This is a genomic window from Bacillus nitroreducens (assembly GCF_964021195.1).
This window is the reverse complement of record NZ_CAXHYI020000003.1, coordinates 3,134,093-3,191,763: the sequence shown is the minus strand read 5'-3', so window position 1 is coordinate 3,191,763 and position 57,671 is coordinate 3,134,093. Positions and strand designations below refer to the sequence as shown.

General features: G+C 35.5%; 66 protein-coding genes, 1 pseudogene and 1 other annotated feature (2 of these 68 running past the window's edge). Of the genes and pseudogenes, 11 read left to right on the top strand and 56 right to left on the bottom strand.

The window, feature by feature from the left end:
• Positions 1–402, bottom strand: partial view of a hypothetical protein gene (locus ACWPVE_RS19485; RefSeq protein WP_453996272.1) — the 5' portion only. It extends 6 nt beyond the left edge of the window; the window shows 402 of its 408 coding nt (coding positions 1–402); its start codon is at positions 400–402; its stop codon lies beyond the left edge, outside the window.
• A gap of 70 nt (positions 403–472) precedes the next feature.
• A pseudogene (locus ACWPVE_RS19480) lies at positions 473–1,795 on the bottom strand (short-chain fatty acid transporter).
• 160 nt (positions 1,796–1,955) lie between these two features.
• Here ACWPVE_RS19480 and ACWPVE_RS19475 point away from each other — a divergent pair.
• Positions 1,956–2,147 (top strand): hypothetical protein, encoded by a 192-nt coding sequence (locus tag ACWPVE_RS19475; protein WP_453996270.1) that lies wholly within the window; start codon positions 1,956–1,958, stop codon positions 2,145–2,147.
• Positions 2,148–2,201: 54 nt separating this feature from the next.
• On the opposite strand, the gene ACWPVE_RS19470 is transcribed toward ACWPVE_RS19475, so the two are convergent.
• From ACWPVE_RS19470 to ACWPVE_RS19425, 10 genes are all read right to left on the bottom strand, one after another.
• Positions 2,202–2,906, bottom strand: a complete 705-nt coding sequence (locus ACWPVE_RS19470; RefSeq protein WP_453996268.1) for a hypothetical protein — start codon at positions 2,904–2,906, stop codon at positions 2,202–2,204.
• 139 nt (positions 2,907–3,045) lie between these two features.
• Complete coding sequence (locus ACWPVE_RS19465) at positions 3,046–3,765, bottom strand: ABC transporter ATP-binding protein (protein ID WP_453996266.1); 720 nt, start codon at positions 3,763–3,765, stop codon at positions 3,046–3,048.
• Positions 3,765–4,886 carry an ABC transporter permease gene (locus ACWPVE_RS19460; RefSeq protein WP_453996264.1) on the bottom strand — a complete coding sequence of 374 codons (1,122 nt, stop codon included), beginning with the start codon at positions 4,884–4,886 and terminating at the stop codon, positions 3,765–3,767. The genes ACWPVE_RS19465 and ACWPVE_RS19460 overlap by 1 nt, the downstream gene beginning before the upstream one ends.
• A 29-nt stretch (positions 4,887–4,915) precedes the next feature.
• The gene (locus ACWPVE_RS19455; RefSeq protein WP_453996262.1) at positions 4,916–5,374 is read right to left on the bottom strand and encodes a hypothetical protein; all 459 of its coding nucleotides are present in this window, start codon (positions 5,372–5,374) and stop codon (positions 4,916–4,918) included.
• A gap of 156 nt (positions 5,375–5,530) precedes the next feature.
• The gene (locus ACWPVE_RS19450) at positions 5,531–6,931 is read right to left on the bottom strand and encodes an ATP-binding protein (RefSeq protein WP_453996260.1); all 1,401 of its coding nucleotides are present in this window, start codon (positions 6,929–6,931) and stop codon (positions 5,531–5,533) included.
• Positions 6,924–7,622, bottom strand: a complete 699-nt coding sequence (locus ACWPVE_RS19445) for a response regulator transcription factor (RefSeq protein WP_453996258.1) — start codon at positions 7,620–7,622, stop codon at positions 6,924–6,926. The genes ACWPVE_RS19450 and ACWPVE_RS19445 overlap by 8 nt, the downstream gene beginning before the upstream one ends.
• Positions 7,623–7,924: 302 nt before the next feature.
• Entirely contained in the window at positions 7,925–9,760 is a 1,836-nt protein-coding gene (locus tag ACWPVE_RS19440; RefSeq protein WP_453996256.1) for an IS1182 family transposase, read from the bottom strand.
• A gap of 460 nt (positions 9,761–10,220) precedes the next feature.
• Complete coding sequence (locus ACWPVE_RS19435) at positions 10,221–11,453, bottom strand: allantoate amidohydrolase (protein WP_453996254.1); 1,233 nt, start codon at positions 11,451–11,453, stop codon at positions 10,221–10,223.
• A 348-nt stretch (positions 11,454–11,801) separates the two neighbouring features.
• The gene (locus ACWPVE_RS19430) at positions 11,802–12,248 is read right to left on the bottom strand and encodes a hypothetical protein (protein WP_453996252.1); all 447 of its coding nucleotides are present in this window, start codon (positions 12,246–12,248) and stop codon (positions 11,802–11,804) included.
• 384 nt (positions 12,249–12,632) lie between these two features.
• Positions 12,633–13,235 carry a biotin transporter BioY gene (locus ACWPVE_RS19425; protein ID WP_453996250.1) on the bottom strand — a complete coding sequence of 201 codons (603 nt, stop codon included), beginning with the start codon at positions 13,233–13,235 and terminating at the stop codon, positions 12,633–12,635.
• A gap of 205 nt (positions 13,236–13,440) precedes the next feature.
• Between ACWPVE_RS19425 and bioB the strand changes: the two genes are divergently transcribed.
• Complete coding sequence (gene bioB, locus ACWPVE_RS19420) at positions 13,441–14,439, top strand: biotin synthase BioB (RefSeq protein ID WP_453996248.1); 999 nt, start codon at positions 13,441–13,443, stop codon at positions 14,437–14,439.
• Between the two features lie 60 nt (positions 14,440–14,499).
• Here bioB and ACWPVE_RS19415 read toward each other — a convergent pair whose 3' ends face one another.
• The 7 genes from ACWPVE_RS19415 to ACWPVE_RS19385 all read right to left on the bottom strand — a co-directional run bounded on the left by ACWPVE_RS19415 (position 14,500) and on the right by ACWPVE_RS19385 (position 20,514).
• Positions 14,500–16,179: a hypothetical protein gene (locus ACWPVE_RS19415; protein WP_453996246.1), complete on the bottom strand. Its 1,680-nt coding sequence runs from the start codon at positions 16,177–16,179 to the stop codon at positions 14,500–14,502.
• 354 nt (positions 16,180–16,533) lie between these two features.
• On the bottom strand, positions 16,534–16,740 hold the full coding sequence (locus ACWPVE_RS19410) for a hypothetical protein (RefSeq protein ID WP_453996244.1): 207 nt from the start codon (positions 16,738–16,740) through the stop codon (positions 16,534–16,536).
• Positions 16,741–17,256: 516 nt separating this feature from the next.
• On the bottom strand, positions 17,257–17,568 hold the full coding sequence (locus tag ACWPVE_RS19405) for a hypothetical protein (RefSeq protein ID WP_453996242.1): 312 nt from the start codon (positions 17,566–17,568) through the stop codon (positions 17,257–17,259).
• Positions 17,569–17,846: 278 nt separating this feature from the next.
• Positions 17,847–18,227, bottom strand: coding sequence for a hypothetical protein (locus ACWPVE_RS19400; RefSeq protein ID WP_453996240.1), 381 nt, complete (start codon positions 18,225–18,227; stop codon positions 17,847–17,849).
• A 344-nt stretch (positions 18,228–18,571) separates the two neighbouring features.
• A complete protein-coding gene (locus tag ACWPVE_RS19395) occupies positions 18,572–18,703 on the bottom strand; it encodes a DUF3934 domain-containing protein (RefSeq protein ID WP_453996238.1) in 132 nt (43 codons plus the stop codon).
• Positions 18,704–18,933: 230 nt separating this feature from the next.
• Positions 18,934–20,154, bottom strand: coding sequence for an ISL3 family transposase (locus ACWPVE_RS19390; RefSeq protein WP_453991688.1), 1,221 nt, complete (start codon positions 20,152–20,154; stop codon positions 18,934–18,936).
• A gap of 159 nt (positions 20,155–20,313) precedes the next feature.
• The gene (locus ACWPVE_RS19385; protein WP_453996235.1) at positions 20,314–20,514 is read right to left on the bottom strand and encodes a cold-shock protein; all 201 of its coding nucleotides are present in this window, start codon (positions 20,512–20,514) and stop codon (positions 20,314–20,316) included.
• A gap of 331 nt (positions 20,515–20,845) precedes the next feature.
• On the opposite strand from ACWPVE_RS19385, the gene ACWPVE_RS19380 reads away from it, so the two are divergent.
• Complete coding sequence (locus ACWPVE_RS19380) at positions 20,846–22,027, top strand: NupC/NupG family nucleoside CNT transporter (RefSeq protein ID WP_453996233.1); 1,182 nt, start codon at positions 20,846–20,848, stop codon at positions 22,025–22,027.
• Between the two features lie 130 nt (positions 22,028–22,157).
• Here the strand turns inward: ACWPVE_RS19380 and ACWPVE_RS19375 are convergent, their stop codons facing one another.
• Complete coding sequence (locus ACWPVE_RS19375) at positions 22,158–23,000, bottom strand: MBL fold metallo-hydrolase (RefSeq protein WP_453996231.1); 843 nt, start codon at positions 22,998–23,000, stop codon at positions 22,158–22,160.
• A 167-nt stretch (positions 23,001–23,167) separates the two neighbouring features.
• Here ACWPVE_RS19375 and ACWPVE_RS19370 point away from each other — a divergent pair, with 167 nt between their 5' ends.
• Entirely contained in the window at positions 23,168–24,316 is a 1,149-nt protein-coding gene (locus ACWPVE_RS19370; RefSeq protein WP_453996229.1) for an ArgE/DapE family deacylase, read from the top strand.
• Between the two features lie 78 nt (positions 24,317–24,394).
• On the opposite strand, the gene ACWPVE_RS19365 is transcribed toward ACWPVE_RS19370, so the two are convergent.
• The 8 genes from ACWPVE_RS19365 to ACWPVE_RS19330 all read right to left on the bottom strand — a co-directional run bounded on the left by ACWPVE_RS19365 (position 24,395) and on the right by ACWPVE_RS19330 (position 31,677).
• Complete coding sequence (locus ACWPVE_RS19365) at positions 24,395–24,757, bottom strand: glyoxalase superfamily protein (RefSeq protein WP_453996227.1); 363 nt, start codon at positions 24,755–24,757, stop codon at positions 24,395–24,397.
• A gap of 56 nt (positions 24,758–24,813) precedes the next feature.
• Complete coding sequence (locus tag ACWPVE_RS19360; RefSeq protein WP_453996225.1) at positions 24,814–26,010, bottom strand: MFS transporter; 1,197 nt, start codon at positions 26,008–26,010, stop codon at positions 24,814–24,816.
• A 363-nt stretch (positions 26,011–26,373) separates the two neighbouring features.
• A complete protein-coding gene (locus ACWPVE_RS19355; RefSeq protein ID WP_453996223.1) occupies positions 26,374–26,841 on the bottom strand; it encodes a GNAT family N-acetyltransferase in 468 nt (155 codons plus the stop codon).
• 283 nt (positions 26,842–27,124) lie between these two features.
• Positions 27,125–28,078: a zinc-binding dehydrogenase gene (locus ACWPVE_RS19350; RefSeq protein ID WP_453996221.1), complete on the bottom strand. Its 954-nt coding sequence runs from the start codon at positions 28,076–28,078 to the stop codon at positions 27,125–27,127.
• 252 nt (positions 28,079–28,330) lie between these two features.
• The gene (locus tag ACWPVE_RS19345) at positions 28,331–29,074 is read right to left on the bottom strand and encodes a hypothetical protein (protein WP_453996219.1); all 744 of its coding nucleotides are present in this window, start codon (positions 29,072–29,074) and stop codon (positions 28,331–28,333) included.
• A 227-nt stretch (positions 29,075–29,301) separates the two neighbouring features.
• Positions 29,302–29,658, bottom strand: a complete 357-nt coding sequence (locus ACWPVE_RS19340) for a DUF2178 domain-containing protein (RefSeq protein WP_453996217.1) — start codon at positions 29,656–29,658, stop codon at positions 29,302–29,304.
• A complete protein-coding gene (locus ACWPVE_RS19335) occupies positions 29,639–29,878 on the bottom strand; it encodes a helix-turn-helix transcriptional regulator (protein ID WP_453996215.1) in 240 nt (79 codons plus the stop codon). The genes ACWPVE_RS19340 and ACWPVE_RS19335 overlap by 20 nt, the downstream gene beginning before the upstream one ends.
• Before the next feature lie 917 nt (positions 29,879–30,795).
• Positions 30,796–31,677: a LysR family transcriptional regulator gene (locus ACWPVE_RS19330; protein ID WP_453996213.1), complete on the bottom strand. Its 882-nt coding sequence runs from the start codon at positions 31,675–31,677 to the stop codon at positions 30,796–30,798.
• A 108-nt stretch (positions 31,678–31,785) separates the two neighbouring features.
• Here ACWPVE_RS19330 and ACWPVE_RS19325 point away from each other — a divergent pair, with 108 nt between their 5' ends.
• Entirely contained in the window at positions 31,786–32,883 is a 1,098-nt protein-coding gene (locus ACWPVE_RS19325) for a citrate synthase/methylcitrate synthase (protein WP_453997645.1), read from the top strand.
• A gap of 241 nt (positions 32,884–33,124) precedes the next feature.
• Here ACWPVE_RS19325 and ACWPVE_RS19320 read toward each other — a convergent pair whose 3' ends face one another.
• The 14 genes from ACWPVE_RS19320 to ACWPVE_RS19255 form a co-directional block, all read right to left on the bottom strand.
• Positions 33,125–33,439, bottom strand: coding sequence for a GNAT family N-acetyltransferase (locus ACWPVE_RS19320; protein ID WP_453996211.1), 315 nt, complete (start codon positions 33,437–33,439; stop codon positions 33,125–33,127).
• A gap of 425 nt (positions 33,440–33,864) precedes the next feature.
• The gene (locus tag ACWPVE_RS19315; RefSeq protein ID WP_453996209.1) at positions 33,865–34,866 is read right to left on the bottom strand and encodes an LCP family protein; all 1,002 of its coding nucleotides are present in this window, start codon (positions 34,864–34,866) and stop codon (positions 33,865–33,867) included.
• The gene (locus tag ACWPVE_RS19310) at positions 34,859–35,383 is read right to left on the bottom strand and encodes a sigma-70 family RNA polymerase sigma factor (RefSeq protein ID WP_453996207.1); all 525 of its coding nucleotides are present in this window, start codon (positions 35,381–35,383) and stop codon (positions 34,859–34,861) included. Before ACWPVE_RS19310 ends, ACWPVE_RS19315 begins: the two co-directional genes overlap by 8 nt.
• Before the next feature lie 606 nt (positions 35,384–35,989).
• Positions 35,990–36,427, bottom strand: coding sequence for a VOC family protein (locus ACWPVE_RS19305; RefSeq protein ID WP_453996205.1), 438 nt, complete (start codon positions 36,425–36,427; stop codon positions 35,990–35,992).
• Positions 36,428–36,462: 35 nt separating this feature from the next.
• Positions 36,463–36,885 (bottom strand): VOC family protein, encoded by a 423-nt coding sequence (locus ACWPVE_RS19300; RefSeq protein ID WP_453996203.1) that lies wholly within the window; start codon positions 36,883–36,885, stop codon positions 36,463–36,465.
• A gap of 161 nt (positions 36,886–37,046) precedes the next feature.
• Positions 37,047–37,967 carry a putative RNA methyltransferase gene (locus tag ACWPVE_RS19295; protein WP_453996201.1) on the bottom strand — a complete coding sequence of 307 codons (921 nt, stop codon included), beginning with the start codon at positions 37,965–37,967 and terminating at the stop codon, positions 37,047–37,049.
• 292 nt (positions 37,968–38,259) lie between these two features.
• Positions 38,260–38,724, bottom strand: coding sequence for an NUDIX hydrolase (locus ACWPVE_RS19290; protein WP_453996199.1), 465 nt, complete (start codon positions 38,722–38,724; stop codon positions 38,260–38,262).
• Between the two features lie 5 nt (positions 38,725–38,729).
• Entirely contained in the window at positions 38,730–39,359 is a 630-nt protein-coding gene (locus ACWPVE_RS19285) for a histidine phosphatase family protein (protein WP_453996197.1), read from the bottom strand.
• 276 nt (positions 39,360–39,635) lie between these two features.
• On the bottom strand, positions 39,636–40,652 hold the full coding sequence (locus tag ACWPVE_RS19280) for a DUF3231 family protein (protein ID WP_453996195.1): 1,017 nt from the start codon (positions 40,650–40,652) through the stop codon (positions 39,636–39,638).
• Between the two features lie 291 nt (positions 40,653–40,943).
• A complete protein-coding gene (gene ltrA, locus ACWPVE_RS19275; RefSeq protein ID WP_453990256.1) occupies positions 40,944–42,227 on the bottom strand; it encodes a group II intron reverse transcriptase/maturase in 1,284 nt (427 codons plus the stop codon).
• A gap of 529 nt (positions 42,228–42,756) precedes the next feature.
• Positions 42,757–42,939 carry a PH domain-containing protein gene (locus ACWPVE_RS19270; protein WP_453997643.1) on the bottom strand — a complete coding sequence of 61 codons (183 nt, stop codon included), beginning with the start codon at positions 42,937–42,939 and terminating at the stop codon, positions 42,757–42,759.
• A gap of 240 nt (positions 42,940–43,179) precedes the next feature.
• On the bottom strand, positions 43,180–43,608 hold the full coding sequence (locus ACWPVE_RS19265) for a DUF5412 family protein (RefSeq protein WP_453997641.1): 429 nt from the start codon (positions 43,606–43,608) through the stop codon (positions 43,180–43,182).
• A gap of 509 nt (positions 43,609–44,117) precedes the next feature.
• Positions 44,118–44,345, bottom strand: coding sequence for a hypothetical protein (locus ACWPVE_RS19260; RefSeq protein ID WP_453996193.1), 228 nt, complete (start codon positions 44,343–44,345; stop codon positions 44,118–44,120).
• Between the two features lie 702 nt (positions 44,346–45,047).
• Positions 45,048–45,272 carry a hypothetical protein gene (locus ACWPVE_RS19255; protein ID WP_453996191.1) on the bottom strand — a complete coding sequence of 75 codons (225 nt, stop codon included), beginning with the start codon at positions 45,270–45,272 and terminating at the stop codon, positions 45,048–45,050.
• A gap of 399 nt (positions 45,273–45,671) precedes the next feature.
• Between ACWPVE_RS19255 and ACWPVE_RS19250 the strand changes: the two genes are divergently transcribed.
• The 3 genes from ACWPVE_RS19250 to ACWPVE_RS19240 all read left to right on the top strand — a co-directional run bounded on the left by ACWPVE_RS19250 (position 45,672) and on the right by ACWPVE_RS19240 (position 46,393).
• Positions 45,672–45,902: a DUF1659 domain-containing protein gene (locus ACWPVE_RS19250; protein WP_453989973.1), complete on the top strand. Its 231-nt coding sequence runs from the start codon at positions 45,672–45,674 to the stop codon at positions 45,900–45,902.
• Positions 45,903–45,938: 36 nt separating this feature from the next.
• On the top strand, positions 45,939–46,154 hold the full coding sequence (locus ACWPVE_RS19245) for a DUF2922 domain-containing protein (protein WP_453996189.1): 216 nt from the start codon (positions 45,939–45,941) through the stop codon (positions 46,152–46,154).
• A gap of 65 nt (positions 46,155–46,219) precedes the next feature.
• Positions 46,220–46,393, top strand: a complete 174-nt coding sequence (locus ACWPVE_RS19240) for a YvrJ family protein (protein ID WP_453996187.1) — start codon at positions 46,220–46,222, stop codon at positions 46,391–46,393.
• A 178-nt stretch (positions 46,394–46,571) separates the two neighbouring features.
• Here the strand turns inward: ACWPVE_RS19240 and ACWPVE_RS19235 are convergent, their stop codons facing one another.
• The 3 genes from ACWPVE_RS19235 to ACWPVE_RS19225 all read right to left on the bottom strand — a co-directional run bounded on the left by ACWPVE_RS19235 (position 46,572) and on the right by ACWPVE_RS19225 (position 47,989).
• Positions 46,572–46,835, bottom strand: coding sequence for a DUF3986 family protein (locus tag ACWPVE_RS19235; RefSeq protein ID WP_453996185.1), 264 nt, complete (start codon positions 46,833–46,835; stop codon positions 46,572–46,574).
• 133 nt (positions 46,836–46,968) lie between these two features.
• A complete protein-coding gene (locus tag ACWPVE_RS19230; RefSeq protein ID WP_453996183.1) occupies positions 46,969–47,628 on the bottom strand; it encodes a GAP family protein in 660 nt (219 codons plus the stop codon).
• A gap of 184 nt (positions 47,629–47,812) precedes the next feature.
• Positions 47,813–47,989 (bottom strand): DUF2187 family protein, encoded by a 177-nt coding sequence (locus tag ACWPVE_RS19225; RefSeq protein WP_453996182.1) that lies wholly within the window; start codon positions 47,987–47,989, stop codon positions 47,813–47,815.
• Between the two features lie 150 nt (positions 47,990–48,139).
• Between ACWPVE_RS19225 and ACWPVE_RS19220 the strand changes: the two genes are divergently transcribed.
• A complete protein-coding gene (locus tag ACWPVE_RS19220) occupies positions 48,140–48,283 on the top strand; it encodes a hypothetical protein (RefSeq protein WP_453996180.1) in 144 nt (47 codons plus the stop codon).
• A gap of 35 nt (positions 48,284–48,318) precedes the next feature.
• Here ACWPVE_RS19220 and ACWPVE_RS19215 read toward each other — a convergent pair whose 3' ends face one another.
• Both ACWPVE_RS19215 and ACWPVE_RS19210 read right to left on the bottom strand, forming a co-directional pair.
• The gene (locus ACWPVE_RS19215) at positions 48,319–48,957 is read right to left on the bottom strand and encodes a DUF3885 domain-containing protein (protein ID WP_453996178.1); all 639 of its coding nucleotides are present in this window, start codon (positions 48,955–48,957) and stop codon (positions 48,319–48,321) included.
• An 83-nt stretch (positions 48,958–49,040) separates the two neighbouring features.
• Positions 49,041–49,757 (bottom strand): dihydropteridine reductase, encoded by a 717-nt coding sequence (locus ACWPVE_RS19210; RefSeq protein WP_453996176.1) that lies wholly within the window; start codon positions 49,755–49,757, stop codon positions 49,041–49,043.
• Between the two features lie 275 nt (positions 49,758–50,032).
• On the opposite strand from ACWPVE_RS19210, the gene ACWPVE_RS19205 reads away from it, so the two are divergent.
• A complete protein-coding gene (locus tag ACWPVE_RS19205; protein WP_453996174.1) occupies positions 50,033–50,452 on the top strand; it encodes an RDD family protein in 420 nt (139 codons plus the stop codon).
• A 90-nt stretch (positions 50,453–50,542) separates the two neighbouring features.
• On the opposite strand, the gene ACWPVE_RS19200 is transcribed toward ACWPVE_RS19205, so the two are convergent.
• From ACWPVE_RS19200 to ACWPVE_RS19180, 5 genes are all read right to left on the bottom strand, one after another.
• On the bottom strand, positions 50,543–50,791 hold the full coding sequence (locus tag ACWPVE_RS19200; protein ID WP_453996172.1) for a PepSY domain-containing protein: 249 nt from the start codon (positions 50,789–50,791) through the stop codon (positions 50,543–50,545).
• A 156-nt stretch (positions 50,792–50,947) separates the two neighbouring features.
• Entirely contained in the window at positions 50,948–52,198 is a 1,251-nt protein-coding gene (locus tag ACWPVE_RS19195) for an MFS transporter (RefSeq protein WP_453996170.1), read from the bottom strand.
• A gap of 55 nt (positions 52,199–52,253) precedes the next feature.
• Positions 52,254–52,658 (bottom strand): DUF4181 domain-containing protein, encoded by a 405-nt coding sequence (locus ACWPVE_RS19190; protein WP_453996168.1) that lies wholly within the window; start codon positions 52,656–52,658, stop codon positions 52,254–52,256.
• Between the two features lie 424 nt (positions 52,659–53,082).
• Positions 53,083–53,610, bottom strand: a complete 528-nt coding sequence (locus tag ACWPVE_RS19185) for a GrpB family protein (RefSeq protein ID WP_453996166.1) — start codon at positions 53,608–53,610, stop codon at positions 53,083–53,085.
• Positions 53,611–53,697: 87 nt separating this feature from the next.
• Positions 53,698–54,054 carry a cupin domain-containing protein gene (locus ACWPVE_RS19180; RefSeq protein WP_453996164.1) on the bottom strand — a complete coding sequence of 119 codons (357 nt, stop codon included), beginning with the start codon at positions 54,052–54,054 and terminating at the stop codon, positions 53,698–53,700.
• Between the two features lie 327 nt (positions 54,055–54,381).
• On the opposite strand from ACWPVE_RS19180, the gene arr reads away from it, so the two are divergent.
• Entirely contained in the window at positions 54,382–54,798 is a 417-nt protein-coding gene (gene arr / locus ACWPVE_RS19175; protein ID WP_453996162.1) for an NAD(+)--rifampin ADP-ribosyltransferase, read from the top strand.
• A 143-nt stretch (positions 54,799–54,941) separates the two neighbouring features.
• On the opposite strand, the gene ACWPVE_RS19170 is transcribed toward arr, so the two are convergent.
• The 4 genes from ACWPVE_RS19170 to ACWPVE_RS19155 form a co-directional block, all read right to left on the bottom strand.
• Positions 54,942–55,400, bottom strand: a complete 459-nt coding sequence (locus ACWPVE_RS19170) for a hypothetical protein (RefSeq protein ID WP_453996160.1) — start codon at positions 55,398–55,400, stop codon at positions 54,942–54,944.
• Between the two features lie 404 nt (positions 55,401–55,804).
• The gene (locus ACWPVE_RS19165) at positions 55,805–55,999 is read right to left on the bottom strand and encodes a hypothetical protein (RefSeq protein ID WP_453996158.1); all 195 of its coding nucleotides are present in this window, start codon (positions 55,997–55,999) and stop codon (positions 55,805–55,807) included.
• Between the two features lie 83 nt (positions 56,000–56,082).
• Complete coding sequence (locus tag ACWPVE_RS19160) at positions 56,083–56,652, bottom strand: GNAT family N-acetyltransferase (protein ID WP_453997639.1); 570 nt, start codon at positions 56,650–56,652, stop codon at positions 56,083–56,085.
• Between the two features lie 46 nt (positions 56,653–56,698).
• Positions 56,699–56,922, bottom strand: a binding site (T-box leader).
• A gap of 75 nt (positions 56,923–56,997) precedes the next feature.
• Positions 56,998–57,671, bottom strand: partial view of a sodium:solute symporter family protein gene (locus ACWPVE_RS19155; RefSeq protein WP_453996156.1) — the end only. 913 nt of this gene lie beyond the right edge of the window; the window shows 674 of its 1,587 coding nt (coding positions 914–1,587); the start codon falls outside the window, past its right edge — the gene reads right to left on this strand; the stop codon is at positions 56,998–57,000.

Below are 57,671 nucleotides of genomic sequence, written 5' to 3'. Positions count from 1 at the left end.
TAACAGCTGTAAATATTCATCTACATCATCAAAATCGGTACCAATAGATACGGGAGTGTCACCTATCTTTTTCAATGAAATGGGTTTTCCATCGTTAAGTTTTTTGATGATTACATCAAAAGATTTGTACTTGTTTAATCTTATTTCAAATTCTTGTACTTCTCCGTTCAATTTATATACATCATTGTCTAGTTTTTCATATGTTCCCTTCTCGACTTCTCTGTTATCGATGTATGCAACAAAACGACGATCGTCAGGATAAAAACTCATTTGAATAATATATCCGTTCACAGGTTCACTTTGATAGAACCCCATTAAAGTTGGAGATTTATTGTCTGAGCATCCCCGTAAACCTAATGCTACAACAACAAGTAACAAGGTGATAACACTTACTTTTCTCACGAAATGCCCTCCTTTCATTTTCAATGTATAGAAAATGAAAGGCAAACGGTTATGCCCGTTTGCCAAGAATTTATAATAGTAAAAGACCAATCGTAATAGGAATAAAGCTATAAATTAGAATCATCACACAGAATCCCATGATGTCGCGAATGTGTAATCCTGCAATCGCTAAGGCTGGTAAGGCCCAGAATGGTTGAATCATATTGGTCCAGGCATCTCCCCACGCCACACCCACTGCCGTTTTGGCCAGATCTGCATTTAACGCAGCTGCTGCTTCAATCATAATCGGTCCTTGAACGGCCCATTGACCGCCACCTGAAGGAACAAAAATGTTAATCAAACCTCCACTAAGAAATGAGAAAAAGGGTAAAGTATGCGCATTTGAAAAGGTAAGGAACCACATGGCAACCTGCTCTGAAAGCCCTGATAACGTAACCATCCCCATAATCCCTGCATAGAACGGGAATTGAATTATAATACCCCCAGCATTTTTTACTCCATTTGTTACAGTGTTTAAGAACTGTTTCGGTGTTTTATGCAGCATAATCCCTAAAAATAAGAAAATAAAGTTTACAATATTAAGATTCAAATCGAATCCTTTTGTAACAAAATGATAGACGATAAAGCCTAAGCCCATAATACCAATCAACATCGAAACAATTACACTGTTCTCGATTTTTTCAGCTGGAGTTGTTGCAACCTTTACTTCCTTTGTAGAATCCGAGTCATCTGGTACTACCCAACGCGAGCGATCTTGCTCAATGGTATTGGCACTTTTCATTAAGAAGCGATTAAAGATTGGTAGTGTTATGAGAAGGGCTACGACGATAAAGAGATTCGTTGGACTGAAAAGCGTTTCACTTACTGCAATGACTCCCATTTTATCCTCTAAAAAATGACCAGGGGTTGCCACCGTCAATGGAATTGAACCTGAGAATCCACCATGCCAAACCAGGAATCCACTATACGCACCTGCTACTAAGATACGAAAATCTGCAGTCGGAACTTGCCTGGCAACATGGATCGCAAACAATGCCCCAACTACCAGTCCGAATCCGTAGTTAATTAAACATGCGATTGTAGATACAAACGTTACAAGCATGACTGCTTGCACAGGTGTCTTTGCCACATTACTTAACTTAGCTAAGAAATTCTTAATAACAGGTGCATTTGCTAATACATATCCAGTGACGACGACTAAAGCCATCTGCATCGCAAATGCAAGAAGATCTCAAAATCCTGTTCCCCAGTGTGTCACCATATCAACTGGTCCACTTTCTGTAAACAGAATGCCTAATACAAACACTAAAAAGGTAAGGATTATGGCAAAAATAAAGGCATCTGGTAGGAAACGCTGTACAAGTCGTACAAAAAAGTTTGTTAACGCTTTCATTTATTCACTCCCTTTAACAGTAGTTGATACATTGTATTCGACTAAGGAATCGATTATGAAAAATGAGGTTGCTTGTTTATTCAATGTGAGGACGTCAAACTTGGGTGTAGATATGGGTATTTAACGAATGGTTTGTACAAAATAAGAGAGGAGAATTTCAATGAAGGGACGAATTGTAATGAATTTTAAAAGTAAGCTACAGGAAGCACAGGATATTATTCATCAGGCACATTTTCATTTAAAACAAGTGAATTCGAACCAAGTTGAATCAGAAGCATGTCGTTTTGCTCAAAGTGAACTAGAAAAAGCACAACAGATTATTCAAGAAGTACAGCAACAAATACATAACTAGTTACTAAGATAAAAGGCTAGGTTGAATGAAAACCTAGCCTTTTATCTTTTCGTGCTATTTATTTTTAAAGAAAAGCGAGTGGATAAGTAAGGCAATGAGAGATTCCCGCTCGTCTTCAGGTACGTCGATTACTTGTATACTACTCATGAGATGGTTTCGTTTTAACGTGCCTACCCTTTCTTCATCTTTAGTAAGTGTAATGCCTGATGTTACCGTAGTTGCAGATGTTACGTATGTATGATTAGTAAAAGTACATTGAATGGCTTCTTTTAGTTTTACGGAATTTTTTAAATTTATAAGCGTGCACGCATCACCAATTTGCTGGCCGTTTTTATAAATTTTCCACTGATCTTGCTGAGCAAATCTCTTTGCACGATACCATTTGACATCATACAGATCCTGGTCAATTTTGATTTCTAAGCACAAATACCAGTTAAAACCAAAAATATCACCAAACGCATATTGCCATTTCTTTGGAAAATATCGTTTTACATAGCCTCTCTTTACATCTCCTCTAAAAAGTGGTTTCTTTATCATCAAGGATTTTTGTATATTATAAAACGACCACTCTTGAATATTTTTTGGTTGAAAAGATCGCTCTTTATCCGCTAGTTTTTTACTAATATAGTAAATAACTAGAGATAGAATTGGAAGTATAAAAATCAATGAAAACATAAGAGGTTCAAATGCATCGTAAACGAGATATCGAGCAAGCGCGGTTAATAGTAGCAAGACAAATAGTAAGAGTAGTTCAATCATTTTATCACCTCCATATGTTTACGTTATGAACCGATAAAAGTTTCACCATTTTTTTCCATAAATAGATATCAACTTTTACTAGTAAAGACAATTAAAAAAGCAAGGGAGAAATACGAGTCATTTCTCCCTTGCTTATATTTTATGATTGGAGGGACAGCTCCCTCTTAGATTTCTTTTCAACCGCTACTTCTTCTAACTTTCCTTCATCTATACGATATACTCGATCACAATAAGAGAGCATTCTCTCATCATGGGTTACCATTATAGCTGCCTTGTTTCGAGTCCTTACTCCATCTGCAATCAGTTCGACAACTTCAAATGCCCGCTTACTGTCTAAGCTAGCAGTAGGCTCATCTGCAAGAATGACGTCTGGATCATTCATAAATGCACGAGCAATGGCAGTTCGTTGACGTTCTCCTCCAGATAAATGTTCTGGATATTTCTTTAATTTTTTCTCCAACCCTACCTCTTTAAGCAGCTCTTTTGCAAATGTTTTGTCTGCACTTGTAATGACCCCTGACATTTTCTTAACGACTAGTAATTGATCAAGAACATTTAGATAGGGAACAAGATTTGAAGTTTGTAAAATAAATCCAATATGATCTAATCGTAATTGAGAAATTTCTTTAGCTGACAATTGGGAAAGATTTGTATCATTAATAATTACCTCCCCGCTTGAAGCTTGTAACAATGCACCAGCTATCGAAAGGAATGTACTTTTACCAGAACCTGATGGACCGATTACAGCTACAAGTTCACCTGGTTTAACGGAAATAGAGACATTGTCTAGAATCTGTAACTTGGTACCTGCGCCATCTTGATAAAACTTTGACACATTTTTAAATTGAATTCCACTCATTATTCTACCCTCCCAATTGCTTGTAACGGATCAATTTTAGTAATTCTTCGTACAGAGATGAGTGAGCTTAATACAGATACAACTAATAGAATTAGTGCATAGCTCCACAATAACATCGGATCTAAGGCAAATGGCATGCCGTCAGGAAGAATTGCAGCCGTCCCATAAGTCAGGATAATACCTATTCCAATACTAAAAGTTGCTACTAATGTGATTTGGGAAACAATGGCCTTCGTTAAAAATAGATTACTAGCTCCAATTGCCTTCATCACACCAAATTGATTAGACTTTTGTAGGGTAAGGACATAGAAGAATACACCAATTACAAAAGCCGAAATGACAAGTAAAAATCCAAGCATCATCATAATAGTTCCATTCTCAGCTGTATAGCCTGGTATTCCATTTATTGCTTCTTTTTTCGTTGCAACTTCAATTCCTTCAATTACATTTGGAAGCTTGTCCTGTTCAATAGAGTTTCCTTGTAACATAATTGCGTTAACAGGTTTTTCTATCCCCATATCTGAACCTGGAGCAGCAAAGTGAATCGCACGCCATTCATCGAGCGCAATAAAGATAGAAGGCAAATGGTTAAAAGATTCTCCTTCTACAAACCCAATAACTTCAAGTGTTTCACTTACTCCCTCAATTTCTAAGACATCTCCTATTTCAATACCCTTGTCTTTTAAGGATTCATTGATAATCACTTGATACCCTTCAGCTTGTGTTAATGAATCGCCCTCGATAATGGAAGGTTCTAAAAACGATCCTGGTTCAATTCCAAGAATGGATACGTCAATCTTTTCACTATCATCTTTCATTCCTTCTTTTAAGACAACAGCTACATGACTTCCCATTGCAGCAGCATTTTCAACTTGCTCTTGTGCCTTCAAGTCTTCTACTAGATTTTCAGAAATCACGGAACGTGACATCGAATGACGAGATCCCTCTTCAAATACGACATACTCTGCATCCATATTTTGAAAAGTAGCAGCACTTAGTGTCGAAAGTCCATTTCCAAGCCCTGATAAAATAAAGACAAGCCATGATATTAAAATAAGAATCATAGCAATCATAGCAAAACGCCATTTCGCGTGTTTTAGTTCTCTTGTTGCAAGAAACATGATTATTCCCCTTTCTAATTCCTATCCAATTAAACGATTCTTAAGCCAACTATCATCACAATAACGATTCCCAATATTGCCGAGATCACTAAAAATTGAGCATACATCTTTGCTAGTTGTGCAAGTGATTTTTCTTTTTTTAATGGTAAACCTTTTAATTTCTTTGTTAATCTAACACTGTAAATCGAGACAAAAATAATGGTCAAGAGAATGATTAATGATCCACCTTGTTCCATAATCGTTAAGTACAAAGGCATCGTTTCACGATTAAATTGGACGATCATAAAGGATCCAGAAAAAAGAATAAGTACCAAACTCGGGATAACTCCCATCATGACCCATTTTTGAATTTTCTTAATAACAGGTGAAAAATCTACTAGACTATTTTCTTGTCTTACCAATGTTTTTAATAAATAGCCAAGTGCTGCAAAAGAGCCAATCCATATCGCAACACCTGCAATATGCAGAATATAATTGAACGAATACATGGTGTCCATCCTTTCTGATTTATTTACTCTGTTACAAAAGATATCAAGTGAATATGAACAGAACGTTAACAAACTAAAACAAGTGAAGATTTAGATGTACTAAAAAAAGGACGATCGATAAAATCGATTGTCCTTAACAATACATCCATATTCATCTTATTTACTTAACGGAAGTTTGAATGTAAAGAGAGTCCCTTCCCCAAATTTGGATTGAACTTTGATTTCAGTATCATGTAAATCCAAGATCGATTTGACAATCGCTAATCCGAGACCAGCACCCGTTTTATTCGTTCGAGATTCATCGACCTTATAAAATCTCCTCCAAATCAAATCGATTTGATCTTCTTTTATCCCTTCTCCATAATCCTGTACCAGTACTTTCACATACTGTCCATCCTTCAAAAGAGAGATGTCAATTCGCTGATCCTGTTTGGAAAATTGAACGGTGTTTTGCAGAAGGTTGACAATGACTTGTGCAATTCTTTCTTTATCTGCATAAACTTCGTATTCACTCTCACTCGTAAAGTGGATATCTAAACTTTTTTTCGCAAAAAGCGGTTCAAAATTATGGATAATTTGATGAACTTGTTCTGTCAAATTATAATTTGTTCGAATAAGTTGTCTCTGGCCTTCTTCCAATTGATTCATATCCAGTGTATCATTCACAAGTTTAATCATTCTCTCGATTTCATCTTTCATTAATCCATAGTAATAGGCGCGGCGATCGAGTGGAATGGTTCCATCCATTAACGCGATAATAAATCCTTTTATCGATGTCAAAGGGGAACGTAACTCATGGGAAACATTCGAAATATATTGTTTTCGCCTTGTTTCTAACTCATTTAGCTCCTTCGCCATATCTGTAAATGATTTCGCTAACTGTCCTATTTCATCATTTAATGGATATTGAACAGATTTTGAAAAATCTCCTTTGGCATAGTGTTTGGCCATTTCACTCATTTCTCTTAACGGCGCTGTGATTCGTTTTGACATAAACCATAAGATAACACCTGCAAATACAATCGCAATGAGAAACGTAAATAAAATCATCCAAAGAACCTGTTGATATTCATGAGTTAAATCATGAAAAATCATAACCATGATCGGAGTATCTACTCCACTAATCGGTGTCTTAAGCTTTGAGGCTACAATATACCGAAGTTCTCCATTCCTAAATTCTCCCTCTGATACACGTTCCCCAGCAAGAACCTGTTTTATAAGGTCGTCTTGAATCGTAACCAATTCAGTGGATTGTTGAGGGTCTGGCCCTAGTATTTGCTTCCGCTCTTTATCAATTATATAAATGAGATACCCTGGGTTGTTAAAGGAATAACTTAATCGTTCAGCTGTTTCATACTTACTCCAGTTTACATTCTCTTGACTTTGTAACTGTTGTTCAATCTGTTTTAGTTCATGTTGATATGTATCTTCATACTTTTTATAAAGATTTATATGAAACAAATAGAAAAACACAAAAATAAATAATAAAAATGAAAGGACAATAATGAATGAATAACTTAAAAACATTCTAGAAAAAATCGTATTCTTTTTAAGCATGTTGTTTCACCTCAAAGCGATATCCAACACCTCGAATCGTTACAACAGACCAATCAGCTTCATGTGCAAGTAACTTGTCTCGAATTCGTTTAATATGAACATCTACAGTACGAGGGTCTCCATCAAAATCATAGCCCCAGATACGGTCCAATAACTGTTGTCTCGAAATAACTTGGTTTGGATTCATGGCTAAATAATAAAATAATTCCATTTCTCTAGGTGCCATCAATACTTGGATTCCGTTGATAAGAACACGATATTCTTTCATTTTAATTTCAATATTGTCGAATATGAGATTGTCTTTTTCACTTTCTAACAAAATCGATCGACGTAAGACGGATTTAACTCGAGCTGTTAATTCATTTGGATCAAAAGGTTTTACGATGTAATCATCCGCTCCAATTTCTAATCCATTTATGATATCATAGGTTTCACCTTTTCCTGTTAACATGATTATTGGGACATGTTTATCTTCTAGGCGAATCGCTTTACAAACTTCCCAGCCATTCATTTTAGGCAACATGATATCTAATAGGATACAATCAGGCGACTCTTTATAATACAAATCTAATCCTTCTTCTCCATCGTAAGCAGCAATATAGGAAAATCCGATTTTATCCAAATATAATTTAATCAATTCAACAATGTTTGGATCATCTTCTATTAGCAGTACCTTAATCGGGCGCTTCACGTTATCACTCCTCTCCAATAGTTTCCCATAGTTTTATGAATACAATGTTAACAATTTTAGTTTCAAGAAAAAATAATCGAGTCATCATGCCATTTTCTCTCCACATGAATCATATTATCATCTTCTACATAAAAAAAGACAAGTCTACAATTAGACTTGTATCAGACTGTTGACAAACGCTCGCATACTTCGTTGCTAGACTCACTCGTCCGCTCATGAAGGCAACTTCTATTTGCGTCTTAGATCGGCTGCATGCCTTATCTGACAAGCGTTTCAAAGACAGTCTGGGAAAGTGAACCTTACTAGTGTTTCCTAAAAAATGAGTATGGGGCTGTCCGATAAGTCCTAAAAAATAAGGCAAGGGAGAAAAACGACCGTTTTTCTCCCTTGCCTTTTTGTTTTTTTCGATTTTTCTCTGAAAGTAGCTGGCGTATGCCTGCTACTTTCAATATATTGTGGGCTAATGCCACAATTCCAAACTCGACATATACTTTGTCGAGCCCCCGCAGAGAAAATCTGCGAAACGACCTATTGCCCTTGATGTGACCGAACACACTTTCTACTTCAACTTTACGTTGAGCGTAGATAGCGGACTTTTCATCACATTCAAGGGCTGTTTTAGCCTTGGCTTTCATTTCTTCAAAAATCGTATTCCAATGAATCTGACGATTCCCTTTTGCTTTTGTGCATTGTGCTTTTAGTGGACAATCGGTACAATCTTCACATTCATATATTTTAAAACTTTGCTCGTAGCCAGATTTATTCTTTTTATTCAGGTATTTTTTAAACGTTACTTTCATTCCTTTCGGGCAAATAAAATAGTCGTCATCTTCCACGTAAGTCCAATTTTTTGCGTTTTTGATGTCTTTTTTATATTTACGGGTTTGTTCCTGTACATAGCTTCCATACGGAATAAGAAACTCGAATCGTTGCTCTTTCTCATCTCCGACAGCGTAAACATAATTCTCCTCACTACCATATCCTGCATCGGCAATAACCGTTTTGGGTATTGGTAAAGAAGAAGCTGCCAGTTTCTCCATATGAGGGATGAAGCACCGAGTGTCTGTTGGGCGTTGATGTATTGTATAGTATAGAATAAACTGGTTTTCTGTTCCTACTTGTACGTTGTATCCTGGCTTAAGTTGGCCATTTTTCATATGATCTTCTTTCATACGCATGAAGGTGGCATCTTTGTCCGTTTTAGAATAACTATTACGATCACCTAAAACTTCATTATGTTCCTTATATTTAGTCATACGAGGTATAAAATCCTCACGGATTTGCTTGATTGATTTCTTTAATTGACTCCGTTCTTGCCTTTTTTCTTTTCGAACGTCTTTATCTGTTTCGCTATCAATTACCTTTGTTAATGCCTCAACTTTTTCCTCAAGTTCTTCGGCAACTTCTACTAATTCCTGTTCAGTGATTTCTTGTTCCTGATTTATTAATTCTTCTGGTTGTGCTTCTGCCCTGGTTATTTCATGGATATGCTGAAGGGTTTCCTTGATTTTTTCTTTTAATTTCTCTTCAAAATTTGAAGTAGCACGTTTCCATACAAAACTATACTTGTTGGCGTTGGCTTCAATCTTGGTGCCATCCAAAAAGTAGCTTTCGAATGTTATGTAGTTCTCTTCAATCAACTTGTGAATCATTGCTTCGAATAGTTCATCCATAAAGTCTTTCATGCGTCCCCCACGGAACTCATTAATTGTACGGAAATCTGGTTGTTGCATCGCTGACAACCACATAGCTGGGATACTTTCATTTGCTAATTTTTCTATCCCTCGGCAAGAATAAACCTTCTGGGAATAACCATAAAGGATAATTTTAAGCATCATTTTGGGATGGTAAGAACTTCTGCCACCGCCTACATAGTATGAAAATAGATTTTCATCAGGAATAGCTTCAACCATTTCGTCTACTACACGGGCCTCGTGATGTTGTGGAATAAGAGATTCGATATCATAAATCATTTGAATTTGTCGATTATCGTAGGGTTTGAAAGTAGGGGCTAATTGTCTTGGATTAGGTTCTTTTTGTTTTTCTTCATTTTGAACTTCTAGTTTCTCCTCTTCGAACTCTGGAAAAAGGGAAGTTTGCGTGTTATAATTTTCATTAGTAATCAATTGATTGCTCATAAAAAATCATCCTTTCTGGAATGTTGTGTGGTAACTTCATTTTACTAAAAAGGATGATTTTTTTGTGTGTTTTTTTAAAAGTTACGAGTCAATACTATTAAATTTTGTAACCTTGTTGATTGTAGCGGAAGGTACGAGACTCCTGCGGGAAAAGCGTGGCCAGGGGAGACCCCGCAGGAGCTTGCGACGAGGAGGCTCCCGGACCGCCCGCGGAAAGCGAGTACCTGCAGCGGAAATCAACACCAGATTTTTTAGTAAACCCAAAAAACAAAAAATGAGGGCTGTCCTCAAAAGTCATTTTTCAGTGACTTTTTGGACAGCCCCATAAAATGCACAAAAAATTCACCTTCATTATTTTGTGTCCAAGGAATTTTACTTAAGAGGATATCATTCTTCACGAACAAAAAACTCAAAAAAAGCCTGGTCACAAAAATATGACCAAGCTTTCATTCGTTTAAATTTATTTCGATAACAGCCTTAGAACCGTATCTAAAATTACGTTTACTCCCTTCTCACATTCTTCCCACGAGGTATATTCTTCTTCACAGTGACTCTTTCCGTTTTTACTTGGAACAAATAGCATGGTCGATGGTATATAGCTTGCGATAAATTGGGCATCATGCCCAGCCCCGCTAACCATTCGTTTATGTGAGTAGCCGAGGGATTTTGCCGATTCTTCTATATGATTACAGAGCTCTGGATCGAACCAAACTGTGTCCCGATCCCATAATTTTGTTGTTTTAATCTCGCATCCTTCATTGGCTTCGAAAGTAGGAAGACTTTCGACAAAATTCTTCACTTCGTTAACGATTTTCATGTCTTTGTGACGTGCCTCAAGGGTAAATACAACTTTATTTGGAATAACCGTATGAATACTTGGGTAAACATTTACTCTTCCAATTGTAAAAACAAGCTCCTCATCTAATGAACCTAAGTAGCTTCGAATCTCATTAATGAGGTTATTTGTTGCAAATAGTGCATCCTTACGCATAGTCATCGGAGTCGTTCCAGCATGATCAGATTCTCCAGTCACTTCAATCTCATAACATGCCATACCGACTACACATTCGACAACCCCAATTGAGAGCGCTTCCGATTCTAAGATCGGACCTTGTTCAATATGCATCTCAAGTAAAGCTGTTGCTTCTTTCACTCGGTTCTCCTCTTGCCCTTCATATCCAATCGACTTCAGTGCTTCACCAAAAGTAACGCCATCTGCATCCTTTTTTTGCAGCATCAGATTCTTATCAAATTTTCCAGCTAGAATACCTGATGCCATCATCGAAGGCTCAAACCTAGCTCCTTCTTCATTAGTAAAATTCACAACCGTAATTGGGATTGAAGGTTTCACATTATGATCTATAAGAGTTCTTACCACTTCTAATCCAGCAACGACCCCTAATACACCATCAAACCGTCCACCTTTTTTAACGGAATCCAAATGGGAACCAATCAGAATAGGAGGTTTCTTCTCCGTGCCTTCCAGTGTGGCATACATACATCCCAAATCATCAACTTTGACCTCCAGGCCCATTTCCTCACAGCAGGATCGGAAATAATCCCTCGCACTGCGGTCCTCATCTGATAATGCCAATCTAGTAACACCATTGTTTTCAGTTCGTCCAAAGCCTGCAAAACGTTCTAATTCCTTTCTTAATCTTTCACCATTCACTTTCAGCTTTTGTTTTTGCATGTTTTACACTCCCCTTTACTTATAATCATTCAAGCCATTTCCTTTATATTGTAAAACTTGGAAGTATAAATAAAACAATTTGCCATTATACAACTATACCTTTCAACATAATAAATCTATTAAACTCATTGTTGAAATATTCCGCCTTAAAGATTTTTTATCATAAAACCAATTATAAAACAATATACCTTCGCATCTCCTACGCTTGTTCCATTATGCATGTCGTCTAAAAAATCGATTTACAATTTAAATCAAGCATCACCAATCTTTCATTTAAGCTTTATTACATATAAATCTTTTGATAGAACAAATGGAAACCTCAATTATAAAATGGTTTCCATTTGTTAATCATTCATCCTTTTCTATTTTTAAGCCTTCTATTTGATGCATTACATTTCTATAATACTCGGAACGAATAATAAATCCTCCGAATTCCTCGTGTGTAGTACAAGTAAACCAAACAAAATTGTTTTTTATAAAGGTTAAGTCTTCTGGCAAATTGGGTGCTACCCAATCATATAAGTTATTAGAAAGTTGTTGCAGCAATCTGCACGTATCTTCATTAGCCTCTATTACATGTACAGTTGCAGGTGGACCTTTTGTTATTGTATTTGCCCATGTTTTAGTTTTGTAAGTTTCAATCGTATAAGGATGAAATTGTTCAAGTATTTCTTGGTTATATTTCAATTCCTTTCTAGTCACAAAATAGAACTTGTCAGAGTAATCACATAATACTTTCATTAACTGTTGATAAATTCTATCTTTAGGATTTTCAACTAAATTCCAATATTCCATTTTATCACCTCTTTATTAGTAAAATTCAGATATATATTCCTATAAGATGAACAATGAATACACAAGACAGCAATATTTCTCACATTGCGTTTATTAGCCAATCACCGACGGTATAGGTGGAATCATCATAGCGTTTTACACAGTAAACTATTTATTCTTTTATCATTCTTTAACAAATTTCTGATTGCTTTAGCCAGTGCAGTGGAACCCGCCTTATCATCTACACGCTATTTTTAACATCCATAAATACTATTTCAACAAAAAAGCGCCAGCACCTCCCATAACTGGCAATTTTTTCTTAGAAATTTTCCTTATACCCTTGATGAAAAGCGTATTTGCAGGCAATAATGCTTGCCCATTATCAAGATTTGCTATTTCTGTGCATCATACTCGATCCGAAACAAGGTTTTGTTTTGTCAAAGGGTTTGATTTTTGTACGATAAAATAGATACGTGGAGCAACCAAACCAGATACTATAGAGAGGATAATATCCTTTGGAAGCGGTGCAAGCATCCACACCCATACCATTTTATATGTAAAACCTTCAGGTGCTTGAGCCCATATTTTATATGCCATATACATCCAGTTTGTGCCGATTACATAATTAATGGCCATTCCAATAAGGGATGCAAAAATAAATCGGCGTACAGTTGGCTTGTTTGTTTTTTCAATGATTTTACCTACAATATAGGAAACTAGTATAAAAGAGATGATAAACCCAAACGTAGGCTTCACTAAGATGGCTGCCCCACCCGTAAATTGCGCAAACACTGGCGCCCCTACAATCCCCACGAGTGCATAAACCAGCATTGACAATGCACCAATCCTACTTCCTAATATTGCTCCTGCAAGAATCGAGAAGAATGTTTGTAAAGTAATGGGTACACCCCCAATAACCAAAAATGAGGTTGTATTTGCGCCTATGGCCATTAATGCAACAAACAGCCCCACCATTGTTAGATCGATTGTTTTAAATCTGTTTTTCATAGATAAAACCTCCCTAAAGAAAAATAACAATCCAAATATAAGTAGAAATTCACCTTTATGTCAACTTAAATCATATTTCAGTTAACATATGACAAATGGACCATTTTATGTAGAACAGTGCTTTTTTTATAATTTTCATAGACTTTACTTTTTATAAATGTTAACATATTTTTGATTTAGGTTAACATATAGGGAGGTTACTAGATTGGATTGGGATTATTTAGCGAATCGTGTGATTAGCGGAGATGAACTTACAGACGAAGAAGCAATGTCCATATTGGATTGCCCTGATGAGGACTTGCTACGATTACTTCATGGCGCCTTTACAATTCGAAAACACTATTTCGGAACAAAGGTTAAATTAAATATGATCATGAATGCAAAATCGGGATACTGTCCAGAGAACTGCGGATATTGTGCGCAATCCTCCGTATCAAATGCACCTATTGAAAAATATTATATGCTAGATAGAGAGTCATTACTTAAAGGAGCGGAACAAGCCCAAAGACTAAATGTTGGTACATACTGTATTGTAGCGAGTGGTCGTGGACCAACGACTCGGGAAGTAAATACGGTTGTTGAAACTGTAAAAGAGATTAAAGAGAAGTATAATTTGAAGGTATGTGCTTGTCTTGGGATTTTAAAGCCAGAACAAGCGAAGAAACTAAAAGAAGCTGGAGTCGATCGATATAATCATAATCTGAATACATCGAGGGAACATCATGACTTCATAACTACATCACATACGTTTGATGATCGGGTCAATACAATCAATACAATTAAAGATGCAGGGATATCACCATGTTCTGGCGTGATTGTTGGAATGCGAGAAACAAAGCAAGATGTTATTCAAATGGGGAGAAACGCAAAAGCAATGGGTGCTGATTCGATTCCTGTTAATTTTCTTCATGCGATCGACGGTACACCCTTAGAAGGAACCGATGAACTAAATCCTAGATATTGTTTAAAAGTATTAGCTCTATTTAGATATCTGAATCCAAGCAAAGAAATAAGAATTTCAGGCGGTCGAGAGGTCAATCTACGAAGCTTGCAGCCTTTAGGATTATATGCAGCAAATTCCATCTTTGTTGGAGACTACTTAACGACTAAAGGAGCTCAAACCACTTCTGACCACCAAATGCTGTTAGATTTGGGATTTGAAATTGATGTAGTGACGGAGCCAGCAGAAGCGCATCTAGAGTGAAGTTGGTACACACAGAAAGTGCCGGTCATTTTAACATGACCGACACTTTTTCAATAAGACCTAATTTAAACCTTGAATGACAAGTGCTTTTACGGGTAAAAATTCTTGTCCCGTATCGAGATAGGTTACTTCCACTACATCATCTGGCTGTAAATAGATAGCTTTTGGTGCATTTTCAGATGAAACCATGTAACTTTGGTTGTTGTCTAACAAAAAGTAAACAATCGTTGCACTTTCTCCCTTTTCTTTATAGACACGGACGACTGTCCCGCTTGTTTGTTTTTCATCTGCTTCCGACGTTCCATCAACGGTTCCCCCACCGCGTTGCAATGCTGTTTTATAGAGATGTAACGCTTCATTTGGAGTATTACCATAGACGGAGATCTCTGGATTTGCTGCAGAAACGATGAAATAGTTCTGTAAAAATCCATTTGAATCCAATACTGGAGTCAACCAGCTTGCTTCCCCGTAAAAGTTATAGAGAATTGGCATTTCGCCATCCCATTTCTTTTCGATGAATTTCTTTTCAATAATTTGAAGGGCACCTTGTGAATCCATATAGGATTCTTGTAAATTCCCCGTATAATACGTCGCCTCACCTGTTCTGGAATTCGTGAGTGAATATCCGAGCATCGAATCGACGCCTTCTTTCGGACTAGTAAAATCAGTAAAATAATGCATAACCCCATTTTCATCAAAGACAGGACTTACATTTGCTTCGGTCCCTTCATCTGAAGGAAGTTTCACATCCGATTTTCCGAACAAACTGTTCCAAAATCCATTTACATATTTTCCAAAATAACTATTTTGTAGACTCACAACTTCTGGAGATACAGCCCCATCAATAAACTCAGGTACATCTGCTAACGCATACTTTTCCGTTTTTCCTGTAGCAGGATCAACGAGTACGATTCCCTTAACATCAAATCCGTTACGTGCTGAAATAAACTCCCCATATGAGCGTATATAATGAGGTTTTCCTTCCTCATCAATTTCCAATTGTGGCTCCCCGTAAAAGATTAGATTTGGATATTTCATACGCATATGACGTTCTAGATCTTTATGAAAATAAGAAGATGGCGTATAGATCATTTCTGCCTTCACAAATTTTGGATTGTCTGTTGAATCCGTTGCACTAATCGTAAAATATCCTGGTGTATGCTTCCCATTCCACCATCTAAAGAAACCGGAAAATTCAATTGGTGCAATATAGACATACTCGCCGTTTACCTTTTGAATTTGCAAATTGCCAAGTTCATAGTAACTTGTATCTGGCACTTGCCCAAAGGCCTTTTTCATTTTATTACGGGCAAACTGTGGCGGAACACTGGCTGGTGTTTTCGTCTCGTCAAACACTTCAATCTCCGTTTCTTGCGCCATGCTAGCAATTTCATATTTTTGATCGGCATTGAACAGGAATGCAGTTCCTAAATAAAGACTAAAGACTAGACTTGCTACAAATAAAATGCCCTTAACCACTCTTTCAATTCCTGTTGCAAGAAAAGCACCAATTGCAGTGACAACAACGGCTAAAAGCCATACTGAAGTAAAATTACGGTCAAGATTTGTAAAATAGAAAAAGATAAATACAAGAATGGTAGAAATAACGGCAAGCGTTAGGAGTAAACCTGTTTGAGGCTTTGTATTCTTCTCCTTCTCTTTTTTATTTGATATAAACGGAAAGAGGATCAGAGTTGTGGCCAATCCAATAATGACTGAAAATAATAATATTGATTCCATAGTGTCTCCTTTCAAGTTTCGTACCTTTATATACGGATAAAGCAGAAAAAAGTTTCTTTTTATCTCTTTTTAATGAGAATTTTATTATCCAAAAAATGGGTAGAAGCATCTCCCCTGTACTCTTTGCAATAAAATTGCCGTACCTCCGTCTAATATGTAAGAAGAGGTGTAGTAAAATGAAAGAACTAGAAATTAGGTTGGTAACAAGTTTTCAGGTCTCAATACTTTTTTATGTTTAAAATATAAAAACGACAGTAAATAACTGTCGCTAACATGTGATCTACTATTAACATAAATACCCTTTTGAACTTATCACTGCTATTAAAACAATGTCTAATTCAGTATTCATTCATATTACTGGATAAAATCTTTAAATTCATCAATGTATAGAGCAACATTGCCACAATTTGGGCAAACAGAAGCCTTCGGTTTTGCAGATACATTCTTGAAAAGCCCTTTTCGTTTTTGACTAATTTTAATACCAGACAAGTCAGCTTCTACTGTCAGCTTGCAATCCATGATCATTTCAGTTTGACATTGATGACAAATTCTTTTCATCACTAACACCTTCCTAATTCAAAGATTATTATACTTCGCTTACTTCTGTAATAAAAAATTCAGTAGGACTGTCTGCCCTCCAGGTGAATCTGGGAGACTTTTGATTTTATAGGTGATAGTGGCTATGTCCAATATAAAGTGTTGTATGTCCCATAAGTGAAGAATGTTGACCCATAAGCTTTGGTAAAAGTCCCAAATCCTGCTCACAATGTCCCATAAAATCAAAAGTGTGTCCCATATCCAAAATTCAGTAAGGATTGTCTACCCTACAGGTGAATCTGGGAGACTTTTGATTTTATAGGTGATAGTGGCTATGTCCAATATAAAGTGTTGTATGTCACATAAGTGAAGGACGTTGTCCCAAAAGCTTTGGTAAAAGTCCCAAATCCTGCTCACAATGTCCCATAAAATCAAAAGTGTGTCCCATATTTAAATTGTCTACTTCAATATTAGCATTTTGATCCAATGAGCTTGCACCTTTATCACAAAAAATAGGATTCTTGTTACCCATTTCACCCGTTATTTATTTTTTTGATACATGCTTGCCATTGTTGAAGATGTGTACTTTATTTTATATGTACCTTGTAATTCTTTTTGGATTTTTTCTGTTAAGATAGCGCCTTGTTTATTATGTTCTCTTTCCATTTCAATTCCATTTGGGTTTAATTGATCTTGAACCCAATCAATCCATTCGCCGTATCTTCTTGCCCATTTAATGAATTCTTTTTTTAAACCATTTGAAATTGTAATATTTTCTAGGTCTACGTTACAATCGCAGTTTCCGCACCATATCGGATCAGCACCTACATCACCTTCAACTTTAAAAATCACATAAACAGAGCACAGGCATTCTCTCCTCTAAAAAATACTTCATATATTTTTTAACCAACAACTACTTGTTGTTACCTAACCTTTAAATCGGCCAAATTGCCTTTAAGAAGTTCTCGTTTATTTGCCGAACCCCAGATAGATGTATGCATTCAACTAGAATAAGCGATAATCCTCCTAGACTATCGCACCTTGTATATGCATATTCATCAAAAAAATCCAAATTAACAAAAGCCTACATCCTCTGTAGATTGAGAAAGTAGGCTTGATTAATGGTTTGATTAAAATACCTTCTTTTTGTGTACTGGAGAAAAGTATATGACTTTTTCCTGGGCTTTAGGAAGGTTTAAAATCTGAAGTGCTTTTGCTTTTAGGCCGATGTAAGAAGCCAATCCCATTAACAGTAAAGGCGACCCAAGAAAGACCGACAAAATGATAGCACTTGAAACGCTAGTGGATGCTTCCAATAAATGACTCGGAATTGAAAACGGAATACATGTGGTAATTATCAATATTCCAATGCCTACAGTTTTTAGGGATTTAGCAATCAACACCCTATTTTTATTTTCAATTAAATAAACGAAACCTCCAAAAATAATCAAGGTAAACCCTAACACACACCCAACTGTACTAACCATTTGCCCAATGTTCCCCAGCGGCATTTCTTCACACCCTATTTACTATTTTAGTTTTAGTATAAGACTAAATCATCTAATTCCAAGAGATTATATCACAAGGAACACGAACATCGTATAAAAATTTTAATGTTATACTACATACACCTTTTTTTCCTTTAATTCATCAACTTTTTAAGCGTTTTATTATTCAACATGAATAACATTTAAATCGTGTAAAGTAAAAATAGCTTCAAAAAACACAAAAACCCCTTAGGTGTCAAAAGACATTCATCTTTTGAGCTGAGACCTAAAGGGAAGCAAATTATATTTAACCATGATTTTATTATTGAAAACTGTAGTTAGCTTCCAACACATAATCGATTTTTCAATCAACTTTTTTTGGTACCCTTACTTATATAAGGTTTTGCACTCTTTTTCTTATTTGCGCTAGCTTGCCAACGGTTCCAACCCTTCTTGTCTGTTCCTCTCCCTGTTCCAGATTTTCCTTTAGCTTTACTCATTGTATCACCCCATTGCCATACTTTTTTGTGTTAGCTTTCTGGTTAGTCTTATTCTTTTTAAATTCCGTTACCCAAGTATCTTGTAACCATATATTAAAAATATGCAAAAATAAAGGTTCTAAATCAAATGTTGGGGTTTTAGGCTACCGCGCTACGCTTGGTGGCCTCTATAAAAAATGATGGATGGTACCATTCATCATTTTTTATAGAGGAGAATCACACCAACTCGGTTAACCAATATGTACCCCAATTCTTTTATACTTGTGTGTTAATAAAATCTTCGCCCTAAAGCGTTCAAAAACTCTAAATCCATAAGCATTTCTCTTTAGAACTTTGGTTGAATTATTAATTCCCTCTAAAAACCCATTTGAATATTCATAGGCAAAACTATTTAATACTTCAACTTGCCAATTTTGTATGGTCTTTATTGCTTTAATCATTTCAGGTATCTTTGAATCCTCAATTAACTTATATAGTTCTTCCAATTCCTTTTTAACCAAACTGATACTGTTTTTTCCGTTTTCTTTGGCACGTAAAAACCAAGAACGATATGCCTCTTTAATTTCATATGCTTGTTTGAGTTCATTCGACATCTCCAAGTAACGATTTAAATGCCATTTCTCATCCTTAGTTAAGCGTTGGCAGTCTTTATGAAAGACATGTTTCATACGTTTACACTTTTTACGGTCGTAGCCATGAAATTGGTTTTGTACTCGACGTCTTACTCCATCAAGCCCCCAATAGATGTAACGACAAAAATGAAATCTATCAGCTACAATAACAGGTTTACCCAATGCCTCTTGAACGGCTGCTTTAAAGGAATGATTCATATCCATTATGATTATTTGCACTCTAGATCCGTGCTTTCTTAAGTAGTCTTTTATCGTACGTTTATAACGATTTGGTAGAATATCAATCGGTTCTTTTGTTATCCCATTCGCAATGATTAACTGGTATTTCCCTTCGCGGGTATCACCCTTGTATTCATCAATAGCTATAACTGTAGGTAATTCTTCCACCGGACGAATTTCACTTCGTGAAATTTGATCGAATCGACGTATAATGGTTGAAGATGAACACCCGTAGATTTCAGCTGTTTCCTTAAATGTTTTTCCTTTAATCGCTTTAATTGATATAGCTTGATTCCATTCTATTGAGGTACGTTGATAACGCATGACAAAAGGATTTTTCTCTGAAAAACGTTTCCCACATTCACAGACATATCGTCTACGCTTATAAAAGATTTGGGTTTTTCTTTCAAACCACTTTAAGTGTTGAATTTTTTGTATACGATAGTCATGAATTTTACTCGTCCTTTGATTACATTTAGGGCACCGATGTACTTTTCGCTCCATTTCAACGTACAGGCGGATAACTTCGCCCACTTCTTCAACATTGGTTAGGATAGACCCTTTTAATCCAGGAATAATCATGGTAAAATCCATATACACGCAACTCCATTCTTTAGACTTGTTTCTAGACAATTCAAGTATAAAAGAATGTGGAGTTTGCGTGTTTTTTTATGCACACAAAATTTTGTTTAAACCCCAACAAATATTATAGAGCCAAAATAAAAAAGACCCTACAAGTAGGATCTTTTCTATAAATTATTATGCTTTTTGAACGTTTGTAGCTTGTGGGCCACGTTGTCCTTGTTCGATTTCAAACGTTACACTTTGACCTTCGTCTAAAGATTTGAAACCTTCGCCTTGGATTGCTGAGAAATGTACGAATACGTCTTCTCCTGCTTCACGCTCGATAAATCCAAAACCTTTTTCTGCATTAAACCACTTAACTGTACCTTGTTCCATAATTGTTACCTCCTGGTGTGGATGCCCACACAATGTGTTACTATCCTTGCTCAAATACCTTAGACGAAAAACAAAATCTATTCTCAATCTGAAATAGAACAAAAATAATTCTTTCTTAGAATAACAGATTAATCATTGAATAGCAAATCTCAGATTCTTCCACAGAGTATTTACTGATTCAACTTTTCTCCATCAACAAATGAAAACTCAATTTATAAAAAAAGATTGGGCAAAATATCGACAATAGTAAAACTTAGAGATATAGTAGTAATCTGGCAGTTTTTTAACCATCTAGTAGACACATTTGGCATCATTCATCAGGAGGTATTACATGCAATTTGTTATTTCTATTTTTGGTATTTTCATTGTATTATATTTAGCTTGGATCGCAAGTTCCAATCGAAAAGAAGTAAAATTTAAACCCGTTATTACAATGATTGTCGTTCAAATTATTTTAGCCTTGTTTTTGTTAAATACCGAGGTTGGACTCATTATAATTAAGGGCATTTCTACATTTTTTAGTGTACTGCTTGAATACGCAAACGAAGGGATTTCCTTTGTATTTGGCGGCATGGCAAACGAAGGAGAAGCTCCATTTTTTCTAACAGTATTACTACCGATTGTTTTTATTTCTGCATTGATCGGGATTCTTCAACATTTAAAAATACTGCCAGTTTTTATGAGGGGTATTGGATGGATATTAAGTAAAGTAAATGGCATGGGTAAACTTGAATCCTATAATGCAGTTGCATCCTTAATGGTTGGACAATCTGAGGTATTTATTACTTTAAAAAAACAACTCGATCTGATTTCAAAGCAGCGTATGTATACACTGTGTGCTTCGGCAATGTCAACTGTATCCATTTCCATTGTGGGTGCTTATATGACAATGATTGAGCCCAGATATGTTGTTACAGCACTCGTTTTAAATTTATTTGGTGGTTTTATCATCGCATCTATTATTAATCCGTACGAGGTAGACCCACATGAAGATATTTTAGAAATACAAGAAACAGAAAAACAATCCTTCTTTGAAATGCTCGGGGAGTATATCCTTGACGGTTTTAAAGTTGCGGTGGTCGTAGGTGCAATGCTAATTGGTTTCATTGCCTTGATGACAGCTATAAATGAGCTATTCTTGTATCTATTTAATATTTCTTTCCAACAACTATTAGGTTACCTCTTTGCACCATTTGCTTTTATTATGGGAATACCTTTATCAGAGACGGTGAGTGCTGGGGGAGTTATGGCGATCAAGCTAGTCACGAATGAATTTGTTGCCATGTTGGATTTATCTGGAGGCGACTATCCGTTTAGTGAACGTACGATGGGAATTTTATCTGTCTTTCTCGTTTCCTTCGCTAACTTCTCCTCTATTGGGATTATTACTGGTGCAGTTAAAGGTTTGAATGAAAAACAAGGGAATGTTGTTGCACGTTTCGGCTTGAAACTGTTATATGGGGCGACACTTGTGAGCATTCTCTCAGGCATTATCGTTGGTTTAATTTTATAAGACTCACTTGAAAATGATGACCTATAGCAGTTGATATAAGTAAAAATAACTGAAGGTCTGATCTCTCTTCAAAAGAGGCAGTGGAATCTTCCACTGCCCTTTTCATATCAAATTGAAATTAATCACTATCTTAATAACCATTTACAAAATACGTGATGGTTTCTACTTCATCTTCAGTAAGTTCCCTCTTTACAAAGCGTTTGTATTCACTCGTAATTTTTTGTTTGTCTCCATCGAAACGGTCCGTATATGTCGCAATCGTCTTAAGCTTTGTTACTTCCTTTCTAAACTCTTCTTTCGAAATCGGCTGTTGATGCGAAGGGATGTATGTATCTGCATCAAATGTTTCTAATTTATCTAATAACCGAAGAGTTTCCTTGGTCGTATAGTGATCTTTTTCAGCATACATAAGAGGATAAATACAGTCAGCAAGAAAAAGGATTCTATCTTCTTTGATATACACAATCACCGAATCTTGCGCATGATCTCCTCCAACATGTTGTACGATACAAGTTACGCCACCAAGATCAATTTCCACTCGGTCTTCAAACGTTATATCTGGCAAGACAATGTTAATATTACGGTGTTCAGTAAATTCATTCTTAATAGCTTTGGCGCAAAATTCGATTTCCGCCCCTTCCTTTACTCGTGCATCTATCGCTTCATCCGACCAAGAATATGGGATTAGCTTCTCCATTTCTTTTTTTGTCATTGTATTTGCAAGTGAAATGGAATGAGGCAACGCAGAAAGCCCAAAGATATGGTCCCAATGCCAATGAGTCAGAACGACAATATCAGGTTTCTCACCTTTAAGTGTCTCTTTTATAAAGTATTCTGCATGATCCTCCGAATTGCCTGCATCAATCATTAATGTCTTTTGATTACCCACTACCATGCCTAGTATTGGTCTGTCAGTAACCGAGATTGGGGTGATATACCAAAAATACTGTCCTATTTTATGTATTGAGTGCATAAGTCATCCTCCTCTTTTATTCTATTTTAACTAGAAAAACGGTTGCTTACTCCTAGCAACACTCTTTAATCAATCAAGTTAAAAATAAAAATCCTGAAGTGATTATACCATTTGGGTATAATACTGTTATATTCTTACTCAGGTATTACAGACGGAGGGATTAAAGGTTGAAACATTTTACAGAAGAAGAAAAAATAAAGATTTTGTCTGACATTATCGCGATTAAATCTGTTAATGAATACGAAATTGAAGTGGCGAATTACTTGAAAGATCTATTTTCTGAATACGGCATCGAATCTAAAATTGTGCCTGTTACGGACACTCGTGTCAATCTAGTGGCTGAAATCGGGAGTGGAAGTCCAGTTATTGGCATTTCTGGTCATATGGATGTCGTTTCCCCTGGCGATGAAAGTGAGTGGACTTCAGATCCGTTTACGTTAACAGAAAGGGACGGAAAATTATACGGACGTGGAACTAATGATATGAAAGCAGGCTTACTAAACCTTGCCCTAGTGATGATTGAACTGAAAGAAAATAATGAACTAAAAAATGAGACCGTCCGTTTTATGGCAACAACTGATGAAGAAGTTGGTGGAGCAGGTTCTAAAAAATTATACGAAGAAGGCTATATGGATGACGTAGATTATTTATGGGTCGCGGAACCATCTCATGACACGATTATCTACTCTCATAAAGGTTCGCTTAACTTACGTGTAACGTCTATAGGTGAAGCAGCACATAGCTCAATGCCTGACCAAGGATATAATGCAATCAACCCATTAATGAAATTTCTATTAGAAGTAGACGAACATTTGAATAACGACCAGCGGCAAAATGAAGTGTTAGGTAAATTAGTGATGAGTACAACGATTTTGAATGCTGGAAATCAGGTAAACTCTGTTCCAGAAAAAGCAGTAGCTGAGATAAACGTGCGTACGATTCCAGAGTTTGATAACGATGAAGTCATTGACTATTTCAAGACAACTGCAGCTAAATACAATGAAGAAGGTTCTACGATTCAGGTTGAAGTGACCATGTCGTTACCAAGTGTTTTCACTACAGGAAAGTCCAACATGATTGCCTTAGCTAAAGAGCTCGGTAAAAAACATGTAGGTCTAGAAATCGCTGTGAAAGGTTCACCAGGAGTGACCGATGCTTCAAACTTATTACGAGATAAAGATGAGAACTTCCCATTCATGATGTTTGGCCCAGGCGAAACTAAAATGGCGCATAAAACAGATGAATATGTCTACAAAAAATACTACTTTGCATTCTTCGAAATCTATAAAGAGTTAATTTTAGGACTGACTAAATAATTAATCCATTTAGTGGGGGAATGTATCCCCCTCCGATTGTTAATAAATATAGAATTCCAGCAGTAGAGTCTCACCTATTTAGCTATTTGTTTCTACTTCTTCATAAAATATAATCCTATTTGAGAAAGGGTCCGTTACGGTGACTTCCATTGTGTTCCAAGGGGTCTTCTCAATAGCTGGATTTGCGTATTTATAGCCCTTCTCCGACAATGAAGCATGATGGCTTTTAAGATCCTGTAATTTAATACGAATTGCACTTCCAGGAGTGGAATCGCCATGATGCTCGGATAAATGAAGGACAGCATCGTTCATTGACACTTGAAAATAAACAGGAAAATCCTCTGAATACTGGTGTTCCCAATCCAATTTAAACCCTAAATAATCGATGTAAAATGAGTGTGCTTTTTCAATATCAAAAATTCGAAAAATAGGTGTAATCATTCTTGATATATCTCCTTTTTATTGATAAGTTTTTAATTTCTACTACTGGACTGATTCTAGCTCGCTTTTGTATATACTTTTTGATTGGCTGCTTTTTTCCCATGTAAAGAATAATATAAAAAGATACACATGAAAAGTACAAAGGCTAACGCTAGATATAATCCGCGGAATCCTAACAATGGAATAATTCCACCGAGTAGAAACGGGCCTATGCCTACTCCAAAATCACAACAAATGAGAAAAGTAGACGTTGCAAGTCCAATCCTGTGCTTTGGAGATACTTTAATGGCGATGGTCTGAAAGCTAGACTGCATCGTCCCAAATCCTAGTGCAATGAACACACTTGATAAGAGAAAAATAAAACCATTATAAGACTGACTAAGAAGTAAGAGACCTAGAGCATACGAAATGATCGATGGATATACAACAATATTATCTCCTTTTTTATCTAGTAATTTACCAGTTAGAGGTCTTGAGATTAAGAGTACAATCGAATACACAAGAAAGAAAAAGCTCGCTGCTCCTAGTAAATTAATTTCCGTTGCATAAGGAGTCATAAACGTCAAAATTCCTGAATAAATAAATCCCATAATTGCAATCAAGAAAGACATCGGTAATGCCTTTTTCTCAATGAAATTTGATAATTTTAACCCCTTCATTGAATTACGCTGTTCCTCAGTCATGTCTGACTCTGGAATCCTAGCAAATAATGGGATGATAACACTCGCACTAGCTAGAAGACTACATACAATAAAAATCGTAGTGAAATCGGCATGTTGATTTAAAAATAGGCCAAGGAATGGACCAGTTGACGTTGCTAATGTATGGCTTAAAAAAAAGTAACCAATTCCCTCTCCACGGCGTTCCTTCGGGATCACATCGATTACGGCGGTGGCTAAGGCTGTTGTAGCTATGCCGAATGCAGCACCATGAATCAACCGTACGATTAGTAATAGATACATATTTGTGACCATGAAATAAAGTAAAGTTGGTACAAAAAATAATAATACCCCTACTAATAATACTTTCTTACGTCCAATTGTATCGAGATACCTTCCTATCAAAATCCGAGAAAAAACGGCTCCGATTACAAAAATACTAGCGGCAAGACCGGCCATACTTTCAGATGCCTTAAATTGTTCGATGGCATAAACAGCCATAGTTGTAACTAACAAGAAATATACTAATGTAATGAAAAAGGTCGTAAAAAACATGATGATAAAATCTTTTGTCCATAATTTTGATTGTTTCAATCTTCCTACCCCCGACGCATTGATGATATTCATGAAGCACGTATTGAATAATCCTCTGATAAATACTAAATAAGTCTATTAAGAAAACGAAAATAGTAATCGCTTACCTAACAAACTATAACCAACTGAATCGTGTAAGAATCTATGTATCTATCATTTGTTTAAAAAATGAACTTGTTCTCGGATCTCGAAAAGTCAAGTTTGATCCAAAGCATTATAACAAATGTTTACATATTCATATGTAAAGTTTACAAAAAAAGAAAACTATCTATGACACGAGACTCGTGAGTTTTTATCCCTGTTCATACTGTACTATTATTTGAGATCCTTGATTTATACGTTTATGTACCCAATTTATCTTCTTTAAATCCATTTCATCATCGTGACAACTTTTAATTCTAATCCATTTGGCTTATGTACGATTTCCTCACCACTAACTCTGAATTCAATCGAATGATATAAGTGTATGTTCTTTGGTAGCATCATACGAACCTTACACTTCAATGTAGGAATTCCTTTGTTTTTTGCATACTTTTCAAGGTAGTTTACTAGTTTTTTCGCAATCCCCTGACCTTGTTTTTCAGGAATCACTGATAATCGAAAAAAATAAAGCTCATCTTCACTGATTGTAAAACGAACCATTCCAACCGGCTGTTCCTCCACATAAGCAATGGCACCCATCTCCTGCTCCATTAAAGCTGTTGTGACTGATTCAACAGTTTCCTCTAATGCACTTGATGTTGGCACTACATCTTTATATTTTGAAAAAGCTTTAATCATGAGCTCGTGTATGATTGGTGCATCGGATACATTTGCAAGTTTGATTTCCATTTCTATTCCCCGTTATTTTTCGATTCAAATTTTTACATTATTAACAAACATGAAAAATTCCACTAAGAGTGAGAACTGTTAATATATTAGGCATACTACTATCTTCATTGTACAAAATTATCAAATAATTTGTCACATTTTTGATCAAAAGTAGTAAAATATTTTCCACTTTAGCAAAATAATACAACAAAACTTGATGATCACTAATGTAAGATTGGATCTCTACATACAAAAAAACCTAAAAAACAGGCATCTTACGCCTACTTCTTAGGTTTTTTAAGTCTTATTTTTCCATATTTGCTACTAATCGGCCAGTTACTTGGTTATCTTCTAATTTCTGGATACCTTCTGGAATTTCATCAAATGTGATTTCAGTGATTTTTGGATTGACCTTACCGCTAGCAAATAATTCATAGATTTCTTCAATATCTTGTTTGGTACCCCCGTTACTTCCAACAAGTGTAGCTTGTTTCGTAATTAATGAGGTCACATTAAGAGTTGTTTCGAGTTTCCCCATACCGACAAGGACTACTTTCCCTTGGAAACCAATCGATTCTAAGGCTTCCCTAGTTGTTACATCAAAGCCAGCAAAATCGATAATCACTTCTGGTTCAAATTGGGCAATTTCTTTAACATTTTCAAAAGTCCCCGCTGCTCCTAGACTTTTCGCTAATTCACGTGCATTTGGATTTAAATCAACGGCATAAACGGTCGCTCCTTTTGCGACAGCCGCTTCTAAAGCAATTTGTCCTAATCCACCGATACCAATCATTCCAACTGTCATGCCCTCTTTTACTCCACCTTTTGTAAAAGTAGCATGATAGGAAGTCATGCCTGCATCGGTACCAGCAGCTGCTTGAGCAAATGATACGCCTTCAGGAACTCGAACTAAGTCTTCAGCTGGTGCTAACACTTTTGTACCAAAGCCCCCGTCATATGCATATCCTGGAGCTGTTTTACTTGGGCCAGTTGGACAAATCGCTACTCTGTCACCCACTTGATAGTCCGTAACACCTTCACCCACTTCACTAATCACACCCGCTACTTCATGTCCCATAATGACAGGTAATTCACCTAGTAACGCTTTCCAACCTGGATCTCGTAATACACCTACATCAGAGTGACAAAGTCCTCCTACTTTTACGTCTATAACAACTTTACCTGGTACAGCTTTAGGATCCTCTTTTTCTACTAATTGTAATGGTTCATTCGTATCAACAAATTGCCAACCTTTCATATGTAAATCCTCCTTATGTATGTCATACCCTTATTATAAACCTACACAATATTATACTAGTGTAATATTTTTGACAATTTAATGTATTAATCATGACAACTTTTCTACAATAAAAAAACATTCTCTTCATATATGGTATTTCAAGACAGGAGTTGCTGATAAATGATTGAGTACGATGGATTCGTCTACCCTTCGTATAACGGCAATTTTTAACATTATAATTTTAGTTTTTTAATACATCCAGGTTGGCTTTTATGGACACTTCTGTGAATCTGACATCTTGTTTTTGATTATATTTTTGAGTTCCTCTGTACTCTTCTTTTGTTCCGTAGAGCCATGCCTTGACTCCCTATTTATAATTTCCTTGTATGATAGTTGATTCGTATTGCCCCATTTCTTCCAAGGAACTTTATCGTATTTATGGTGCTGATAATACTTCCATAGAAGGAAACTTCCAGGCGCATAATTATATGTACCCATATTTACTGGGTCATTGACCAACTGACCTGTACCAGTGTGATAGACAACTTCAAATCGACCATCTGATGAGATAAACTTCACATTATAAGCAGCGTCATATTCACTTACTTCATAGCGATGATATCTAGCACTGAATAACTGCCACTTACCACATGCTACTAATTCAAGCATTTCCTCTAATTGTACAGGAGCTTCTCCATATTGATTTAATACATTGCGAAAATAATGAATCTCATTCGTTAGATAAGGGAGTTGTTTAACATATTGATCAAATGTTTCAAAAAACAAGTCAAATTGTGTATGACCAATCAAACGCTTTTGATTTTCCATCAAATCATCCATCATTTGTGTTAGGATTGCGTGTGATGCTATGGCCGTGGATGAATCAAAGATGTACCATTTTCGATGCTCGGAACGAATTTCATCATACTGCTCAGAGAGTTCAGTAAAGTATGACTCTGATAAAAAATCCGCCTTGATTTCAAGGGGGACTTTTATATAATCAGGTACTCTCACTAGTTGATGATATCCGTAAATTGACAGTACTAACAGGAAAAACAGAAGGATAAAAACTGTTTTGGGTGACCGCTTTTTAATTTTTATTTTAATTTTTATACACCTCCATTTCTTCTATCATTCTTTCCCAATTTTTTCTCTTATCCTATAGAACTCAAATCAAATTCAGCCATGGGTGAGAGGCTTAAAACTTACATCCTCAACCATGGCTAATTCTAAGAATTTTCTTATGTGAAGTCCTTCTGATAACGAATGGCCAAATAAATGCCGCCAGCTAAAAATGCCAGTGCATATTTGTACAAGAAAAATATATTCCACATATATTCTTTCGGAAAAATAATGTCACACAGAACAATTGCCACTAGGACAAAGTAACTGCTTTTCAAAAAGATATTATCTGTGCGTTCATCGCTTGGACCAATCTTCTTATAGAATATATAAGCAAAAATCGCACTACCAATTAACAGTAACCCACCTATTCCAAGTAGAATATTCCAATTACCAGAAGATTGTTCTGCCCAGGACTTTAATGGATGAAAAACAGCATTCGAGAACTCTGTGAAATTAAACATTATTTTGATCATTCCCCTTCTCATAAGTAAAAATATCGGTCACTTCCACGTTAAAAAATTCAGCAATTCGAAAAGCTAACAACAACGTCGGAACATAATTTCCTTTTTCCATAACAAAGATGGTTTGTTTCGAAACCCCGACTTTCTCTGCCAATTCTTGCTGCGTCAATCTGGCAAGGACACGGTATTCATACACTTTATTTGAAATCGAATCACCAAAATCATTCTTCATGACCATCACCTCTTTGATTTAAATTATAAACTGTTCTTTTATAAAAGTAAAGTTTACTTATACCGAATAATAAAATTTCTTTATTTTATTTTATTAAACTTAGATTTAATATAGAAAAAACCTGACAAAACTAATGCTTCTGTCAGATTTTTATTGTGCTTGTGATGCATTTAATTGATTTAGTAATAAAAAAAACGGCAAAGAGCGGGTAAGGTTGTTCTTCTTTCGATATCTTCATACAATTGATTTGTATAAGATACCAACGTTCATTCTAGAAAACCACTGTCCAATATATTCTTTATAACAATTCCATTTTTTTCAGACTCTATATAGGTAAAGACTTTCATAATTTCATTGTCATGGTCTTTATCGATTTCAAAATACGTAACACCCACTTGTTTGCATAGTGCTCTAAACACTTTATGTTTTTCAATAAGTTCCTACATCGTCCTTTCTTCAGGCCACTTACAGCGTTCAATCACATTTCTTTGATTCACTCGAAGTTTTTTTCAATATAATACTTTGAAAAAACGAAAAATACTGGAATGATGTTTTTGGAATAGGAACTGTCAAGATCCTTCAAATAGTGAGGCAATAGATAACATCCTTCCATGATCATATGTTGTTTGTTCTCAATATTTGTGATAATGATCCCTTTTACAATGGGTCAAAGTTGGTCTCCAATAAATTCGGTGTTATCCAGTGGCGAGAATCCACACTTCTTATCTACCCTGTACAAGCCCATTTTCAAATGGTCAAGAGAGAGAAGTGGAATCAGGTATTTTTCTAGTAAGGTTTGAGCCTTCAAGGTTTTACCAGTACTACCAATAGCACTTATTAAAATAACTCTCTCTACCTCGGCTCTGATTTTATTGTGATGTAACAATTAAATACAAAATTCTGTACGTAGGCAGTTATTAGCCAAAATAATAATTCGAGATTAGATGAATAAATTCTTCCTCGAGTTCCCCTTTCTTTTTCACAAGAATATAAGTGGAAACTGTTGGAAGAGTGAAAAGGTCGAAATGTGGTTGCATTAGTTTTCCTTCTAGGAGCTCACGTCTCACAATGGAGTGTGGTAAAAACGAGATGCCTAAGCCTTCCTGAATAAAACGTTTTACAATGTGTGCTTGTGTTACTTTCATAGTACGGATACTTTTCACGTGCTTTTTTAGTTGATTCAGCAAGTCATCCCAATAAACGGGATGATGATGAGTAAATACATACTCATTTTGTAATAACTCTAATGGTTCAATCGGCGGTCCACTTTCTTCATCATACGTATCAGGTGATTGGACGAAAAGTATCGGGTCTTCATACATTTGAATCGACTCGATATTCTTAAGTTTAGCGTCTAATGCTGATATGCCTAGATGCACGTCCCCGTTATCAACGAGCTGTTCAATCATCTCAGATTCTTCCACTCGAATACTAATTTCAACTTCTGGATGACTTTCTACAAATGTTCGTAAAATATAGGGAAGAATCGTCTCAGCCATGAGTGGTGATATTGCAATGGTCCAGTTTTTCCGAAATCCTTGTGCAAATGTATGAACCCTATTAATACTTTCTTCCATTTGTTCGACAAGTTGCTTTGCCTCTTTATAAAATAGTTTTCCAGTATCAGTCAATGTAACACGGTTATTGATGCGATCAAAAAGTTTCACACTTAGGTGTTCCTCTAATTGACGAATATGAACGGTCACACTTGGTTGAGAAATGATCAGTTTTTCGGATGCTTGACGAAAATTTCTAGTCTCTGCAGCCACAATAAAGGTTTTTAACCATTGAAACTCCACAATACTCCTCCTTATATGATTAAAAAAACTAATTGTTTTAATAGAAAACATTTAATTTATATAATCATATAACAACCGTATACTGAAGAAAAGGAGGAGAATAACATGATGTTTAAAAAAGGATTAAAAGATATTGTAGCCGTACAAACGAATATCGCCTCTGTCGAAGGAGATATAGGGGAATTACGCTACAGAGGTGCTTTAGTAAATGAACTTATCCCTTCTTATACATTTGAAGAAGTCGCCTATTACATTTGGCACGGAGTCTTACCAAATAAAATGGAGCTAAAGGATTTTGAAAGTAAACTCATGTATGGTAGACAGCTACCTCACCATGTTCTAACAATCCTCGATGCTTTACCAGCAGAGGTACCATTAATGGATGCTGCCCGAACAGCCATTTCCGCCTTCGCACACACTACTTTTTCAAATACTCCTATCGAAGACCAAGCGATGATTCTAACTGGTGCCATGCCAGTCATCATAGCGAATCATTACCGAAAACAAAAAGGGTTACCTGTCGTTAAACCAAGCACGACTTTATCGCACGTCGCGAATTACTTATGGATGCTAAACGGTGAGCTTCCAACCGACTCCCAAATTGAGGCCCTTGAAACATATTTGAAGTTAACAATGGAACACGGGTTGAATGCAGCTACATTTTCTGCACGCGTCACGATTTCGACAGAATCAGACTTAACCGCGGCGATCACATCAGCCATCGGCACCATGAAAGGCCCTTTGCATGGAGGTGCACCTTCGGGAGTCATTGATTTACTAGAGGAAATTGGAAATCAGAATAACATCAAACCAATTATCGAAGAGAAACTCCGAAATGGAGAAAAAATTATGGGATTTGGACATAGAATCTATAAAACTGAAGATCCACGTTCCATTCTGTTGAGAGAAAAATGTGCGAGCATGTTAGGAAAAGATGAGTGGTTAGATTTAGCAGTAGTTGCAGAAAAAGAAATCATCGATTTACTTGCTCAACATAAACCAGGCCGTAAGCTGTATACGAATGTCGAATATTATGCTGCTGCTATCATGCGCTCGATTGAAATGCCACCAGAATTGTTCACACCAACGTTCAGCGTTGCTAGAATCATTGGTTGGACAGCACACGCGATTGAGCAACTGCAAGACAATACGATATTCCGCCCACAATCGGAATATATAGGAAAAATCAAGCAATTGAATACTTAATTCTCTCAATCTCATAGAACTTGAACAAAAAATAAACGCGTCATTCTCATTCCGGAGTAGCGCGTTTATTTGTGTTAAATGATTTAGGTTCTTCAATTTTACGAATCCTAGTTGGAAAACATACAATCAGAAGGATGAACAGAGAATTGCTTTCTGTTATTATTCATAATGAAAACGGTAATCAACTTTGAGAGGAACTGAACTTACGAAAGAAATGTTTCCGTCACGTCCCTTTATTCCGTTACCTCTTATTTCGTAAAACTGTAATGAATCCATCCAAAATGTCGTGGCTCACAATAAATCCTTTCCGCTTGTAAAATCCTAAAGCATCATTTCCGTTCGAAACAAAAATAAAATAATCCTCTATGTCTTCGAACTGGTTCAACCATTGCATGGACATATCAAAGAGTTTAGAACCAATTCCATACCGTCGATATTCTTCTTTTATATAAAACTGAGATAGACACCCTACATGGTCCCTACTCACTGAGGAAAGATCAAAAAAAGTAGCAAAATCATTTGAGTAGGCTTCTTTTGGAGAGATGTTAGAATACACATAACCAACTATTTTATTCCCATCTCGTACAATTACGATTTGATTGTCAATCGCATTTTTATGGAAGGAAGCATCCTTGTCTCAAAATTCATCTCATCAAATAATTCTTTCGAAATGGTTGCCTTTGATTTTTGAAAAACCATTAGTTCGTTACACAACTCTTTGCATAGATACGCTTTTTCAACTGGTATTATTTCATATGAAATATCGATCTATTAATTCACACCTTTTAATATCATCCTACTCATTATAATCATTTCTTCGTACTCTAACAATTCTCCACATTCTATAATTAACTCCAACCACCAAAAGGTGCATCCATCCATTATTAGATAAACGCACCTTATACATAAATAGGCAAATATCTCAAATGGAGTGAAATAGCATTTAAATAAAATCTAACACTCCTACTGATTATTTTTGATTTAGTCAAATGTGGTTAACTCTTCAGTAACAGAATGTAAAAACTCTTCTTCAAATTGAATATAGAAAGTTTCATCTATTGTGCTATTTTTCATTCCATCGATTAAAGAGACGAATTGCATAGATGGTAATTCTTTATTAGACTCTAGCCATTGTTCAATCGGAATATTTCCAGCTATTTTACTTCCGAATTGTTTCAATTCACTTTCTGGCAATATGCTGATTGTTTGATTGATGACTGTACTGATGATATTTAATAGATGTTCTTCATTTAAGCTACTTTCTACTGTAGCATCCATCAATAATGCCACAACCTCTTCTCCATTCAAACGTTGCTTTCCCTTTACGAATTCAAATGCCACTTGAGAAATAGCTCTTACTCGAATATCTTCTTGTAACTCGTATTCGATACCATTAACTGAATCAACCATGTTTGAAAAGCTTTCTAGATCGATAACAGCATAATAATCAATGGGGAGGTCAAAAAGCTTTGATACTGTTGTTTTGACATCTTCCGCTCCCTCCAAACTATTTACATAAGCATGTGATAATTTATCATAAGAAGTGGCTTTATCATGTTTATCTACTATCGGAGAATACGTATCACGGGGAAGCGATAGAAACTTTATTTTCTTTTTATCTTTGCTATACGTAAGTAAAAGGTTAACAGGTAATCTGTCATTTTCATCTTTCACCATAACCAGAATGCTAGAATACTCTTTTTCTGTGACTACCCCACTCGCATTATTTTCGTTGTTCTCATTATAAAAATTTCCTTGCAGAAGTGAAGGCATAAACAAAACAATACATAAGCCGACCACCAATATAGACGCTGTAATAACAGAGATTTGTTTTGAAAACGGAACTTTAGATTTCTTTTGTGTAGAATTGCTTTTCTCGATTCTATTAATTTGTTCAAAAACTTTCTTACGGTCTTCCTTCGTAAACGTTAACTCTTGAAAAGGCATATGATTGAGCTTATCTTTCATCCGTTTATCATCCATAAAATTCAGCCTCCTTAATGATTGACTTTAGTTTTTGTCTTGCTCTACTTAATCGAGTTTTCACTGTATTAACAGAAATATCTAATACACTCGCAATTTCCTCTGTTTTTAATGATTCATAGTAGTATAGATAAATCACTTCCCGATACATTTTCGGAAGAGAAAAGATATTCTCTTTGATTTCTTCGCTGTTATACTTATCTACTACCGATTTTTCTGTTGATGGTAAAATAGATCTTGTCGTTTCATTAATAAAACTTTTGACTTGTACCATCCTGAAATTCCAGCTTCTTAAATAATCTTTACATTCATTAATGGTGATGCGATAGAGCCATGTTTTGATTTTTGATTCATGGCGGAACGTATCAAGGTTTTTATAACATTTGATAAATGTATTTTGAACCATATCCTTTGCAACCTCAGTATCATTCACATAAGAATAGGCTAATCGTACCAACTCATTTCCATATTCAATCATTAGATTTTCTAGTATGTAATCCTTTTCTTCTCTGTCCAATCTACTACCCTCCCATTCTACTTCTTTCAAATTTTGCAATTAGACGATTATGGACTCAAAAGAGTTTCAATTTTACTAATCATTATTTATAAATATCGTTCTAAAGTATATTTAACTTAATAAATTTATGAGGCTCTCATAAAAATGTGGATAAAAAGCAAAAAGAGAGGATTTCAAAGTTGTGTCTATTCAATACAAAACCGTAGCGTGTAATAGTAGTCAAAAGTTGCGCAGCAACTAAACGCTTGGATAATTATAACATTTAAATTAACTACAATTAGGAATAAATGAGCATTAAAAAAACCTCAGCTTGTGAGGTATTTTTCATTCTGATTCTCTTTTTAGTTTATTGGATTGCTTTTCTAACCATTTCTCACGAGCTATCAGACCCCAAGTCCCACATCCAATCATTACGATGGCAAATCCTAAATATATCCAGTGCATTTGATAGCTCATTTCTATTTTGATGAAAGCCAATCATCAAGCTTCGATCTATACATTAACAATTATACCATAAAAAGTAAGAATTTCCTTTACCTTCAATCTATAACCATCATCACCTCGTTTAGAGCTTGAGCAAGAAATTCTTACTAAGGTATGAGTATATTATGTGATATCCTCAGCCAACTCCAAGATTATCCCCTCCGGACCACGAACATAACATAATTTATACTTATCTTCATATTGCTGGATCTCACTAAATATTTCCGTACCCTTCTTTTTCAGTTTGGCAACAACCGTTTCAATATCTTCAATGTTAAATGCAATATGGCGAATTCCTAGTGTATGTGCAGAGGCTTGCTGAATTTTTGATTCATTAGAAGGGGAAATAAATTTAATTAACTCGATCCACGTCTGATCTTCTGGGCTTGCCAATCCTACACACGCTACTTTAACGTCATCGAGTCCAACTGCATATCCCATCAAATCTCCTTCCATCTCCCATTCTCCTTTTACCTCGAGTCCAATATCGAGAAAAAATGATGTAACCGCAGAGAGATCGTTGACGATGATTGCTACATGGTCTAATCTTTTAATTGTCATTTTCCAGCCCTCCTTTGATGCACTTCATTTAGCATCTACTCTTTTATCTCCCAGTGTGGATTGCATACGATTTCCCATAGATGGCCATCTGGGTCTTGAAAGTATCCAGAATATCCACCCCAAAATGTGTCATGTGCTGGGACAGTAATGGTAGCTCCAGCTTTTTTTGCCTGTTCCATGACCTGATCTACTTCCTCTTTACTATTTACATTATGCCCAATCGTAAATTCGGTAGGACTGGGTCCTGTCAACTCAATCTTTGCATCGTGTGCAATATCTTTACGATTCCAAATGGCAAGCTTTAGGCCATTTTGTAAGTCGAAAAAGGCAACAGCACCATGCTCAAACTCTGTACCTATTATCCCTTCTGTCACAAATCCCAGTCCGTCACGATAGAATTCTAATGATTTTTCCAAATTATCTACACCCAATGTAAGTACAGTCATTCGTGGTTTCATAAATGGTAGATGCCTCCTTATTTTTACACATACTCCTTAATATACATGTTAACTCATACCAGATATTCTTTTCAAAAGTATCTTCGATTAACCATTTTTGACTTGGATTATGAACCAAAAAATCCTTACTTCACGCTTTTGAAGTAAGGATTTCTAATTATCTATTTAACTACTGGATTCAAATTAATTATCTGATTTCTACCTATTAATATATCAAAATCAACCGTAATTTCGATGCAATCCTTCTGTAAATATGAATGTACTCGTTCCTCTGATGTTGACCATGTTAATGGAGTCATTTTGACCAACCATTCAATCGAAGGTTTAGGTAGGTTCATCTTATAGGTTAGTCTAGAGTGATCAACACATTCATAACTCTCCGTAAATCTTTCCACGGACCCTGAATTAGAGTACGTTTGTTTTTCAGATAAAGGAAAAAGATGTTCCCTCAGCTCTTGTAAATACCCGCTCTGTGGGACAATTTTAATGACGATTCCGTCTGGTTTTAACAATCTATTAAATTCACCATAATTTGATGGGGATAAAATATTCAAAATCACATCAAACTGATGATCCTTAAATGGAGTGTTTGCAAGGTCAGCCACTGTCCAAATCTTATTTGAATAGTTTTTAGCAGCAACCATAATCCCTTCCTTTGAAATGTCCACTCCAACGCCTAGTACATTATCCGAAAAATTTGACCTAACCATCTCGCATATCGTTGAAAGATGTGAACCCTCCCCACATCCCATATCAAGTATCGAAATCTTGTCTTTTGACTTGCCAAAATGTTTATTTAATATATTTGAAATTGCTTCATGTAATGGTTGGTAAAAGGCACCTTTCGTAATCAACTTGCTTCGCGCTTCAAAAAGGTCTTTACTATACTTCGTATTCTTTACTGCATTCGTCGTCAAGTTCAAATAACCTTGTTTGGCAAAATCAAACGTATGGTGATTTATACAGATTAAACTTTCATAATCAGTCACCTTCATAGACGCTTTACATACTGGACATGCGAACATTCCTTCATACGCGCTCACATATCTTGCACTTTTTATTTTCTTATTCTCTTGTAACAAAGAAGCCACCTCATTCATTCGTTATTAGATAAATGAAAAAAGGCATAGACAAATAAACCTACAACATATTTCTTTAAAAAATATGTGTTGGTCTCGGTTAAAGTCTATACCCTTTTTTATCTTAAACGAATGTGATGAATCATGATATGAACTCCTTTTTTAGCTAGATAGGGTTAAACCCTACTATTTATAATAACGAGGCATACACGTTTTGGCAATGTTTTTCATACAACAAACTACACCGTTTAATCAATTCAAGCTTCAGATCAATGGCCTAATTCAGTTTAGCAGATCATTTTGGATGCATTGCCCAATCTGTTATATACTTTATAAAATAATCTTTCGTGTCTTGATGAGTGAGTAGTTCAACTACATCGTCTTTTTCTATGAACGTAATTTTACTAATTTCATGATCATTTGGTATAAGGGAGTTTATATCACCTAAAAATTCTACTAGAAACATAGTTGTTTCTTGTTTTTGATACCCAATTTTATTTTGCCTATCATCTGGAAAATCAAAACAAATCTTTGCGTCCAATTCTTTTACTATTTTATATTCATTAGAACCCGTCTCTTCTTGTAATTCTCGTAATAGTGTATCGTGTAAGTTCTTATCATGTTTTTCAACTCCACCTTTTACGAAGTCCCATTCCGCCTCAATTGGCTGTTTACCTTCAAGAGTAGTGATGTGGGATTTCTGTACCATTAAAAATTTTGTTCCTTGAAAAACAATAGCACCAATCGCTTTTCTTATCACTTCAATCACTTCTCTTTCTGCATAACCATTTCCCGATGTGAGATATCCCCCTCTAATACAATGTTTCTTTCATTACCATTTAATTCGACAATGGTTAGACTCGTGTCATGAATAAAAGGAGGTCCCCATAGTTTCTCTATTGGTTCATTCTTAAAGGATGCCAATAATATTTTAATCGCAACTGAATGCGTAACGATGAGAACATTTCCCGTACTGTGCTTTTTCTGGATTGAATGAATTGCCTCTAATACTCTCTTTTTAAGATCTTCAAAACTTTCCCCATTTATGGGTTTATAGACATGTGGAGTATTCCAATAAGCGTAATACTCATTTGGATATTTGTTCTCAATGTCAGATAATGTTTGACCTTCCCAGTCGCCCAGATTTATTTCTCTTAAGTTATCATTTAGAAAAACAGGAATCTCTCTTTCTCCTTTAATCAAGTTCGTAGTGGATATGGTTCTCCCGCTAGGACTTGTATAGATCGCATCAAAATCTACTTCTTTTAGCCGTTTTCCTAGTAGTAATGCATTTGTTCTACCATTCTCTGTCAGCTCTGAATCTTTCCAGCCTTGAAGTCTTTTTTGTGTATTCCACACAGTTTCTCCATGTCTTGTAATATATAAAGTTAGCAATATCCTTCCGCCTCTCATGATTATTCTAGTTCAAGATAAAAAGCTTTTAGCTTTTCTCGACCTGCTTTCTTACTAATTTCAACAACCATAAGCGAATGTCCTCCTTGATTTATCGTTTTCCACTCCTATAATTTCCCATATAACGTTCATCAACGCTAGAGTCAAAAAGAAAAGGCAATCCAAATGTCAGTCATCAGCTTACCGATCTACAGATATGATAACAATAAAAAATGTCCTTCCTGTTAAAAACAGAAGGACAGAATGTCGACTTTACTATTACTTCTTATTTCTTATTAATTCATCCCTATCCGATGCCATTGGAGGCTGTTCTAACCATTTATTTTTAATCATGATATTGGCTCCATCTTCAGCATACATCTGAACTTCTAAGGATAGCCTATTGTACATGGCGACAAGATCACCTCTAAGACTTAAACTAACAGCTGTACCGTAATATCCAATACTTAAAGGTATTAACCCATTCGTAAAGAACATCATCAACTTATCAGAAAAAGTATTGGCTGTACTATTTGTAATCTCTGAATCCCATCCCATTGGTGCTGGTAGTTTAGCTTCCTCTAGCTTACCTCTAAATAATTTAACATGTTTAGTCCCAATTTCTAAACCTTTTAAAAAGAATTGTTTGACATCCTTATCTTTTGCAACCTGACTAAATCCAGTGAGTGTAGCTATCCCTAAGGCATTTCTTTGCATATTCGCAAATAAATGATCGACCTCAGTAGCAACTAATGGTCTTTTTTCTCCAAACACATCCAACATAAATCTCTGCTTTTTAACAAATTCAACCTTTTCTAAATTTGGCAGGCTTGGGGACCGAATAAATAAGCCCTTAGATAGTAATAATTCGGTTGTTTTATCATACAACTGCATTGTTTCTTTAAGGCAATCCATGTAATAGGATTTAATATCACTTCTTACAGATGTTCCAACACTACCAGCATATGAGGTAAGACCTACCTTAGACATTTGGTTTAAAAAATTTAGTACAAAACTATCGGAATACAGTCTTGGAGCGTGTAAATCAGCATCCTCCTCAATATTAAAACCTTTGGGAATTACATATTTTTCATCTTTTAGTATTGAGGTAATCTTTTGAACATGTGATGTCGATATTTCTAAAGCATATTGAATGATAGGCTTAATTTCAGAGTCCTCAACCTTTTCTAGAAAATAAGTAAGAATACACGTACTTGCAGTATCATTTAAGTATTGACCCCAAAGCTGACCAATCTCCCCAGCCGTTAATCTAATCTGTTTATTTTCTGCATGCATACGTAACCTCCAAAAAAGTTTATACTAAAAATACCTTCTCCAGAAAATACCTATAGTATGTATGAATGATGTCAATAACCCAACTTAGATATGTACCACTAAAAATTGAATGAGATCAATATGCATTGTTTTTAATTTCGTTCGCATATAATTTCCTATATGTTTTGAGTGATTATCAAACGTAGCTTTTCAGAGGATAAGGAAGCAAAAATCGAGTAGGAGGAGGTGATTAACCTCCGACCTCTCACACCACCGTACGTACGGATCCGTATACGGCGGTTCAATTTTATACTAAGCATGTACTTTCATGTAGTGTTCTCTACACGAGATTAGCCCAAACTGGGCTAATCTTTTATTTGTTATAGTTGTAGTAAGCACCCACGAATAGGCAATGCGGACTGCTCCTTTACTTGTATGGCTATATTGGTATGCATTATGTTTGTTCATTCCAAGTTTGATTAAATTTTTCCTGCGATTTTTGGCTGTTTTCCATTTCTTCCAAATGCAAGTTCTTAATCGTACTCTAATGTGTGAATCTATATCACCTAACAATGTTTTCATATAGCCAATTTTAAAGTAGTTCACCCAGCCTCGTGTTAGTTGATTGATTCTTTCAACCTGATACTTCGTATCAACACCCCAGTTTCTCCGTGTTAGTTGTTTCAACCTAAACTTGAAGTTTTCTACTGACTTTTGATGTGGTTTTGCTTTGTACAAATCCATTTGATAATCTTTAAAGAAACCGAATCCTAGAAATTTCATGGAGGGGTCATTTGGTCTTGTCACTTTCGTTTTACTGGCATTAACAATCAAGCCTAGTTTTTCTTCTATGAACCTCGTAATTGACCTCATCACTCGTCTCGCAGACATCTCGCTTTTGACCATAATAATGCAGTCGTCAGCATATCTAACAAAACGGAGACCTCTTCTTTCAAGTTCCATATCCAACTCGTTAAGCATGATATTGCTGAGTAAGGGTGATAAGTTTCCTCCTTGCGGAGTTCCTATGACTGTTTCTTTATAGTCTTCGTTGATTTGTACTCCACTCACTAAGAACTTACGAATTAGTGAGATGACATCACCATCGTCTACTGTTTTTGATACAAGGTTCATTAGTCTATCATGGTTGACCGTGTCGAAGAAACGTTCTAGGTCAATATCTACAATCCAATCGTGACCCTCGTTTAGAAATTCTAAAGCTTGTACTATAGCCATCTCTGCATACCGACGTGGTCTGAATCCATAACTATATTCACTAAATTGCCTATCAAATATGGGTGTAAGTACTTGTGCAATTGCTTGTTGGATGACTCTGTCTTTGACCGTTGGTATTCCCAAGAGCCTAACTCCGCCGTTTGGCTTAGGAATCTCCACTCTTAATACGGGAGAGGGTTGATACTTTCTTTGGCGAATTTGTGAGATGATTTCATCCTTATTTAATGCCATATATGCCCCTAATTCCTCTACGGTCATTCCATCTACACCAGCTGCACCTTTATTCTTTTTCACCTGCTTGAATGCCAGGTTAAGATTATCCCTGTTTAGAATTCTATCCAGTAGTTTTTCCTCGTACATGCTTGTTATTTCCTTTCTGTCTCGTGAAGGCGGTATCCACTTTGTCGCTTATGTGCCAGTGGTCTATTTCCTCTTCCAATCGAGATTTCTATAACGATAAAATTGTTCAGCCCTTCGCTCCTTCTAACTTTCATTAGACATCTTCACTACTACGGCTTCTGCTGACTTCTCACTATCCAGTCTTATATCTCTATAAGATTTTGGTATAGCCTAGTGAGACCTCCCCAGTTAAGGTACGAACTCTTTCCCTCCATCTATCTGCCATATTTACAACGTATGAAACTAATGTAGCTATTGGACTTTAACTTCTTATGCAGTCTTATCCTCATACGTTGCCTCCTATATGGTTTCTGTTCGTCAGACCGGAGGTTTGCCTCGAGCTTCCTTCAGATTCCACGTCGCCATGAACACCCTTGCTTTTGGCTATGTGCTTACCGCTACAAGGTCGCACTCGGGACTTTCACCCGTTAGAGTTCGCCCATGCTGGGCGAACATAAAGAATGCCTTTGAACAAAAGGCATTAGCAATTTCATTCTTCAATTTGAATATGAGGACACCGTTTTTTTAGTTCGTTGATAAACTCTTTTTTATTATCCGGTGAAATTTTAATACTCCCCATAAATGTTGTTTTATTGAAAATTTCAAGCGCATTTCTCGAGGACAATATTCTATGACCTGTAAAAATACTATTTGTAGGTGAAACCTTTGTTATTGTTAAACCACAATCAACATAAATTTAACAAAAAACGCATCTACTTTTGAACGAAAAACCATTTGATTATCACACCTCCATTAATCTTATACGGTTCATGTGTTTTAAAGGTTTCACCTACTATTTATCTTTTTTATAAAGTTGCTGGTTTAACGTCACTCGATATGTATGACAATAGGGTTATACGAAATTAACCCGTATCTAAGCTACATTTTCATATTGGCGTACGTATTACGGAAATTAGTTATGATAGCATGTCTCAAATTGTTTTTTCATAAGGACACTTTGACAAGCCAATCCAGTTTCATGGTAAATCTCTTTTCCAATTACTAATACAGTATTTCTATTAGAATTAGGGAATTGAGGCTCTTCATTTTGAATAAACAGGGTATCATTATCCACCCATTCCAACGTAAAATGAGTTTTGGCATCACCATAGTAGACAGTTTGAACACGATTTTCTTCATCCGTACTTATGATATCAACCCATACATTCACGCCCCCAGCTGCTCCACCATACGGTTCATAATAGGCATGGGCGATATAGGCTCCTGATGGTGATGGTACTGGACCAGGTCCTTCCTGCATAGCTTGTCTATCAATCTTTGAAAAAGTAAAAAAGTACATCTCATACATATAGATGGAACACAGCAATACAACACCAGACATTGTTGTGAATAATAGTCTTTTAGGAAATGGTTTCTTTTGTATGTAAGCAATTACGATCTTTACACATAATGTCAAAAATAATATAACTGTGATGAATAATAGTAGCAGTGCCACTAAAATTAAAATATTAAAACCTCCCTCACAGATTTAAGTGTTTGATTTATTATTTATATCTCTTCTTTAATTTCCGTTAACCACCTTTTATATTCCACTACGTTCCAATCGTTCCTTATTGCCGACTGCACTGCCTCCTCGGCATATGTTAGTGCTCTATTCTTGTTTGTTTGTATTGCAAGTTCGGCCAGTCGTTGATAAAGATTTGGATTGTCTTGGAACTCTACGTTCTTTTCTAGGGTGATGAATGCATCTTCGTAACGTTTTTGAGTCAGATAAATATCCGCTAAATATTTATATACTAGTGGCGCATCATAAAAATAATGACCTAATAGGCTAAGGCTGATTGCTCAGCTGCTTCGATTTCCCCATTTGCAAGCAAGTGAGAAATGTTGTTAATAGGTTCCAAGTCTACCTGAAAATTGATTATGATAATCTTTAAGTTCGATCCCCGTTAAATCATAAAATACTTTAGAAAAATCTCCTGTTTCATTTGTCTTTTGTATGAGAAACATTAAAGCCTGCATATCGTGCTTATAAATCAGATGTTCGACTACATGATGCATAAATCTATATGTGCTATTATAATAATCTTCTTCTCGCTTAATGTCGGCAAGAGGCATTACATCATATCCTTGGCTATCTTCGAGAGTGATCGGAGCAATTCTTTGTGCAAATGCGCTTGCTACTCCTTCATGAAACCAAGCAGGAATATTTTTGGATTTATGACTAGCTATATGTAAAAAATAGTGCGCAAATTCATGTGAATAAGTATTAAGTAAATAATCAATATCATCATTCCTATTTTATACAATCAAATTGTTTTCTATAAAAACACCTTCAGTAGAGAGACTTGGGAGAAGTTGGTCGTCCGTGTGTTTGAGGTAAATGGTTAAATGTTGTTCGGAAAAATCTTGTTCTTTAAACCATAATTCTCCCCACTCTATGATTTGTGGGGTAATCTCTATGAATTTTTTTACTTTATCTCTATCTTCTGGGTGATAACGAATGGTATAAACGCCCCCTCTTCTTCTACATACTCTTTATGTTCCATGGATAAGTATAGTTCTATTATCTGATACTTAAACAAATGGATTCCCCCGTAATATAAAACAATAACCACAACAATAAACCTAATACTCTATAAATTTTTTTCTTCATATAGAACCCCTTTATTTATTATGAATAATTATAATTTTACAACATTTTACATTAATTTACTATTATGTATTTAGATGACAACACATGTGTAACAAGTAAATCTTTATCCCATAAAACAAGTAAAGGGCCTAATGACGCAAGTTCGTTACTTGCATCATTTAGCCCTAAAATTTTTTGCGTTTAGTATATTCGATTTGAATGTGTTTTTTATGTTTATTTCGAACGAACTGTTCTCTTGGAACAAATGGGATTACATTGGATCGAGATACCTTCCTTTTCTTTTCTTCATATTGTGGTTGTTCTTGACTGTACCTAGTACTCGATGTCCGCTCATACACATCGACAAAAAAGTCATAATTTGCCTTAATTGCTTCAAGTAACCTTCTCATGAATAACCCCTTCTCTACGATATAAAATGAAAGCCTTTACATATTTTTATGAATCATTTCTTTTAACGATCTTTGTTGTTATGTAACATTTCCATTTAAAACAATCGTAATTCCTCAAGCCATCCCTTTTGACAATTAGTTATGAGCACGATTTTATTGTAGTCTATTCCTCCTATAATTGATTTATGTATATTCTTCTACACACGGGGCATTTTTTCCTATCGTTTTAGGTAATATATCAGTTATTCAGATTACAAAATAATGTCCTATTATTATTTCATACAAAAAATTTAAGAAAAAAGTGTTCAACACACTAGAAATTCATGTTAAAAATTTCAAATTTGATGCCCCATTTCCCTCCTTCCCCTCTATAACATAGGTGAAAAGGGGGTGAGGGACATGGCAGTAACACAAGATATTCAACGTACACAGTTACGCTTTGTGTTTGAGAATGGATACGATGAGAAAGGGAAAATGACCTACAAAAACAAAAACTACAACAATATTAACCCTGTTGTAGCTGCTGAAGATTTATATGCAGTAGCGGTTGCGATCGTCGATCTTCAAGAATTACAACTAACAAACATTGAGCGTAATGATAGCTTCATGCTATCAAGTGATGGTGAGTAATCGTTTTGGAGAATAAGAGGAAAGGAGGAATAACAGATGGCAAAGACACTTGAAATGCAATTCATTAATGAGGATGGAAAGACGGCAACGGTTTCGATTGAAAACCCAATTGAACCTGTTGATCCAGCGGCAGTATCGGCTGCGATGGACACCATCGTTTCATCCAATGCGTTTCTAACACCTGGTGGACCGATTGTCTCTAAAAAGAGCGCACGAGTTGTGGAACGTAATGTAGAATCCGTTGAATTTTAATCGAAAATGGGCCAGCTCTCATCAAAAGGGAGTTGGCTTTATTTATAGGAGAGGAGGAACTTTTCGTGGAACATCTACTGCCTTTTATTCAAGAGGTTGGCTTTCCTGTCGTCGTGACATTCTATCTACTGCATCGAATCGAAACGAAATTAGATAGTGTCATAGACTCGATTCAAATGCTACCACAGAACATGAAGGCCGACCAATCGTCGTATGAATCGAAAAAGAATATATCGTAAGGAATGGCACCTAACGTAAATATAGTTAGGTGCCGTTTACATATCTAAATACAAAACAAGTCATTTGACGTAATAAGATAAAACTTAACTGTGAAAGTGTAGGTAAAACTAATTTATGCATGTTCATAAAACCATATCCGATTTTTATCTATCAAACCTAATTCTGAATGATACTAATCTAGATCATTTTTTGGCTTACTAGCCACTGCTCAAATTTCTTTGCTGCATCATGATAATCTAGTTCCTTGTTTTCTATTGAAAAAATTCTTATGCCAAAGTTTTTTAATTCGACATCTTGGACGTTGTTTTTATAACCATAGTGTTCGATGTCAAAATAGATGTCCCAAATGCCTTGTGATTGTCTTTTAAAAGCAACAGCTTCTAAATCATAGCCATTTTCGTAATAACCTACGTGGAAATGGTATCTATCGTCATATAACATAATCAAACACCTCACCATATAAACAAGCGTGAAATTTCATACAATCAAGAGAAATAGGTATCGTTAACTTGACGATACCAAGAAATTGTTCAAAACTCATTTATTAAAAATTTAATCAATCTATTCAGTTTTATTAGAAAGAAATGGTTAAACCATCAATGGAATACAAGATTAAGATCACTCCAACGATCGACATACTCCAAGACAGTACAGAGTTGGTACTATTTGATATTTTCTCCTGTAGTTTCACAAAGGTGGAGTTTAGCTTCTTTTGGAACAATTTGTATCCTATAAATATCATGATTCCTGGTAGAATCATAACCAGATTATAAGTTGCAATAATCGGGAGTTTTTGAGTGAATGGAATATCAATGTTCGATAGTATGCCCGTAGCCGCAAAGTACGGTAAAGCTGTGCCAGCCTCTATTAAAAAAGTGGCTATCCCAATTGCTATTATCGCAAATATACTTTGAGTTTTAGGCTTTGGTATATTGCTTTTTTTATTTTTAGGGATAAAATAACTACCAACTAATAAAATAGCACTCGTTATGAAAAGAATCCATCTACTTTGAAAAATAGTTGAAAGTGCTTCAATAATATAATTTAATCCTAACATCAGTATAATTCCTAAAGAAAAATACAAAATCGTAACTGTAAATAGGTATGCAGACAGTCTTGTTATTAATTTTTTATTGTCCGTTAAAACAAGATATAATGTAACACCGACTATGGTTGGACTTAGTGTATCTAATAAAGCCACGCCAGCTAAATAAGCTATATGATCTATTCCCAAACGTAAAATTCCTCCCTCTTACATCTCTAAATCCTTTTACGATTGTAAATTGTAAAAGGTTTCACTCATGCAGATTCCTTTTTCTGCTATATAATTTGGGAAGCTTGATCCTGGCCCCCCATTTGCTATTTCACAACTGAATTGGAAGGCCTGGAATTTTACGTTTATTTTTCTTACACAGCGTTTATTTAGTAACCTTATAATTTTTATGATTGACGATCGTAGTAATTGGCTCGTCTTTTTCTTTGTTGTGTCCGTATTCTACAACAACAGAATTTTCTCTTACAACCTTAACCGTTCCCTTATAGCTTTTCCCATCACGTTTAAATGAAATATTATCGCCAATATTAGCCGTTGCCATTTTATCACCCCCGAACTTATTATTTTCAGCCTAGTTAAAAAAATGCAGTACATATGTAAATGTAAGTTGTTAAATGTATAATAAGTTATTTTAAAATTGAATTCGTCATGTTTCAAACTATTTCGATTTGAAAATATACTTGATATATGTATGGCGGGCATTAAGATAGAATGGCAAGGCGCTCTACTATTTTCATCGATTAGTGGACTTATTAGTTGGAAATTAAAAGAGAATGATGAAGAACCGCCAGCGATTAATAGTGAAGTATTCAAGGAAATTGAAAAAAGGTTTTAAACAATAACTAAGAGGAAACGCTAAGTGAGCGTTTCCTACTTAAATAACTTTTCGATTTTAGTTCTGTCGTAATCCAATATCCAGTCATTGTATCTCGTATAAACATCTTTTAGTGTAGACGGTGAGGCTGCCAACACATCACAGCCTCTATCATCGTAAACATGAAAAATGGTTTTTCGATTGATGTTCACGAAGTACGTCCTATGTAACATTCTCGGTCTCAGCCCTAGATCTTGATTGCAAATGGCTATTAGCAATCGCACATAGTTCATATCAGATGGTTTACATGTCAGCGTAAATCTGTGAGTTTTATATGTACCCTCTTCATCCTCTTCTGGAAAAATATATGGCAATTCTTGATGTTTTAAACGATACAATAATGATTTTTTCACATACGGAGAAAAATTCTTTAACTGTTGTTTGAGACTTTTCCCCTTATCATAATCATTCACATCGATCACTATATATAAGTCATCTGTTGGTGAGTGTAGGGCTTCAAATAACGTAATCGCTCTATTATAACAGTCCCTTACGTATCTGCTGTTATGATCATCAATATCCGTAAACCACTCGACACCAAGCTCAAAACGAATTCCAATATCCCAGCCATAAAATAAAGGTGGTCTTAGTTCTAAATTAGGGAAATTTTCGTGCAAAAGGTCTTTTAACGGCATTTCAACACCTCATATTTACTCTAACAAAGACTGATAAAATGAAACAAGCGACCATCCAACTGGATCATCGCTTCCTTGTTCATTTACATGGTTACAGTTAGTGATAATAACTCAGAGCGTCTTTGTTCACGCTTATCGAGCATAATTTTGTCTGGTTTAATGCCTTGCTCACGAAGGATTTCAATGTTCTGGACAAGGAAATCGTCGCTTCCCACAACATAGAAGATTCCGTCCTTGTCTGCAGCAAGTCTTTTCACTTCTTCATAGTACTCTTTACGATTATCAACAAACTGAGATGTAAGATTTTTATCAGGAACAGTTTTAAAAATATTCGTAAACAAGAACTCTTTTGATGAATCAATGTTTAGGGAATGCATCTGATTGACGTTGTCAGGGTGTTCCAAATATTCAAGTACAAGCGGTCTAAAAGTTGCTAAACCGACACCTGCAGAAAGTAAGTATACATTTTTGTCTTCCCGCTTTAGTGGTACGTTTGAATGTGTTTTAAATAAAGCAACTTGATTCCCAACCTCAAGAGTTCGTAATATTGATTTAAACTCAGAGCATTTCTCTCTGATACGTGTCGTAATACCGATCGCATTTTCATGTGGTAATGTAGAGATCGACATATGGCGTACTAAGCTTTTATTTGGTTTCTCACCAGCATTGAATCCTTCTAGCGCAAAGTGCGTGTGGGATCCTTCTTCCCATGTGAAACCTTCAGGACATTCTAGTAAGTACGTTTTAACCTCGGAAGATTCCTCAATAATTTTATTTATTTTCGTCCAATATATTTGCATTGTATGTTCTCCCTCTTAGTAAATGATCAATCTACTATTTACTATACAATAATCGATAACAGTTCTCAATTGAAAAGGTAAATATTTCAGAACATTTTTGATGCTTCTGTTTAAATTGAAGTTTTCCTACTCATTTAGTTTTTCCTTTTAGCACTCTCAAAGAGGTATTTACATGCCCGACGTTAAATCAAATATAAAATTACCTCTATAATAAAATGAATAAATAGTAAAATAGAATTCAACGTGGATGAATACATTATATTGGAGGTGGTTACATGCATCGAAATCTTGAACCCGCTGGATTTTGGATTCGTTTTGGGGCTTCAATTATTGATGGTTTTGTCATTTTCATTTTTATTTTTATGCTTTCACTTATTTTTGGCTTTTCGATTGATGATTCTTGGCAATCTGGCCTTCTAGAATTTTTATATGCCCTACTCCTACCAGTCTTTTGCTACGGGTATACAGTTGGAAAAAGGCTATGTGGGATTCGAATTGCGAGGATTGATGGTGAAGAATTACACATTGGGAATATGCTGCTTCGGATTGTGGTAGGTGGGTTCATTTATGCTATTACGTTAGGTATCGGACTTATTGTAAGCATCGTAATGGTAGTCGTACGTGAAGATAAACGAGCCATCCATGATTTCGTTGCTGGAACATGCGTAACCTATACTCCGCTCGCAAAGAAGTAACTAAGGCAGTATAATCAAAAAATGAATACAATAAAACAGGTGGTTAATCCCTTTTTGGATAACCACCTGTTTTTTAAGTAATCGGACGTATTAATCAAAATCATTTTCTTGTTCGACTTTTAATATCCTCCCGGATCTTGCAAGGATTTCAACTTCAAAAATTCTGTTATCTGGTGTTAAGATAAACACTTCATAAACTAACACACCATTTTCTAAATCCATATCTACATGTAGAACTTTCCCAGGTACACGGTTTAGCGCAATTTCTTGAGCTTGTTGCTTCGTAATTCTTTGTCTATACAATGGAATAGAATGATCCTGATAATAATTTCCATACATTGGACCTTTTCCTCCTCATAATAATAGGTATCTCATTTATTCATATGTAGTAGACAAATTGTAGGTGCGCAGTGCACTTACCTTCTAAAACCTGCACCTTCCCTTTTAAAATGACTCAAATCTAACAAGAATAGCCTTTGTAAATGATTCAGCTATCTACACATTCAAATTTTGTTCTCCTACACCATGACTGTCTTCTGGATAAAAGCTCTTTTTATTTGGACTACATATTGAAATTGAAAAGACAAGGGACGCAAGCAACATGACAAGTGACAAACTAACAATTGTCATTCGTAAGGAAACGAGATCGGCCACAACCCCAATAGCCAAGATAAATAAGACTTGTATAACACTTTGGATTAATTGATAAATGCTTGTCACTCTCCCCATTACATCAATAGGAACATTGTTTTGATAGAAGGTCATGATTCCTGCATTTAAAAACACATTGAAGAATCCTAAGATGACAAATCCAACAACAATCGAAGCAAAAGACCATGAAAAGGCATAGATTACATAACCAATTGTCATCATGATTAAACCAATGGTAATCATATATCGAAGAGAAATCTTATTTGAAAAAACGGACAATAAGAAAGCTGCTACAACGGAACCGATTCCAGTTATACTTATCAATAAGCTATAGTCAAATTCGGAAAGACCAACTACCTTTTGAGTAAATACGACTTCCTGTGCATCCATGGCAAAAGAAAAAATCATAATCAAAAGAAATCCAAGATAAACAAAAGAGACATACTGATTCTGTTGCATGAATTTCTGAACAACGGTAAAGTCACGAATCACTTGTGCAATTGTTAATGTCGGAATCGCTTCATTATCGATGTTTTCTTTTTCAGGAAGAAATAATAATAGAATGGCAGAAATCAAAAAGAAGATGGAATTAATCCATAATGTTGCATCAACTGAAAAGAATAAAATAAGTGAACCACCGATAGCGGGTCCAATGATAAATGCTCCAGAACTCGCAAATGAATGTATTGAGTTAAAACGTTTTCTTTTTTCCTTTGGAACAAGGATTGCTACATACGTAATGGATGAAGGATTAAAAAATGCTTTTGCCACACTTAGAACGATCAAGAATCCATATATAACTGCCATGTTTTGTGCAATTGGGATCAAGAAAATGAAGATTGCTCTTACTATGTATGTGACAATCATTATTTTTCTCTTACTCCGATAATCAATGAAACTACCTGTCCAAAATTTAGTGACAATATTAGTTAAGGGTGCAATGATCCAAAGACCAGCTACAGCTGTTGCTGAACCTGTAAGTTGATAGACAATAATATTAATCGAAACTAAGTAAATAAAGTCACCGATATTGGAAATTCCAATCGAAGACAATAACAAAATCGGATCTTTCCACTTCTTAAAATTCCCAAACATACATACCCCCCTTATAATGGGCCCAACGAACTTTTTGGTCACTTAAAGGATGACCTCAATAGTTAAACATTAAACCGAAGATGTCAAACAGCGATACAAAGATTCCAACAACTGTTAAAAATACCGCTTCCCCCACACATAATATATAAAATTTTGTGTGTTGTTCTTCTTTCCAAGAAAAGTATGCTTCGGTTACTGAGGGAATGGCATGTAAAAATAATATACTCCCCAAAAATAATGACGCTGATATCATCCCCTTTTGCCAGCCATAATATAAAAGTACAAAAATCGGTATTAAAATCAGACCTACTACACGATTCATGCGTTTATGTTTATAATTCACAAACCCAATTTGATAGGGTTCTTTTTTTATCCTGAATACCTTTGTAAGAACGAGATTTAATCCTATTTTCAAACTAAAAAACAATGCTCCAAATAGGAACAGTTTCGTAACGACCATCGATTTCCTCTCCTATTTTGTACGTACCTTGGTTAAATGACTTTTTAGTGCGTATAAATACTCTACAGAATATACGCCTTAATCATTCAAAATAAATAATTCAAACCTTAGAGTGAAGTTCTGTCTGTTATTTTGGATTTCAAAGATAAATAGGTTATGAGACCCAAGATTAAATACACCAAGCAGCACAATATGCCCAATGTTATTGAATAATCGAATAGATTATCCATATTCATAATCCCTATAACGATCAAAAAAACTAGAAAAATAGATCCCTTTTTCCTGTTTTTACGAAAAACAGACGAAAATATAGCTAAGGCTAAGAAGGTTATAATTACATGACAAATCAGTAATATCGCTTCCCACAACACACCTGGATCCACTGTTTTTACCTCCTTTACGAAACTAATTCTTTCAAAAGTTCCTAAATCCGCTTCCTATAAATCTCTCTCACGAACTTTTCCTTGTAGTCGGTATATTCAGCAATTCCGCCATTCTGTTCTTCAATAAATTTCTGTTTTAACTGACGATATTGGATCCGCGCAGTCTCATGTTCATTTAAGTAATCTCTAAAAAAGACTAAATTCTTCCAAAGTTCTTTATTATAATCAACTACATGAATAACATGTGTCTTTACTTCGTAGGTGTCATCCGTAAACTTTGCAAGCACGATTTCATTTGGACGTTGAACTCGAAGTCTTAAAAAGCCCACTTTCTTTAGCCCGTGAAAAATAGCGGCATCGACATGTTTACTATCATCTACACCCACAACAATATCCAATATAGGTTTGGCAATCATATCTTTAATAGCTGTGCTACCGATATGTTCAATTCGATTTTGCTCAATTGGGGTTACAACTAAAATATCCTGTTTCACCCTACGAAACTCTTTCTGCCATTCTAGAGTGTAATCTTCAAGTCTAACTTCGTCTTGTTTTAGTCCTAGTTTCATTTGAAAAGCACCTCATTCATGGAAACGTTTCATATTCCAATAGTTTTATGTACACCTTGTCTATCTGTTTTAATAAGGCGATCACAATTACCTTTTTATAGGCATAAAAAGTGACGGGTTTAATTCTTCACATTCGATAACTATTGCAGTTAATCCCGTATCGGTTTTTGTTTCATGCCACTCATCTTTTTCCCAAAAGACTGCATCTCCTGACTGTACCTTAATATATTCATTCTTTTCATTTCGGACATAGCCTTGTCCATTTACAATTAATAAAAGCTGTGGGACAACGGCTTGGTGATACCCTACAACACCGCCTTTATCTAAGTGCATACACCCAATATGTGCGTTCTTCTTGGTTTGAACAATAAGAGCCATACTAAAGTCCGAATTGAATTTCGTAATTTGTTTTCCACTCTCTTTGTTAAATGTATAGAACTCCATACTTTGCCCCCTCAAATAGAAATAATTCTATATGGAGAGTGAAATAACCTGCCATGTTCATTACATATTTTTACAAAAATCCGACTCTTTCTACATGTTCAAAATAAAAAAGAACCTCTAATTAGAATAGAAGTTCTTTGTTGGTAAGTGAGTATTATTTTATTTACAGGAAAATAATATATTTTATATCATCATGTTATTTATACGGCCGCACTGTTTCTCTCTACTATAATTATACAATGGATTGCCCATAAAATATAGACTACTCTTTATGCAATGACTGTACTATACTGTTAATTCAAATCCAAATAATAAGAGGTGTATCGTATGAACGATAAGAAAGATGTTTTAGATCGTGGTCCTTTTTTTCATGGTACGAAAGCTGAATTGAAAATTGGCGATTTATTGGAACCTCAACACTTTTCGAATTACCAAGATAAAAAATCGAACTATATCTATTTTACAGCTACGCTGGAGGCTGCTAAATGGGGTGCTGAATTAGCAAAATCTACAGCTAAAGAAAGAATTTATATCGTAGAACCATTAGGTGATTTTGAAAATGATCCGAACGTTACAGACAAAAGATTTCCTGGAAACCCAACACGTTCGTATCGGTCAAAATCTCCTTTAAAAATTGTCGCTGAATTGGGTTCATGGGAAAGACACTCTGATGAACAAATCAACCATATGCTGACCTCTTTACAAAAGTTACGTGAAGAAGGAAAAAATGTAATTTACGATTAATCTAAAAGTTAGAAGAATCAAATCAAATTGGCTTTTGCATGATCAGACTGCAAAAGCCAATTAGTTTATTAAACTGTACAGGTTATGATCTTCACATGAGGAACTATACATTCATCTTCAGCTCCCCTAATTACAAATTAGCATTAAAGCTTATCGATGAAAGATAAAATATGATTTTTAACTTCTTCTTTCTCTTCCTCGGTCAAGTGATCTACTTGAAACGGTTCAATCTTTCCAACAGGTATTAGAAGTGTTGAAGGTTCTTGAAGCTCTTTTTTACGTTCACCTCCATCTTCTACATTCGTTACCTTAGACCTTTTATATTCAGAATGTTTTATCTCTGTTTTCAAATAATTACCTTCTATATCGTAAAAGTCCTCAATCGATTTTATATCCGTTGCTACATGGTTTTTATCCTCTTCAACAATCGTAATGGCATTAATCTTCTTAAAACCCGTTTTTTCATAAATTCCTTCATCGTTTTTTTCTAAGGTTTCACTTACAAAAACTTCAATATGCTGGTATCTTTCCGTATTATTACATCCGTTTAAAAGGAAGATACATAGAAAGAGTATACTCAGATTCGCAAACTTCTTCTTCAATTTCAATAACCTCCTAAATCGAATAAATACCGATTACAAACCACTCTCTTACGTTATATAATGTTTTTAAATCTAGCTATTTTCCAGAAATTGTTACCCTTCATCTTTAACATTATCAAAGAATGATTCAAAATATCTATGATTACGAATAAAGTTGAAGTTTGCAAGAATTTGTCTGTATAGTATCAAATGCTAAGGCATTCTTGAAAAAAGCATTAAGAAGAGCTGTTCCTGGACTTGGATTCATACAAAGTTTAGGTAGCTACGTTATCAACTATAATAAAGCTGTTAATTTATGGAACACAATTCCTAGAAACTATTAGATGGTAATAACTAAATTAATCATTTTGACAGGTTGTGAGAACTCAGTCGTTTATCAAGCATGATATTCTCCTACTCATAGATTAGGGACTCTTATTGTTTTTGTTAGGGAAATATACATAGAACATTCCAGTCGCAAAAATGAAGAGTGCAAGAGATGTTCCTCTAGGGAAAAAGCCGTCCATTATCTGTCTGATAATCGAAATAAGTGCTATGACTGCCATTATTGCGATGAAGGTTAATACTGCAACTAAGCGTCTTTTTTTCTTTATTTCCATGTTACACCTGCTTAACTGCCATGTTGTCCCCTTCTTTCTCTTTTTGTATGTTTGAACATAGTTACTCTTTCATTCATCCCTTTTTACAAAGTGTCTGTTTCTCTACGTTCATATGGGTTAATGATTCCGTAATAGATTAAGTCCACATACTCCCCATCTTTTTTGACATGGTCTTTCAAAATGCCTTCTTGAACCATGCCAATTTTTTGCATAATCCTTCCAGAAGCAGGGTTCGATTTGAAAAAACGGGCGAACACTTTGTGTAAGTCCTTCTCCTTAAATCCAAAATCAACGATTGCTTTTGCGGCTTCTGTTCCGTACCCTTTGCCCCAGTATTCTTCACCGATAAAATAGGCAATCTCGCCATGATTAAATACTCGATTGTTTGATAATGTAATCGCACCATACAGTGTTTTACTCACTTGATCTGTAATGGCCCATGTATAAGAACGATCCTCATCGAAACTTTTTTTGTGGTTTTTTATCCATCCTAACGCATCGTCTAACGAATATGGATACGGTAAGTTAAGTGTCGTTTTATAGATATTAATATTATTACATAATGTTTGAACATCCTTGGCATCACTTGTTTCGAACATCCTCAAATACAGTCGGTCTGTAAGGATTGTTCTATTGCTTCTATTGTACTCTATAGTTTTCCCTCCTAAATTTAGTAAAATATAAAAAGCCCATCATCTCAATAGAGACGATAGGCTGCTCCTAACGTGGTACCACTCTAATTCATTTGCCAAGACAATGACAAATCTCATCTACATGTTAACGAACTTTATCCGTTTAGACCTACTTTACTTTCAGTCTGACCACTCATAAGCGACTTCGGGAGTTTTGTTGACTACCTTCCCAGCAAACGGTAGCTCTCTAAACAACTCCATCTCCTTACTCCTCTTATTCACAGTGTTTTCTGTATTTTTAAACCATTATAACCCTTTCCTAAAATTTGTCAAACCATTTTTAATTAACTTACATATCCCCCCACTTTATCTATTCAAATGACTTGAATGATTTATAGAGTCACCAATTGCAGGTGGTGTGGGATATTCTTCACTTGGACCATTTTGAATCGCAGCAAATACATTTTTAGTGGAAGGACTTACTTTGACTTCAAAATATGGTTCGTAAGCTTCACGTGGTGGTTTTTTGGTTAATAACACTGCAAGGATTACACCAACAAATGCAATGGCTAAAGCAATAATAAATGGATTTGTGGCGCCCATAACCTTTGCGATCACATAAACGACTGAACCGATGATAATATTTGCATAGGCTCCAAGTCGATTCATACGTTTCCAATATAGTCCTAAGTATACGACGAAAAAGAAGGCTGCACCGAACCCACCATACACATAAGTAAAACCCATGGCTAATAATACTGGTGGATTAATTGCACTAACGACAGCTAAAATACCGAGACCAAAAATACAAAATCGTAGTTGTTTTCTTTCCTTATCTTCATTCGCATTCTTAGAAGGAAAAATATTTTTATAAATATCATTATAAAGTGAAGTTCCACAGTGCAGAAGCATGGAATTTGCAGTAGAAACTGCTGCTGCACATAAGGCAATCAATGTTAAAGCACCAACCAAAGGATGAGCATACTCCATGATCACGATTGGCATAATATAGTCCGTAGTTTGCCCCGCTGGAAGACTAG

Bases quoted from the DNA above. Each gene is read 5' to 3' on its own strand.
- ACWPVE_RS19475 (WP_453996270.1), top strand. From the start codon at position 1,956: ATGAAGGGACGAATTGTAATGAATTTTAAAAGTAAGCTACAGGAAGCA.
- ACWPVE_RS19470 (WP_453996268.1), bottom strand. From the start codon at position 2,906: ATGATTGAACTACTCTTACTATTTGTCTTGCTACTATTAACCGCGCTT.
- ACWPVE_RS19465 (WP_453996266.1), bottom strand. From the start codon at position 3,765: ATGAGTGGAATTCAATTTAAAAATGTGTCAAAGTTTTATCAAGATGGC.
- ACWPVE_RS19460 (WP_453996264.1), bottom strand. From the start codon at position 4,886: ATGTTTCTTGCAACAAGAGAACTAAAACACGCGAAATGGCGTTTTGCT.
- ACWPVE_RS19455 (WP_453996262.1), bottom strand. From the start codon at position 5,374: ATGTATTCGTTCAATTATATTCTGCATATTGCAGGTGTTGCGATATGG.
- ACWPVE_RS19450 (WP_453996260.1), bottom strand. From the start codon at position 6,931: ATGCTTAAAAAGAATACGATTTTTTCTAGAATGTTTTTAAGTTATTCA.
- ACWPVE_RS19440 (WP_453996256.1), bottom strand. From the start codon at position 9,760: ATGAGCAATCAATTGATTACTAATGAAAATTATAACACGCAAACTTCC.
- ACWPVE_RS19435 (WP_453996254.1), bottom strand. From the start codon at position 11,453: ATGCAAAAACAAAAGCTGAAAGTGAATGGTGAAAGATTAAGAAAGGAA.
- ACWPVE_RS19430 (WP_453996252.1), bottom strand. From the start codon at position 12,248: ATGGAATATTGGAATTTAGTTGAAAATCCTAAAGATAGAATTTATCAA.
- ACWPVE_RS19425 (WP_453996250.1), bottom strand. From the start codon at position 13,235: ATGAAAAACAGATTTAAAACAATCGATCTAACAATGGTGGGGCTGTTT.
- ACWPVE_RS19415 (WP_453996246.1), bottom strand. From the start codon at position 16,179: ATGGAATCAATATTATTATTTTCAGTCATTATTGGATTGGCCACAACT.
- ACWPVE_RS19400 (WP_453996240.1), bottom strand. From the start codon at position 18,227: ATGCCGCTGGGGAACATTGGGCAAATGGTTAGTACAGTTGGGTGTGTG.
- ACWPVE_RS19395 (WP_453996238.1), bottom strand. From the start codon at position 18,703: ATGAGTAAAGCTAAAGGAAAATCTGGAACAGGGAGAGGAACAGACAAG.
- ACWPVE_RS19385 (WP_453996235.1), bottom strand. From the start codon at position 20,514: ATGGAACAAGGTACAGTTAAGTGGTTTAATGCAGAAAAAGGTTTTGGA.
- ACWPVE_RS19380 (WP_453996233.1), top strand. From the start codon at position 20,846: ATGCAATTTGTTATTTCTATTTTTGGTATTTTCATTGTATTATATTTA.
- ACWPVE_RS19375 (WP_453996231.1), bottom strand. From the start codon at position 23,000: ATGCACTCAATACATAAAATAGGACAGTATTTTTGGTATATCACCCCA.
- ACWPVE_RS19365 (WP_453996227.1), bottom strand. From the start codon at position 24,757: ATGATTACACCTATTTTTCGAATTTTTGATATTGAAAAAGCACACTCA.
- ACWPVE_RS19355 (WP_453996223.1), bottom strand. From the start codon at position 26,841: ATGGAAATCAAACTTGCAAATGTATCCGATGCACCAATCATACACGAG.
- ACWPVE_RS19350 (WP_453996221.1), bottom strand. From the start codon at position 28,078: ATGAAAGGTTGGCAATTTGTTGATACGAATGAACCATTACAATTAGTA.
- ACWPVE_RS19340 (WP_453996217.1), bottom strand. From the start codon at position 29,658: ATGATCAAAATAATGTTTAATTTCACAGAGTTCTCGAATGCTGTTTTT.
- ACWPVE_RS19335 (WP_453996215.1), bottom strand. From the start codon at position 29,878: ATGAAGAATGATTTTGGTGATTCGATTTCAAATAAAGTGTATGAATAC.
- ACWPVE_RS19325 (WP_453997645.1), top strand. From the start codon at position 31,786: ATGTTTAAAAAAGGATTAAAAGATATTGTAGCCGTACAAACGAATATC.
- ACWPVE_RS19315 (WP_453996209.1), bottom strand. From the start codon at position 34,866: ATGGATGATAAACGGATGAAAGATAAGCTCAATCATATGCCTTTTCAA.
- ACWPVE_RS19305 (WP_453996205.1), bottom strand. From the start codon at position 36,427: ATGACAATTAAAAGATTAGACCATGTAGCAATCATCGTCAACGATCTC.
- ACWPVE_RS19300 (WP_453996203.1), bottom strand. From the start codon at position 36,885: ATGAAACCACGAATGACTGTACTTACATTGGGTGTAGATAATTTGGAA.
- ACWPVE_RS19280 (WP_453996195.1), bottom strand. From the start codon at position 40,652: ATGCATGCAGAAAATAAACAGATTAGATTAACGGCTGGGGAGATTGGT.
- ltrA (WP_453990256.1), bottom strand. From the start codon at position 42,227: ATGTACGAGGAAAAACTACTGGATAGAATTCTAAACAGGGATAATCTT.
- ACWPVE_RS19265 (WP_453997641.1), bottom strand. From the start codon at position 43,608: ATGTCTGGTGTTGTATTGCTGTGTTCCATCTATATGTATGAGATGTAC.
- ACWPVE_RS19260 (WP_453996193.1), bottom strand. From the start codon at position 44,345: ATGCCTCTTGCCGACATTAAGCGAGAAGAAGATTATTATAATAGCACA.
- ACWPVE_RS19255 (WP_453996191.1), bottom strand. From the start codon at position 45,272: ATGAGAAGGTTACTTGAAGCAATTAAGGCAAATTATGACTTTTTTGTC.
- ACWPVE_RS19250 (WP_453989973.1), top strand. From the start codon at position 45,672: ATGGCAGTAACACAAGATATTCAACGTACACAGTTACGCTTTGTGTTT.
- ACWPVE_RS19245 (WP_453996189.1), top strand. From the start codon at position 45,939: ATGGCAAAGACACTTGAAATGCAATTCATTAATGAGGATGGAAAGACG.
- ACWPVE_RS19235 (WP_453996185.1), bottom strand. From the start codon at position 46,835: ATGTTATATGACGATAGATACCATTTCCACGTAGGTTATTACGAAAAT.
- ACWPVE_RS19225 (WP_453996182.1), bottom strand. From the start codon at position 47,989: ATGGCAACGGCTAATATTGGCGATAATATTTCATTTAAACGTGATGGG.
- ACWPVE_RS19220 (WP_453996180.1), top strand. From the start codon at position 48,140: ATGGCGGGCATTAAGATAGAATGGCAAGGCGCTCTACTATTTTCATCG.
- ACWPVE_RS19215 (WP_453996178.1), bottom strand. From the start codon at position 48,957: ATGCCGTTAAAAGACCTTTTGCACGAAAATTTCCCTAATTTAGAACTA.
- ACWPVE_RS19210 (WP_453996176.1), bottom strand. From the start codon at position 49,757: ATGCAAATATATTGGACGAAAATAAATAAAATTATTGAGGAATCTTCC.
- ACWPVE_RS19205 (WP_453996174.1), top strand. From the start codon at position 50,033: ATGCATCGAAATCTTGAACCCGCTGGATTTTGGATTCGTTTTGGGGCT.
- ACWPVE_RS19200 (WP_453996172.1), bottom strand. From the start codon at position 50,791: ATGTATGGAAATTATTATCAGGATCATTCTATTCCATTGTATAGACAA.
- ACWPVE_RS19195 (WP_453996170.1), bottom strand. From the start codon at position 52,198: ATGTTTGGGAATTTTAAGAAGTGGAAAGATCCGATTTTGTTATTGTCT.
- ACWPVE_RS19190 (WP_453996168.1), bottom strand. From the start codon at position 52,658: ATGGTCGTTACGAAACTGTTCCTATTTGGAGCATTGTTTTTTAGTTTG.
- ACWPVE_RS19185 (WP_453996166.1), bottom strand. From the start codon at position 53,610: ATGAAACTAGGACTAAAACAAGACGAAGTTAGACTTGAAGATTACACT.
- ACWPVE_RS19180 (WP_453996164.1), bottom strand. From the start codon at position 54,054: ATGGAGTTCTATACATTTAACAAAGAGAGTGGAAAACAAATTACGAAA.
- arr (WP_453996162.1), top strand. From the start codon at position 54,382: ATGAACGATAAGAAAGATGTTTTAGATCGTGGTCCTTTTTTTCATGGT.
- ACWPVE_RS19165 (WP_453996158.1), bottom strand. From the start codon at position 55,999: ATGGAAATAAAGAAAAAAAGACGCTTAGTTGCAGTATTAACCTTCATC.